Below are 56,330 nucleotides of genomic sequence, written 5' to 3' on the forward strand. Positions count from 1 at the left end.
TACATCGCATTATCGATCAGCGGGATCGCGAGAAATCCCCTTACGTGGATATACGCGACTTGCTAAGACGGATACCCGATTCCGAACTAGAGGGGCCGGGCATCGGTCCTTGGTGTCATGTCGACCTTATGAACCTGCTACGGCTATGGGCTGACGCGCGAGAGCAAAGCTTGTTCGATGGCGCGCGGAAGGTCGGCACCGTTAGCTTGCCTGAGTCAAAGCAAGGATGGTGGTTTCATCCGCTGCTGGGGTTCAATAAAACGTGAAGTTATGCTGCCTATGCGGCAGAAAATGAAAGCACCGACGCGAAAGAGCTAGCCTTTCTAAGCTACCTGCGCGGTAGAGGGAATGGAAAAAGTAGCACATTTCGCTAGCTGTGGGATCGCTGCCATTTTGAGAATAATCGCGTGGCTGAAGAATGACTTTCCCGCCATAGTGCGTCCGTGCTGCTGTACCCACCAACTAGAAAGAGTTAGCCGGTCAAGTCGGATTGGCCGATCCGGATCCTTAACATCCGATGTTATCTAGTGACTCTTAACAGACAGCATCAGAGAGAACAACATTAAAATTAGGAAAATGAATGAATAGAGCAGTGATGCAAAAAAATTCATCCGCCTTCAGAGTCGCAATCGATGCCTTTCTGCACGACCGTCTGAAAGCAAAACTCGACAAGCTCTCGCCGGATGATCCAAAGCGAGCAGAACTTGTAACCGAATATCAGCGTGGCCCGTGGCTGAAGAATGCGGCGAGGCGCGTGATACAGATTCAGGCTGTCACGCATTCACTGAAAGCCATCCACCCGGAAGCTCGCGGTACCAATCTCTACGTTGAGCCTTCCAGCTTGCCGACGCTCGAAGAAGTCGGCAGCCACGCGCTTGGCGATAGCTTTATCACGGACGTGGTGGGCAACGCGGCAGCGCTCGACGTGTACAAGCTGCTGAAGCTGTCGGTTGGTGGACGCTCTCTGCTTCAGGCACTCGTTGACGACGATCTTCAAGCTTTGCAGGCGCTCGATGATGACCCAGCCGAAGCGCGTTCGTTGCGCGAGGCGTTGATCAGCCTCACAGCTGAACGGGAAGGTGGCCCCAGTTCGCATGTGTGCGCCAAACAGGTGTACTGGCTGACAGGAGACGACGCGGATGACGATACGCAATACCATCTGATTGCCCCGTTATACGCTACGTCGCTCGCTCAGAGCGTGTACGAAGAAATACAGGACACACGTTTCGGCGAAGCCAACAAACTGGCACGTCAGGCCCGCCGTAATGGTTTGGCACACGACGGCGTTTATCGCGAATACCGTGATCTGGCATTGCAGAAGCTGGGCGGCACCAAACCACAGAACATCTCGCAGCTCAATAGCGAGCGCGGCGGGCATAACTACCTGTTGTCATCGTTGCCGCCAGTTTGGAACAGCCAGCGAAACTATCTTCCGGTCAAGGCGAAATCGATTTTCGAGCGGACTTTTGGCGCACGTCCTTTGGTGCGTGCCGCCATAGATCAGTTGAAAAAGGTCTTGTTGAGTGATCGGCCGAAGAATATGCACGTGCGCGATCGCGTCGACGAATTGAGGAACAGGATTGTCGACGAACTGACCGCATACGCCGACGAACTGTTGTACCAGAAAGCAGGATGGAGCCGCGAACCCTTGTTCGAGAAACTGGCGGAAGAAGAAAAACTCTGGCTTGATCCACTGCGTGCCGAATTGCGGGATGAAGAGGTGTTCGCCAGCCGATGGCTTTGGATGGACTGGCCTGCGCAAGTGGGAGAATCCTTCGGCAAATGGCTCAATGAAGAATTGAGGAGCGAGCTACCTGATGTCGGATATCCCGAATCTCGCGACTGGCGCAAGACATTGCTGGGCGACGACAGCTCGTGGACGCAACACCTGCGCAGTTTGCGCGAGCGGCTCGATGCGCCGAATTACATTCCGTGGCGCAAAACCCATGATGAACTGACTCTTCTGCGAGCAAGCAAATGAGCGGCGCGACCCTACCTGCCGGCATCGAGGCGCTACTCGTACTGCCCCACCTGCGTGTACAGAACGCCAACGCCATATCCAGTCCCTTTACCCATGGCTTCCCGTCGATCACCGCATTCACCGGGTTGATGTGGGCATTGCAACGCAAGCTCACGGCTGCGAGCATTCCATTGAAGCTGCACCAGATCGGCGTGATCTGTCATCACTATGAAGAGCAGGTGAACGACGGCTATGTCAAAACCTTCCGTCTTACGCGCAATCCCGTGAACAGCAGCGGCCAGACCGCCGCGATCGTGGAAGAAGGGCGGATGCATCTCGACATCACGCTGATTTTCCAAGTGAAGCAAGTTGCCGGAACGCTCACCGACGCTCTGTCGGCGCTCGATCAGGATGCGCAACAGGCCGAATGGGCCAGTCATATCGGCGAGATCGTCGCACGCATGCGTGTTGCCGGCGGGACGGTGCTGCCCACGCGTCCGTGGATGGCAACGCTTTCCGAGGATTCGAAGAAGCAAGCTGCCAGTTTCGCCCGCTGGCGTCGCCAGTGGCTGCCTGGCTTTGCGCTGGTCGGTCGCGATGATCTGCTGAAGGATCGCCATCGCGCATTGTGCGAGCAGAAGCCCAACGCCACCTTGCTCGACGCCTGGCTTCATGCCGCGCGATTCAACTACCAGCCGGTGACGGATGAAACGCCCGATAGCGAAGTTCCGACTGCTTCGAACAAGAAGCTGCGCTGGGTCGATCCCGACAGGCAAAAGGGAGGAGGCTGGACGGTGCCGATGCCCGTCGGCTATGCCGCGCTGACGAAGCCGTTACCGCCAGGCACTGTCGCCAACGCGCGCGACGAGTCCACGCCGTTCGTGTTCGCCGAGACGGTGTACTCGTTCGGCGAATGGATCAGCCCGCATCGGCTGAAACATGTGCATGAACTGTTATGGCGACCTGAGACCGATCTCAATAGCGGTCTATATAGATGCCGCAGCGGTTACGTGCACGACCGATCCACATCCGCATCCGCCGATGACGAGTTACCCGATTTCGATTGAATCCGGCAATGCCGGATCGATCGCTGCTATTCCATTTCTTATTCCGAGGGAATTCCAAAGATGTCTGAAAAGCTGTCTACCGCTTCCGTTCTCGCCTTCGAACGCAAACTTGACCCGTCCGATGCGGTGTTTCATGCCGGCCGATGGGAAGATCGCGCCAATGCATCAGGCTGGTCACCGATAGCGATCAACGATAAATCCGTGCGTGGCACGATCTCGAATCGCCTCAAGACCAAAGAGCAGGATCCGGCCAAGCTGGACGCGGCCATCGAGAATGCCAATCTGCAAACCGTGGATGTCGCCGCGTTGCCCGCCGATGCGGACACGCTCAGGGTCCGGTTCACGTTGCGCGTGCTGTCGGGCGCGGGGACGCCTTCGGCTTGCAATAGCGCAGCCTATCGAGCGAGGCTTCGAAGCGTCGTCGATGGCTATGTCGCGAAGCACGGCTTTATCGAACTGGCTAACCGCTATGCGGCCAATCTGGCCAATGGACGTTTCTTGTGGCGCAATCGCATCGGCGCGGAGATGGTGTCGGTCGAAGTGGCGCAACAGCGCAACGGCGAGTTGCTGCCGCGCGAGCCGTTCGATGCGTTATCGCTCAATCTGCGCGCCATGGATGAATTCGATTCGAAAGTGACGGAACTGGGCAACCTGATCGCCGATGGTCTCGCGGGGCGCGCGCACGTGCTGTTGCACGTGGCGGCTTATGTGCGGCTCGGGCTGGGTCAGGAAGTGTTCCCGTCGCAGGAGTTGATTCTCGACAAGGGCAATAGCCGGAAAAGCAAGACGCTGTATCAGGTGGATAAGGTCGCTGCCATTCATTCGCAAAAGATCGGCAATGCGGTGCGCACGATCGATACGTGGTACGAGGGCGCGAGCGAACTCGGCCCGATTGCGGTCGAGCCCTATGGCTCGGTCACCACGCAAGGGAGAGCCTACCGTCAACCTAAGCTGAAGCAGGATTTTTATACATTGCTCGACGACTGGGTTCTCAAGGACAAGACGCCGCCGGTGGAGCAGCAGCACTTCGTGATGGCCGTTCTGATTCGCGGGGGTGTATTCGGCGACGCGAGCTGACGACTATGACGACTCACTATATCGACATCACGTTATTGCCCGATCCTGAGTTCAGTCACGCGCATCTGCTTGGCGCGCTCGTGGCGAAGCTGCATCGCGCGTTGGTCGCGCTTCGGGCCGAGGACATCGGAATCAGCTTTCCGCAATACAGTCTGGGTCCGCGTTCATTGGGCAGTGTGCTGCGTCTGCATGGCGGCGAAACGAGTCTGCAGCGTTTGATGGCGCACGGCTGGTTGCAGGGCATGCGAGATCACGTGCGCCTGACCGGGGTGATGCCGGTGCCGTCGGAGGCGACGCACCGTGTCGTGCAACGGCGGCAGTTCAAGACCAATGCGGAGCGTTTGCGTCGACGTCGCATGCGGCGCAAGGGGGAGACCTTGGAGGAGGCGTCGGCGGCGATTCCGGACAGCGTCGAACGGCAACCGGATTTGCCTTATGTGCACGTGCGCAGTGCGAGCACGGGGCAGCCGTTTTGCTTGTTTATCGACCAGCGAGGGGAGGCGGGTGAGAGGGTGATGGGTGCGTTTAATAGTTATGGGCTGAGTCGGGGGGCTACGGTGCCTTGGTTTTGAGTTTGCTTTGGACTGGTTTTCGCTTGAAATGTAGTGGAGGGGCGGTGCGGAAGGTCGGGGCTTGAGCGTATAGGGCGTTATCGTCTTTACGGTCAACGGATGCCGTGTCGAAGGTTTTAACCCTTTTTCTGGGACCGTCCGGGGCGGGTCTATGAATCAATGACTTAGGGACGGTCCGGAAACTTGGGTGCGTTGGTGGGAAGGATGTTATTCGCGATAGAAATCAAAGGGATAGGAGAAGAATTGTCTAGTTCGCTGCCGCGTAGGCAGCTTAGAAAGATGTCCGAGCGCAAAACGACAGAATCGCGGGGTTCGCTGCCGCGTAGGCAGCTTAGAAAATCGCGTGCAACTCCTCGTCCGTGTCCGCCAGGTTCGCTGCCGCGTAGGCAGCTTAGAAACGGAAGCGCTCGCGATGCACGCCGCAAACCATGTTCGCTGCCGCGTAGGCAGCTTAGAAAGTCGAGAACTGCTTGACGACGCCGGCGGGGATGTTCGCTGCCGCGTAGGCAGCTTAGAAAATCATGCAAGCCGCGTTCACGTCGCCGAACTTGTTCGCTGCCGCGTAGGCAGCTTAGAAAGTTAACGGCGACGGGACGATTCTCGTGCCGGCGTTCGCTGCCGCGTAGGCAGCTTAGAAAATGTCGATGCCGCGCCCGCTATTCTGCTGTTCGTTCGCTGCCGCGTAGGCAGCTTAGAAATCGGCGGACGTGAGTGGCTCGAGCGCATGATCGTTCGCTGCCGCGGAGGCAGCTTAGAAAAGTGGGGGTGGGCCAACTGCGTGGCATCGGCAGTTCGCTGCCGCGTAGGCAGCTTAGAAAGCCGCCGTACGCACATGAATTCTTTAATGGTGGTTCGCTGCCGCGTAGGCAGCTTAGAAAACGCCGGGAAGCACATGCCCGAGGACTGATTCGTTCGCTGCCGCGTAGGCAGCTTAGAAAGTGCGAGCGGACGTGGTGTAAGTGGCTCTGAAGTTCGCTGCCGCGTAGGCAGCTTAGAAAGCCGACCAACTTCGCCACCGCGTAGAAGGCGAGTTCGCTGCCGCGTAGGCAGCTTAGAAAGATGACGTGGAACAACGAGAGCGGCGAGAACGGTTCGCTGCCGCGTAGGCAGCTTAGAAAGACAGCGCTTCGCCGTCAATCGTTCCGACCGGGTTCGCTGCCGCGTAGGCAGCTTAGAAAGTCGTGTCGCCGAGCTCTTTCGCGTAGCTCCGGTTCGCTGCCGCGTAGGCAGCTTAGAAATTCAAACCCGCTTTTGCGGCGCGCACCGGGGTGTTCGCTGCCGCGTAGGCAGCTTAGAAAGTTCGGGTCGAGGACTGCAAATCGACTTGCGGGTTCGCTGCCGCGTAGGCAGCTTAGAAAGGACAGACGACGCAGCGCGCGCTCGTCATCGCATTCGCTGCCGCGTAGGCAGCTTAGAAATTGCTCCGTGGGCGTTAGCGAGTAGCACCAGCGTTCGCTGCCGCGTAGGCAGCTTAGAAAAGTGCCGCGCTCATTCGATGAAGTGATGCGCAGTTCGCTGCCGCGTAGGCAGCTTAGAAAACCTCAAACGTCCCGACGCCCGGATTGAAAACGTTCGCTGCCGCGTAGGAAGCTTAGAAAATCCTGCGGAGTAGGATTAGCATCGCCATCTTGTTCGCTGCCGCGCAGGCAGCTTAGAAAGAACGCATGAATCAGGATGTCGCCGGCAGCATGTTCGCTGCCGCGCAGGCCGCTTAGAAAAGTCGATACCGCCATGCTCCCGGCAGACCACGGTTCACCGCCGCGACATCCTAGAAATCGCCGGTCGTGAACATGAAATGCATTGCATCTCCCACTACCGCACAGTCACCTGAACCCCTCAACCGCGCCCCCGCCCCCCCAACCCCTTCTCAATCTCCCCATCCATCCACGCAAGAAACTTCGCCACCCGAGGCAACCCCGCATTCTGACTCGGATAAACCAGATGATGCGCCCCGACCTCAACCGCATACTCCCCGCCAAACACCGGCACCAAAGACCCCCGCTCCAGATGCACCGACGCGAGCATCGTGCTCTCCAGCGCGATGCCATGCCCGAGCGCCGCCGCCTCGAGCGACATATAAGACCGATCGAACGAAAAATCGAACGCCTTGCGCTTCACCGCGACGCCGAACTTGCCGAACCACTGCTGCCATTGCACGAGCGGCGATTCGGAGAAGATCAGCCGCCGTTCCAGAAGATCGTCAGGCGATGACACCGGATAACGCTCGAGATAAGCGCGCGATGCGAGCGGCGCGATGGTTTCATGGCGCAGCGTCTTGATTTCGACATCGGTCCAATGCGCATAACCGTGACGCACATCGATATCGTAGTAACCGGACGTGAACGACACATTCTCATACGAGCATGCGAGGTTCATCTGAATGTCGCCGTTCGCTTCCTGAAACGCGGCGAGACGCGGCAATAACCACATCAGCCCGAAGCTCGGGCTCGAATGAATCCGCAAGATCTCGACCGACGTTTCGCTCGATGCCCGCTCGGTCGCGCGATTCAGCTCGGCGAGCGCACCGGTCACATCGGAGAGATATTGCGTGCCGGTGGGTGTGAGCACGAGGCCGCGTCCGAGCCGCGTGAACAACGCACGCCCGACGATGCTCTCCAGATTCGCCAGCTGATGACTGACGGCGGAAGGCGTGAGGCCGAGTTCATCGGCGGCGCGATTGACGCTCTTCGTTCGCGCGACGCTTTCGAACGCGATGATGGATTTCAGCGGAGGAAGGCGCATGGGTTCTTATTTCGGCTCCTTAGGCACGCGTCCCATCAAGAAGAACTCGTCATTGGGCCGCATCGACATCACATTCGCCATGCGATTCGACAAGCCGAAGAACGCCGTGATCGCCGCGATATCCCACACGTCTTCGTCGCTGAATCCATGCGCGTGCAGTGCGGCGAAGTCATCGTCGTCCACGGTGCCCGACGCGCGGCACACCTTCAACGCGAAATCGAGCATCGCTTTCTGACGCGGCGTGATGTCCGCCTTGCGATGATTCACCGCCACCTGATCCGCGACGAGCGCATTCTTTTCATAGATCCGCAAAATGGCCCCATGCGCGACGACGCAATAGAGGCAATCGTTCACCGCGCTCGTCGCGACGACGATCATCTCGCGCTCGCCCTTGGTCAGGCCGCCGTCCTTCAGCATGAGCGCATCGTGATAGGCGAAGAACGCGCGGAACTCATCGGGCCGATGCGCGAGCGTGAGAAACACGTTCGGCACGAAGCCCGCCTTGTCCTGCACTTCGAGAATGCGCGCGCGGATATCGTCGGGCCATTCCCGCGGATCGGGAACGGGATAGCGGCTGATGGGCTTGTGCGTCATGACGTCCTCGAAGGCGTTGATCGAACGCCCATTGTAGAGCGAGGTCCGTCAGCGCGTGACCGTCAGTGACGACAGCAGCTTGAGCAGACTGTCCACGTTCACCGGCTTCACGAAGTGATAATCGAAGCCCGCCGATTGCGCGCGCAGCCGGTCTTCCGCCTGGCCATAGCCCGTGATCGCGATCAGCAAAGGCTTCGTGTCGCCCTTGCGGCGCAGGCGTCGCGCGAGCTCGTAGCCGTCGATATCGGGCAGGCCGATATCGAGCAGCGCCACATCGGGCTTCAACAAGGGCGCGGCCTCCAGCGCTTCGGACGACGAGTACGCGACGCGCGCGACATGTTCCTCCGACTCGCATAGCATCGCGAGCGAATCGGCGGCGTCGCGGTTATCGTCGACGACGAGTATGCGCAATGCCGCGCGCGTCTCGCGCACGCTCGTCTCCGAAAGGGCGAGCGCCGAATGCCGTTCGTGATGAGAGACGCGCGGCAGCCGCACCGTCACCGTCGTGCCGAGGCCCGGCCCCGGGCTTTGCACGGTGATCGTGCCTTTGTGCATCTCGACGAGCTTCTTCACGAGCGACAAGCCGATGCCGAGTCCGCCGTTCGAGCGGTCCAGCGTGCGCTCGCCCTGCGAGAAAAGCTCGAACACCTTGGGCAAGAGATCGGACGAAATGCCGGTGCCCGTATCGGCGATGACGATCGATACCCACGCATCGTCCGCATGCACGCTCACGGTGATGCGCCCTTGCTCGGGCGTGTACTTGCTCGCATTGTTCAGCACGTTCACGAGAATCTGCGAGAGGCGCGTGGGATCGCCGCATACCCATGTGGTCGCATCGGATACATCGACCTGAATGTTCTGCGAGCGCGACTCGACCATGCCCGCGATCGCTTCCACCGCGTGATACACCGCCGTGCCGACGAGAATCGGCTCGACCTGCAGCGCGATGCGTCCCTGCGTGATGCGCGAGACTTCGAGCAGATCGTCGACGATGCGCGTCATGTGCTCCACTTGTCTGCCCATCAGATCGATGAGTTCGCGCAGATGCGTGTCGCGGTCCTGATCCTTTTGCAAGAGCGCGATGGCCGTGCGCAACGGCGCGAGCGGATTGCGCAGCTCATGCGCGAGCATCGCGAGGAATTCGTCCTTGCGGCGTCCGGCTTCGCGCAGCATCAGTTCCATATGCTTGCGCTCGGTGATGTCGATCACGCTGCCGATGATGCGCAACGGCTGGCCGTCCTTGCTGCGCTGGAGCAGGGCGTTGCCCTGCATCCATTGCTCGCCGTGCAGGTTGCGCACGCGGAACTCGAAGGTGCCGTCCGGATCGGCGCCTTGCGCGAGGGTGCGCACGTAGCGATCCAGTGCGGGACTGTCTTCGGGATGCACGCGTGCGAGCGCGGCTTCGTAGCTGAGCGTCTCGGTGATCTGGCGCTCGCCGCCGGTTTCGAGAAAGAGCGTCCATGTCGCGAGCTCAAGCGACGCGATGCGGATATGCGCGGCCTGCATCGCCACCGTCAGGCGCAAGCTGCGCGCTTCGATCGCGGCCTGGGCCTCGTAGCGCGGCGTGACGTCGGTCGTCGTGCCGAACCATTCCTGCAGGTTGCCTTTGTCGTCGTAGAGTGGCGCGGCATGCGCCTCGACCATGCGATAAGCGCCGTCGCGCCGATACATGCGAAAGGTGAGCGTGCGTGCCGTGCCTGCGCGCAATACATCGAGCCATGCCTGATGCGTGCGCTCGCGATCGTCGGGATGGATGTAATCGAGCCAGCCCCAGCCGGACAATTCGTCGGGCGGCGTGCCCGTGAACTCCTCCCATTCCCCGCCCGATGGACGGATCTCGCCGTTCGCATCGGCCGACCAGACGAGTGCGCCCGTCGTCTCGACGAGCGCGCGATAGCGCCGTTCGGAAAGACTCAAACGCTCTTCGTCCGCGCGCTGCATGCTGATGTCGAAGCTCACGCCATAGACGCGCGCGAGCACGCCATGACGATCGAACTCGGGATGCCCGCGCATACGCAGCCAGCGGCGTTGTCCCTGCTTGCCTTCGAGAACGAAGTCGAACTCGAACGGGCCGCCGTCGCGCAACGCTTCGGTGAGCTTGCGCTGAAACGGCTCGCGATATTCCGGCGCGACGCGGTCCCATACTTCCGAAAGCAAAACAGCTTCGGTGCCGGGCGGAAACGAGTAGAGCGCCGCGAGCTGCGCGGTCATGCGCACGACGCGCGTTTGCATGTCCCATTCCCACGCGCCCATGCGCGCGCCCGCGAACGCGGCCTGCAGACGCCGCTCGCTCGCCTCGTACATCGCCCATGCGTGACGGCACTCGTGTATGTCGATGGCCACGCCGACCGTATCGCCGATCTGTCCTTCTTCATCGCGCCGCGCCTGCAGATGCAGCGTGTGCCAGCGAAAGGCGCCGTCGTTGCGCAGCAGGCGCACGTCGACATTGCGCAGCAGCGTGCCGTCGCGCATTTGACGCAGTGCATCGAGAACGGGAGGAATGTCGTCCGGGTGGACAAATGCTTTCCAATGCCGCCCGACCAGTTCCGGAAACGGGACGCCGAGATAGCGGCAAGCCCACGGATTCGCATACTGGATCACACCATCGCGCGCCGCGCGCCACACGAACGACGGCAGAAAATGAGCAGGATCGTGCATGAGCGTCCTTGCTTCCTTATTCGGGCGAGACGCGTCGCCGGGCGCGGCATCGGGAGGCGGCGATAGCCTGGGGATACCATACAACAAAAGTGCAGCAATAACGCCCGCATGCGCCGCTGCTGCGCGCCCCGTCAGCGAGCAGGATGTAATTTGTACGTTGTCGATATGGTTTTGAACCCGCGCGGCGCACGCATGTCGCGCGGACTCGCGCCATCATCCCGCTTCGCCCACGTCCTTCGGATTCGGCAACTCGCCTTCCTTGCCTCGTTGATCGGGCTTCGGCGGCGCGGGCTCGTTCTTCATCGCGCGCTGTTGCTCGTCGGACAAGCGGCGATCGGCCACGTTCGGATCATCCGGCGTCTGCTTCGGCGGCGTTTGACGATCGGTCTGTTCGGTCATGAATGGCTCCTTGTCTTCATCGTCGATTGAGTGCGAACATCGGGCGCATCGCGCGTGCCCGGCTGCGCGATCAGGCATAGCCGATGCTCGCCTCGCATTCCGATGTCCCGTCCTCGACGCGATGACGCGCCGCGAGGGCGTATCGAACGATCATTCACTGATGCCGCTCATGCGATACACCATGAAGGCCGTTGCCCTGGCAGCTTCGGCTGCTTTCGCTTGCATCACGTCGATGCCGAATCGCGCAACGGCGGCGTCCGTCGTTTCGGCGCCGTATGGCGCGACGCAACAAGGGCAGGCGGTCGTTCAATACACGCTGTCGAACGCGCGCGGCGTGACGATGAGCTGCATCACGTACGGCGGCATTGTCACGCGTCTCGATGTGCCGGACCGGCGCGGGCGTCGCGCGGATATCGTGCTCGGCTTCGGCTCGCTCAGCGACTATGAGAAGCACAACGGCAAGATTCATTTCGGCGGATTGATCGGACGTTATGCGAACCGCATCGCCGATGGACGGTTCGAGCTCGACGGACGCAGCTACAAGCTGCCCGTCAACGAGCCGCCGAACACATTGCACGGCGGCCCGCGCGGGTTCGACGAAAAAGTCTGGACCGTGGTCAGGACGTTTCAGGGGGCACAGGGCGCGGGCGTGCAGCTTCGCTATGTGAGTCCCGATGGCGAGAACGGTTTTCCCGGCACGCTCTCCGTCGATGTGACTTACACGCTCACGGACGACAACGAAGTGCGCATCGACTATCGCGCGAAGACGGACAAGCCGACTGTCGTGAATCTCACGAATCACAGCTACTTCAATCTCGCGGGGGAGGGCAGCGGCAGCGTCGAGGCGCAGCTCATCATGATCGCGGGGTCGACCTATACGCCGATACGTCCCGATTCGATCCCGACGGGCGAGATCGTGAGTGTGGAAAACACGCCGCTGGATTTGCGCGCGCTGACGCCGATCGGCGCGCGGCTGCGTTCGTCGCATCCGCAGATGCGTTACGCGCACGGCTACGATCACAACTGGAAGCTCAACAAGAACGGCCCGCGCAATGGCGAGCCGAGCTTCGCGGCACGCGCCTACGATCCGTCGAGCGGACGCGTGCTCGATGTCTACACGACGCAGCCGGGCCTTCAGTTCTACACGGGCAACGGTCTGGACGGCAGCGTCGTCGGCATGTCGGGGGCGGCTTACAGGCAGACGGACGGCTTCGCGCTCGAAGCGGAACACTTCCCGGATTCGCCGAATCGTCCAACGTTCCCGTCGACCGAGCTCAAGCCCGGCGACGAGTATCACGAGGTCACTGTCTGGAAGATCGGCGTGCGTTGAGCTCAGAGCTTCGGCAGATCGGTCGGGTCCACTTGCGTGCCGGGTACGCCCGACGTATGCGCGCTGACCGCGAGCTCATGCTGCAAGGCATCGCGACGTTCCTTCGATGGCCGCGCATGTTGCGCATTGTCGAGCGCGGGAATCACGTAGTCGTTCACCATCTGCCTGAACGTCTGGAGATTCTTCGCATCGCGCAAGCCGCCATCGACGGACATCACGCTCGTCATCACGATCACCGTCTTGCGCTCGGGCAGCACCGTGATGAATTGCCCCTTGAAGCCCATCGCGTCGAATTCCGGCTCGCGCTGCACGATGTTGTTGATCCACCAGTAATAGCCGAAGTAAGGCGCGACGCCCGGCGATGTCATCTGCGTGATCCATTGCTGCGGCACCACCTGGCGCCCTTGCCAGCGGCCATGATCGAGCACGAGCATGCCGATCTTCGCCATGTCGACGGCGCGTAGTCGCAGGCCCCAGCCCGCGGAGACGAGACCCGAGCGGTCAGCGCGCTCCCATACCGCGTGTTTCATGCCGAGCGGGCCGAAGAGATTCGCCTGCGCATAGCGCTCCACAGGCTCATGTGCGGCGGCGCTCAGCATCGCGGCAGCGAGGATCGGATTGATGTCGGTGTATTCGAACTGCGAGCCGGGCGCGGCCTTGGGATTCGTTTTGGCGGCAAGCTTCAGGCGATCGGGCGCGGTGTAGTAGATCGGATCGTCCTTCGGCTTGAAGTCGTAATGCAGGCCGCTCGACATTGAGAGCACATGTTTCAGCTCGACGTTGCGTTTGTCGGCGAAATCGGCGCGCAAGTCGGGACGCCACGAAGCGAGCGTTGCGACGGAATCGTCGAGGCTGACCTTGCCCTGACCGATGAGCATGCCCGCGACCATCGACGTCACAGACTTCGTGACCGAGTACAACTCGTAGTTCGAATCGCGCGATGCGCCCGCGCCGTAGCGCTCGAAAATGAGCTTGCCGTCTTTCACGACGAGCAGGCTGTAGACATCGAGCTTCTGCTCGCGAATCCATTGCGAGAGGCGAACGAGTTCACGCGAATCGACATTCGCATCTTCGGGCTGCGCTTGCGCAAGACCGGCTTCATGCAGCGGCGCCGCATGGACGCTCGCGAGCGTTAGCGCGACGATGGCGGTGAGCAGCAGAGGTTTCTTCATGATCAGGTCTCGGGTGCGTCGTTGAATGCGGCCGCCGTGCCCGGCACGCCTTGTGTCTTGTTGCTGCGTTCGAGTTCTTCCTTCAATGCGTCGGTCTTCGCAGCCGTTGCGACGGGACGCGTGGACGGTGTCAGCGCGGGCAGGATGAAGTCGTTCACCATGTGGCGATACTGGTTGAGGTAGGTGGCGTCGCGCAGGCCGCCATCAGTCGGCAAGAGGCTCGTCATCACGACGACCGCATGCTCTTTCGGCAGCACCGTGATGAATTGCCCTTTGAAGCCCATCGCGCCGAATTCCGGTTGGCCCTTCTCCACGATGTGCTGAATCCAGCAGTAATAGCCGTAGTCGGCGGCGGCGGGCGAGGGCGTCGTCATTTGCTTGATCCACGCCTGCGGCACGATTTGCTTGCCTTGCCAGCGGCCGTTGTCGAGCATCAGCATGCCGATCTTCGCCATGTCGATCGCGCGCAAGCGCAAGCCCCAGCCGCCCGCGACAGCGCCGGTTTCATCGACGCCGGTCCAGCGGTAATGCGACATGCCGAGCGGCTCGAACAGCTTCTTCTGCGCGAAGCGATCCTCGCGTTCGTGCGCGGCCACGCTCACCGCCGTGCCCACCAGCACCGGATTCACGTCGATGTAATCGAAGTCCGTGCCCGGCGCTTTCGCGGCACGCGCCGTCACCGCGACGCGCAGTCGATCCGGCGCGCCGTAGTAGAGCGGATCGGTGCCTTCGCGCGTCTGATAGCTGAGACCACTCGACATCGACATCAGATGGCGGAGCTCGATGTTCTGCTTGTCCGCGAGTTGGGCGGCGAGATCGGGCCGCGCTTTCGCGATGAGCGGCGCGACCTTCGTCGACGGATTCAGCTTGCCTTCGCCTTCGAGCACGCCGACGAGCAAGGACGTGATCGTCTTCGTGACCGAATACAGCTCGTAGTTGTTGTCGCGCGTGAGGCCATCGCCATAGCGCTCGAACACGATCTTCCCGTCCTTCACGACGACGAGGCTGCGCACATCCATCTTGTCCGCGCGAATCCATTCCGACATGCGCACGAGTGGCGCTGAATCCACGCCGATGGATTCGGGCACGACGCCCGGCATGTCCTTCGATGCGTCGCCCGCTGCATGCGCGGTGACGCAAACGAGCGCCGCCGCCATTGAAGTGGCTATGAGTTTCATCGCTTGCACCTTCATTCGAGGTTGGGTTTGCCCGCGGGCTGGAAGCGTCCGCGTCCGGCTTTCACGTTCAGGAGCCTGCCGTCTTCGACGAGCAACTCGCCGCGCGAAAAGCAGTGACGCGGCCATCCGGTCACTTCGATGCCTTCATAAGGCGTGTAATCGACTGCGTGATGCAGCGAAGCATTGGCGATCGTCACGCGCTTGTCCGGGTCCCACACGACGATGTCCGCGTCCGCGCCGACCGCGATCGTGCCTTTCTTCGGATACAGGCCATAAAGCTTCGCGGGCGCGAGCGACGTGAGTTCGACGAACTGATGCAGCGAGATGCGTCCTTCCTTCACGCCCTTGAAAAGCAGGGGCAAGCGCGTTTCGAGCCCTGGAATGCCGTTCGGAATGTGATCGAACGAGACCTCCTTGCCGCCCGGTTTCTTGCCTTGTGGATCGTCGTAAGAGAAGGGCGCGTGATCGGACGACACGAGCGAGAACACGCCCTGACGCAAGGCTTTCCACACCGCGCTCTGATTCGCGGGATCGCGCGGCGGCGGACTGCATACGCACTTCGCGCCTTCGTATTCGCCGTGGCCGAGATCGTCGGCGGTCAAGTACATGTATTGCGGGCACGTTTCCGCGAGAATCGGCAGGCCGCGCGATTGTCCCCAGCGAATCTGCTCGATCGCATCCGCGCCCGATACATGCACGATGAGTATCGGCACGTCGACGAGCTCGGCGAACGCGATCGCGCGATGCGTCGCTTCACGCTCGACGACAGCGGGCCGCGCGAGCGCATGCGCGTGCGGCGCATGCAGGCCTTTGCCCAGCAGACGTTCGGTCAGCCAGCCGATGCAGTCCGAGTTCTCCGCATGCACCATCACGAGCGCGCCGTGCTCGCGCGCGACGGTGAGCACGTCGAGCATCTGACGATCGTTGAGCTTGAGATCGTCGTAGGTCATGTAAACCTTGAACGACGTGTAGCCGTTCTCGATGAGACGCGGCAATTCTTCCGCGAGCACATGCGGCGTCGGATCGGCGACGATCAGGTGAAAGCCGTAATCGATCAGCGCGCGTCCTTCGGCGCGGCTGTGATAGTCGTCGACGGCCGCCTGCAGCGATTGCCCCTTCGCCTGCGCGGCGAACGGAATCACCGTCGTCGTGCCGCCGCACAGGGCGGAACGCGTGCCGCTGAGAAAATCGTCGGCCATGCGCAGGCCGTCGGGCATCGGCTGATCGAGATGACAGTGTCCGTCGACGCCGCCCGGCAACACCAGCATTCCGCTCGCGTCGAGCTCGCGCGGCGCGCTCGGCAGACCGTGCCCGAGCATCGCCACGCGGCCTTCGCGAATGCCGATGTCGCACGAAAACCGGTCCGACGCGGTGACGACGTCGGCGTGACGAATCACGAAGTCGAGATCGTTCGACATGGCATGCTCCCTTAGATGACTTCGCTGAAGAGACGTCCCCAGCCCTTCACGCTGCGCGTGTCGTAATCGGCGAGCTGCAGCGATTTCCATACGACGGTCGCGATCGTGTCGTAGATCGGAATGCCGGTCTCTTGTTCGAGCTCGGGCACGAGATGCGCCGCATTCAGGTTCGTGCAGAAGATGGAAATGGCGCGCGGCTTGTCCTTCGCCACTTCGCGCACCATGCGGCGGATTTCATCGGCCTCGACCTCGGAGAACGAGAAATTGACCTTCAGGTTCAGATGCCGCTCCGCGATGCAGTTCAGCCCTTCGCTGCGATAGTTCGCGATGATCTTCTCCTGCACGTTGTCGAGATACGGCGTGACGAGACCGAACTCGCGCGCACCGGTCTTCTTCAGGATTTCGTTCAGCGCGAGAACGGACGTGGTCGCGGGAATGCCGGTCGCTTCCGTGATCCGGCGGCACAGGCGCTCGTCGGCCTCGAAGCCGAGCCAGCCCGACGATGTGCCGTTCCATGCGATCACGTCGACCTTCGCATCGGCGAGCAGTTGCGCGGCTTGCAGGATCTTCGAATCGTCGAACTGGCCGAGCGCCTGATCGGAGAGCGAGATCTCCGTCACCGGGAAGCGCGCGAAATGCGCGGAGACGCCGGGCAGATTCGCAACCATCGCGCTCGTCAGCGGTTCGAGCGACGTGTTGGACGAAGGCGTGAGCATGCCGAGCAGGGTACGTTTTTTCATCGTGATGTCTCTTGTGTGAATCGAGCGAAGCGTTGCTGCATGAAGGCTGATTCCACTCAAACGGGAATCTTCTTTTCGTAATCGATGGCGCTGGAGCACACGAGCAAGCCGATGCCGGCCGCTGCGAAGAACATCAGCGCGAGGAAGTAGGAGTGGGTGAACTGCACGATCGCGCCGACGATGATCGGCACCGCAATGCCGCCGATATTGCCGCCGAGATTCATGAAGCCGCCGAGAAAGCCGATCTTGTTGCGCGTGCCGAGCGACGACGGAATGCACCAGTAAAGACCGCACCAGCGCAGGAAGAAGAGCGTCGTGGAGAGCAGGGCGACGACGGCGACGGCGTTCGTCACATACGCCACCGAGAAGATCGACACCGTCGCGATGATCGCCGCGATGCCGAAAAGCGTGCGCATCACGACATTCGGACGTCCGCCTGCGGCCTTCCACTTGTCCGCGATCCATCCGCCGATCAGCTCGCCGATGAAACCGCTGAAGAAGATGATGAAGCTCGATCCGCCCATCTGCTTGATGTCGAAGCCGTGAACCATGTGCAGGTAGTTGGGCATCCAAGTGAGCAGGCCATAGAACACGCTGTTGAAGCACATCCAGCCGAAGAACATGCACCACACCGAGCGGTACCTGAAGAAATCGCGCGTGCGGCCCGAGAGCGACGGCGGTTCCGCGGCGGCGTCGCGTGCGTGCGATTCCTCGATATAGGCCGCTTCGAGCTCGTTCACGCCGGGATGCTCGCGTGGTGTATTGCGTACATAAAACCAGGCGAGGATGCCCGCGAGCACCGTGCCGACGCCCGCCACCGCGAACGCGAGCCGCCACGAGCCGAGGATCGCGATGAGCCCGGTGATCAGGATCGCGCCCAGCGCCGCGCCGAGCGGGGCGCCGCCGTCGAGCAGCGTCGCGCCGCGGCCGCGCTCGGTCTGCGTCATCCAGATGGCGTTGAGCTTGCCGCCCGCCGGGTAGATCGGCGCTTCGGATGCACCGAGGCCGAGGCGCGTGAGCAACAGGCTCGGCGCGTTCGTGCAGAAGGCCGCGATCGCCTGGAAGAAGCCCCAGAACACGGTCGCGGTGGCAATCACGATGCGCGGCTTGAAGCGGTCGGCGAGCATGCCGCCGGGAATCTGCATGACCGCGTAGGTCCAGAAGAACGAGGAGAGGATCAGTCCCTCCATCGCCGGGCCGATATCGAACTCCTTGGAAATCAGTGGCATCGCGACCGACAGCGACGCGCGGTCGATGTAGTTGATCGCGATGAGACTCAGCATGACGACGAAAATCTTCCAGCGAACGGTGGATTTGCCCACCGTCAATGCGGCAACACCGGATGTTGAAGACATGAACGGGCTCCTGGATAGGCGGGTGTTTTCGTGACGTCGCGCAACGTTGGACTGAGTATAAGATTAGAAATTTATAATTACAAACAGTGTAAACGATTGGTTTCATTGAAATTTAGACTGCACGTTCGCGGTGCAGGGTTTTCACCAAGTTCGTGATAAGCTTGCACTGCGATGAACCAGACCACCAAAAGCCCCCTCCTTTTGCGCACCCGCGGCATGGCCGCGGAGATCACCGCGCGCCTGCGCGGCATGATCGACGAGGGCGAATTGCCGCCCGGCGCGCGCATCGACGAAAAAGAATTGAGCACCGCGTTCGACGTCTCCAAGACGCCGTTGCGCGAGGCGCTGAAAGTGCTGGTGTCGGAGGGGCGCGTGACGCACCGGCAGTACATCGGTTATCGCGTCGCGGAGATCGATCTCGACGATCTCGCCGCCACGTTCGAGCTGCTGCATGGCCTCGAAGCGATGGCCGGTGAACTGCTGCAAAAGCGCGTCACGAATGCGGAAATCGCATCGATCGCGGCGAAGCATCGGCGCATGGTGGAGTGTCACGACGCCGGCAAGCGCGTCGAGTACTTCAAGCTGAATCAGCAGATTCACCAGATGATCGTCGATGCCGCCGACAACCCTGTGCTCGGGGGCGTGTATTCGACGCTGATGGCGAAGGTGCATCGGGCGCGCGGCGCGGCCAATGCCGACACGTTGCGCTGGGCCGAATCCGCCAGCGAGCACGAAGCCATTCTGGCCGCGCTCGAAGACCCCGCGCACGAAGGCTTGCCGAAGATATTGCGCGAGCATTCGGAGAACACGGCGCGCGAAGTGCTCGCCGTGCTGATGCGCGCGAAGGGCGATGCGTCCGGTGCGCGCATGGCCGATCTCACACGCGAAGAAGCCTCGGGCTGATCGCGCTTACCTCGGCACACTCCATAACGCGACGAAGAGCTTTCGCGTCCCGCGCATGGCCTCGCGATGTCCTTGCGAAACATGTGCGGAACGCGACGCTCCGTCGTACTAGCACGTCCCGACGCGACGGCTGGAAACAGCCGTGCGTCGATGGTGCTCTCTCAGGCCGGCCCTGCAATGGTTTTATTTCCAGCGGTTGGCATTTTGCGTTTTGAATTCTGAATGCCTTCTTGTGTTTTGCATGCCGCATGCACGTCCGCCGATGGCTACGCGGCCGCCTTGCCCGAGCCAGCGCCGGCGCGTTCCCGTGCGAGAAGCTCGAAAAGCCGCAGCACGCGTGCGCGTTGCGTGGACACGAGATCGCTTTCGTCGCCGAGCGCCGCGAGCCGCCGCTTCCAGTAGTCGCGGTCGAGACAGGAGAACGCCTTCGCATCGCCCGATAGCGCGAGCGAGCGGATCATGCGCTCGAGATGATCGAGCTGCGCATCGGCGACGCGAGCCGGCTTGAGCGCCGCCTGTGTCGCCCGCGTGGCTTGCAAGGCTTTCGACTTTCCCATATTGACGCCCCGAAACGTCTTTTTTCCTTTGCCTGCGGCTGTATTTTTGGAGTCGATCAGCCGTAAACGCATGTGAAAGGAGCCAGCGATGTGACGGCGGGATGACGACAGGAATCGCCGACCTGAACCGTCCGCGCCGCCGCACACGCTGCTCCTCGTGCAGCACGATATACCTGCAATCGCAATTCGCTTTACCATGCGTCTCATTTGCTGGCCGCGCTTCGTGCGCTCGCCATCGATCGAAAGGACGATTTGACCGACATCCGTCTCATGCCCGCCGATACCGATCCGCCCGCCTTGTCCACGCGCTTCTCGACGCAGGCCTTTGCGCGCGAGCGACAACTGCTCGCATGGCGCGATCGCGTCGGGCATGTGGTCGATGTCCTGCCGGACAAGGAGCAGATCGCACGCGGCTTCGCGGGCAGCATCGACCTGCATGCGGCGGGCGGTCTCGTGTTCACGGAGGCGCGCACCGAAGCGCTGGTGCTGGAGCGCTCGATCGCGCGCGTCTCGACCGACACGCGCCGCGATTTTGCGTTCCATGTCTATGCGGAAGGCGAGACCGGCACTGTCAGCGGCCTGCGCGCGAAGCGCAGCTCGCCTGGGTCGATGCGCGGCATCGTCGCGTTCGATCTGAATCAGCGCTTTCGCATCGAGCGCCCGGCGTGCCGCGTGCTGACCATGTTCGTGCCGCGCGCGATCGTGGCCTCGCAGATCGGCGACTGCGATGCGTTGCATGGCCGCGTGGTGCCCGAGGACGCGCCGCTCGCGCGTTTCCTGTTCGAGCATTTCGACGCCACCGCGCGCGAGCTGCCCGCGCTCGAACGGCCCGATGCGATCGACCTCCTCGATGCCGGCGCGCAGCTCCTGCTCGCCGCGTTCGCCGATAAGCCGCACGCATTGCACGATTCGCGCGCCGCGTTGCAATCCGCCGTGAAGGCTCAGGTGAAGCGCTATGTCGAGACGCATCTGCACGAGGCCGATCTCACGCCGATGAAAATCGTCGACGCGCTCGGCCTCAAGCGCGCGACGATCTATCGATGGTTCGAGCCGGAAGGCGGCCTTGGCGCATACATCCGGCATCGCCGCTTGCGCGAGGCCGCCGATGAGCTCGCGCGGTTCCCGAATCTGCAGATCGCGGATATCGCATTCGGTCTCGGCTTCAAGAGCGCGTCGGACTTCACGCGCGCGTTTCGCCGCGAATTCGATGCAAGTCCGCTGGAAACGCGTCTGCGTGCGCTCGAACTGCTGCGCGCGATGAACGACGATCCCGTCATGCGCACGCGCGCCGCGCACTCGAGGGGCGCTCGGGAAAGCGGCTGAGCGCGAAGAGCGTCACGCAGTTCGCGGCCAGCAGATACCACGCGGGCGTCATCGCGTTGCCGGTCGCGCCGATGAGCCATGCGACGGCGAGCGGAGAAAACCCGCCGAAGATGACGACGCCGAAGGTGTAGATCACCGCGAGGCTCGCCGCGCGCCGATGCGTCGGAAAGGCTTCGAGCATGAGCACCGAGCCCGCGCCCGCGTTGTTCAGCGCGACCGCGACATAGAGCAGGATGATGACGAGCGCGAGCGCATCCGGCGCGCCTTGCGTGAGGGCGTAAAAGGCCGGATAAGCCGTCGCGAGCGCGGCCGCGAGCGATGCGTATTGCAGCGTCTTGCGGCTCGTCAGCCGGTCCGCCGCAAGCGCGACGAGCGGCGTCACGATGAGAATCACGAGCCCGGAGAGCGATGCGATCGCCAGGCTGATCGTCGCGGGCCGATGCAGCGTATGCGTCAGATAACTCGGCATGTACAGCACGGCGATATAGATGCTGGACGAGGGCGCGGCCATCATCAGGATGCCGCATGCGAGCGCGCGTCCATGCTCGCGCAACACGATCGCGAGCGGCGCGCGCGCGGGCCGCGTTGCCGATGCGGACGCTTCGCCCGGCACGCGGCGCAGGAACCAGCCGAGCGGCGCGATCAGTCCGCCGATGACGAAGGGCACGCGCCATCCCCATTGCGCGAGCTGCTCGTTCGACAACAACGCGGACGTGCATGCGCCGACGAGCGCCGCGACGCACGCAGCCGCGCCCTGGCTCGCCCCGCGCCAGCTGACGATGTAGCAGCGCCGTTCGTAGGGCACCGATTCCATCAACAGGGCGGACGCGGGCCCGATCTCGCCGCCCGCCGCGAGCCCTTGCAGGAGCCGCGCGCACACGATCAGCACGGTTGCGCTCGCGCCGATCGCCGCATGCGTCGGCAGACACGCGATCAGCCACGTGCCCGCCGCCATCAGGCCGATGGACAGCCGCATGCCGGCCTCGCGTCCGTGCCTGTCGGCGTGACGTCCGATCATTACCGCGCCGAGCGGGCGCATCACGAAGCCCGCGCCGAAGGTCGCGAGCGAGAGCAATAGCGACGAAGCCGCGTCGTGCGCGGGAAAGAACAATCGTCCGATGATCGCGGCGGAGAAGCCGTACACGGTGAAGTCGTAGGCGACGAAGCCGTTGCTGATCACCGTCGCCACGATGATGCGGGTCAGATTCGCAGACGTGTTTCGATGTTCGGTTTTAGTCATGAATGAACGGAGATTGATGCATTCGAATCCGGCCATCGAGGTTAACGGCCGTATTTTCCGGATCTTTTGGCCTGTCGCGATCATCCAGCAATACGCGCGCGCGCGTGCGCGCGTAATATACGTTCGGCTTTTGCACAGCTTTCGTATCGATATCTTCCCAGTCCGTTTACGAACGAGGGTTCGCTTTCATGGATGACGCCACGCGCGAATTCGATCGCCTGCGCCCACGCTTGCAGGGCATCGCATATCGCATGCTCGGATCGGTGGCCGAAGCGGAAGACATCGTGCAGGATGTGTGGCTGCGCTGGCATGCATCGGCGCGCGAGGCCATCGAGAACGCGGAGGCGTGGCTCGTCGCGGTGACGACGCGCCATTCGATCGATCGTTTGCGCGCCGCGAAAGTGCAGCGCGAACATTACGCGGGCATCTGGCTGCCCGAGCCGCACATCACCGAGCCGCCCGCGACGCCGGAAGAAGTCACGGAGCGCGCCGACGATGTCTCCGTCGCGTTCCTGATGCTGCTCGAACGGCTGACGCCCGAGGCGCGCGCGGCGTTCCTGCTGCGCGAAATCTTCGACACGGATTATCCGGAAGTCGCGAGCATCATCGGCAAGACGGAAGCCGCGTGCCGCCAGCTCGTGAGCCGCGCGAAAGCGCAATTGCGCGAGGAACGGCCGCGTCATTCGGTGCCGCGCGAGATTCACCGGCGCCTGCTGCATGCGTTCGCGCGGGCCGTCGAACATGGGGACTTCGCCGCGATTCACGCAATGCTCGCGGAAGACGCGATGCTCGTCGGCGACGGCGGCGGACGCGTCCCCAGCTTCCCGCAACCGCTCATGGGCGGCAAGCGCATCGCGCAACTCTTCTATGCGGCGTTCCTGCGACATGGAAAAGGCGTGCGTCTTCAGCTCGTCATGCTCAACCAGCAATGGGCGCTCTTGCGTTTCATCGACGGCAAGCTCGAATCCGCGCAGACGTATGACATCGAAGACGAACGCATCGTGGCCATTCAGGTGCAGCGCAACCCGGAGAAGCTCGAACGTATCGCGGCCCTTTACGGCGGCGCGTGATTGGTGCGCCCGATTGGTGCGCATGATTGGTGCGCATGAGGCAACAGCGTGCGGACGTTCGCGCCTCTACCGCGACCAGCCGCGCAAACCTACGATGACATCCATGCCGATCAGGAATCGTCAGCGGCATCTTCAACCACGCATGGAGTCATCATGACGCAACGAATCAACTATGTTCAACAGTCGCCGCAGCTGTTCAAGAAGTTCTACGAGTTCAGTCAGGCGGTGAAGGAGTGCTCGATCGAGCAGACGACGCGCGATCTCGTGACGCTGCGCGCGTCGCAGATGAACGGCTGCGCCTTTTGCGTCGACATGCACGTGAAGGAAGCGAAGATCCACGGCGAACGCGAGCTGCGCACGCATCACGTCGCAATCTGGCGCGAGTCGACGCTGTTCTCGTCGCGCGAACGTGCCGCACTGGCGTGGACCGAAGTGCTGACGCGCCTGCCCGAGCATGGCGTGCCCGATGAACTCTATGCGCGTGTGCGCGAGCAGTTCACGGAGAAAGAGCTGTCCGACCTGACCTACGTGGTCATGGAGATCAACGGATGGAACCGCGCCAATGTGGCGTTCCAGACGGTGCCGGGCTCGTCCGACAAGGCGTTCGGCCTCGACAAGGCGAACCTGTCGTAAGGCGCTCGCGCCGTCATTCGATCATCGGAGGACCGATCATGCAGAGCATCAAACGCGTGGGACTGGCGCTCGTCGTCGGATGCGCGGCGCTCGTCGCGAACACGGCGCAGGCTGCGCCCGAGGCCATCGTCAAGGAGTTGATGACGAAGCCGCTGCCGGAATATCCGGGCAAGGAAGCGCTGATGATCAGCGTGGAGTATCCGCCGGGCTCGGTCGATCCGGTGCATCGTCACGACGCGCATGCCTTCGTCTATGTGCTCGAAGGCACGATCGTCATGCAGCTCAAGGGCGGCAAGGCCGTGACGCTCAAGCCGGGCGACACCTTCTACGAAGGCCCCGACGATATCCACACCGTGGGCCGCAACGCGAGCAAGACGAAACGCGCGAAGTTCATCGTGCTGCTCCTGAAGGACAAGGGCAAACCGGTATTGACGCCGGTGCAATAAGGCAATCAGGCCGCACGCGAAAAGATTTCAGCGTTCGCGTGTCACAAACCGCGCGGCGCGAACGTCTTGTGGAATAGAGCCACTACGTTTCGTGCCGCCATGCCATCAGACCTTGCGTTTCATTCCGACGATTCGCTCGCGTACAGCTTCGCGACGAGTTATGCGGGCGTCGTCTCCTTTCTCGCCGTCGCCAACGAGGGCAGCTTCGCGAAAGCGAGCGATCGCCTCGGCATCGGCCGCTCCGCCGTCAGCCGCAACGTGCAGAAGCTCGAAGCGCAGCTCGACGCGCGTCTCTTTCTTCGCACCACGCGCAGCACGTCGCTGACGCGCGAGGGCGAACTCTTCTACAAGAATTGCCAGCCGGGCGTGGAGCGCATCGTGCAGGCGCTCGAGGACATGCGCGAGCTGCGCAACGGGCCGCCGCGCGGACACTTGCGCATCGCATCGACACCGGGCTTCGGCCGCAAGGTCGTCGCGCCGTTGCTGTCCGGCTTCAATGCGCGCTATCCCGACATCGCGCTGGAACTGCTGCTCAACGACCGTCCGTGCGATTTCATCGCCGAGCGTGTCGATGTCGCGTTTCGCGACGGCCATATGGAAGACAGCGAAGTCGTCGCGAAGCAATTGATCCCCATGCAGATGATCGTGTGCGCGTCGCCGCAATATGCGCGCGAGCACGGCTTGCCGCGTCATGTCGATGAACTCGAAAAGCATCGCTGCATCAACTTCCGCACGTCGGCGGGGCGCATTGCCGATTGGGAGTTCAAGGTCGACGGCTTGACGCAAAAGCGCTCGCCCGCCGCGCGGCAAACGTTCAACGATATCGACCTGATGCTGCAAGCCGTGCTCGACGGGCAGGGCATCGCGCAACTGCCCGCGTATCTCGTGTGCGAACTGGTCAAGGCCGGGCGCCTCTTCATGTGTCTCGCGCAACATGCGCCCGATGACGGCGGCCACTATCTCTGCTACCTCAGCCGCAAGCATTTGCCCGCGCGCGTGCGCGTGTTCGTCGACTACATGACGGAGCACACGCGCAAGCTCGATCTGCATTGTCTGTCGACGACCATCACGAATGCGAGCGCGCCATCGCTCGTGCCGGCCGATTGATGCATTGAAGGCAACACCGCGCGTCCGGTGGCGGCGCTACCGGATGCAGGCGCGCACGCCTACGATGCATCACGTATTCAGCGCGTTCGTGCAGTGCAACCGGAAACTCAAAGGGGATAAACATGAAGATCGTAGTGATCGGCGGCAGCGGACTCATCGGCAGCAAGGTTGTGAAGAACTTGCGTGCGCGCGGGCATGAAGTGATCGCGGCATCGCCGGCATCGGGCGTCGATACGATGACGGGCAAGGGCCTGAAGGAAGCGTTGCAGGATGCGCGTGTGGTCGTCGACGTCGCCAATTCGCCTTCGTTCGAAGACAAGTCGGTGCTCGAATTCTTCGAGACGTCGGGACGCAATCTCTTCGCGGCGGAGAAAGCGGCGGGGGTTGCGCATCATGTGGCGTTGTCGGTCGTCGGTACGGATCGCCTCGCGCAAAGCGGCTATTTTCGCGGCAAGATCGCGCAAGAGAAGCTCATTCGCGAATCGGGCGTGCCCTACACGATCGTCCAGTCGACGCAGTTCTTCGAGTTCCTCGGCGGCATTGCAAAGGCGAGCGCCAGCGAGAACGCGGTGCATCTGTCGGGCGCATACATTCAGCCGATCGCATCCGACGATGTCGCGAGCGCCGTCGCGGATCATGCGGTCAACGCGCCGGTGAACGGCGTCGTGGAAATCGCGGGACCGGAGAAGTCGCGCCTTTCCGATCTGATGCAGCGTTATTTCACGGCGACCGGCGACGCGCGCAAGGTCATCGCGGATGAGCGCGCGCTTTACTTCGGCGCGCAGCTCGCGGCGGACACGCTGCTGCCGGGCGCTGGAGCGCAGCTCGGCGCGGTGAACTTCGATGCGTGGTTCAGGCAAAGTCAGAGCCAGCCGCAAGCGGCGCATTGAGCGATCATGTAGTCAACGCTTGCAAGAGAGGCCGCTCATGGTGCCGATCGCTCCGCCACCCGTCAGTCTGCTCGACAAGTATCAAGGGCAGGACGTGCAACCGCTTTATAGAACGACCGTCACGGTCACGGGCGGCGATGCGGGCCATGGCCGCGCCTCGGGCGTGGCCCGCTCCGACGACGGCAATCTCAACCTGAACCTGCGCATGCCGCAAGCGCTCGGTGGTCCCGGCGGCGGCACGAACCCGGAGCAGTTGTTCGCCGCGGGCTATGCCGCGTGCTTTCATGGCGCGCTGGTCTTGCTGGCGGCGCGCGCGGGCATCGCGTCGGAAGGCGCGAGCGTGTCGGTCACAGTGGAGTTCGCACGCGATCCGATGGATGGCCTCTTCGTGCTCACCGCGCACACGCGCGTCCAGATACCTGGCGTCGAACGCGCGGTGGCGGAGGAACTCGTGCGCAACACGGAGCGCTTTTGCCCGTACACGAAGATGGCGCGTAAGGGCATCGTCAATATAGTTGCGCTTGCAAGCAATCGCGAGGCCCCGGATCGCGCTGAGTGAATCGCGCTTTACACGGTCTGATTCGCGCTATCCGCAAGAGGCGCCGAATCGCGACGGCTCAACGCGCCCAGTGCGAACGCGGCGACGAACGCGGGCACGGCCAGCAGCGTGAACACCGCGCCGAACTGAAGGCCCATGCTCATCAGCAAGCCGCCCGTCATGGCGCCCGCGACCGCGCCCATGCGACCGATGCCGAGCATCCATGCGACGCCCGTCGCGCGGCTTCGCGTCGGATAGAACGATGCGGCGAGCGCAGACATCGACGTGACCGCGCTCGTCACTGCCGTGCCCGTCAGAAAGATGAGCACGGCGAGCCAGAACTGATCGGCCACGCCGCGCCCGATCGTCAGCACGAGCGCCGCCGCGAGCACGTATGCGCAGGCGTTGACGCGTCGCGGATTGGCCTTGTCCATCACCCAGCCGAGACACAGATTGCCGAGAATGCCGCCGAGCGGAAAGAGCGACGTGGTGAGCGCGGCGCGTTCGGCCGAGAAGCCCGCGTCCTTGAAGAGCGTGGGCAGCCAGTTCGTCAGCAGATAGAAGATCATGAGGCCCATGAAGTACGCGAGCCACAGCATCGACGTGCCGAAGCGATAAGGCCGCGAAACGATGAGCCCGAGCGAGGACTTGTCCGCTCCGCTCGCGCGCGTATCGGCTGCGGTGAAGTTGAGGGACGCGCCTTCGGCAAGACGCGTGTCGTTCGAGATGCGTCGCAGGACGCGCACGATCTTTTCCGCGGGGCGCTTGCTCACGACCATGAATTGCGCGGACTCGGGCAGCAGAACGAGCAGCAGCACCGTGAGCACGACCGGACCCACGCCGCCCGCGACGAGCACGCTTTGCCAGCCGAAGTGCGGAATGAGCCATGCGGCGCACAGTCCGCCGATGGAAAGGCCCACCGAGAAGCCGCAGAACATCGCATTGACGGCCATCGCGCGAATGCGGGCGGGCGCATACTCGGACATCAGCGTGACCGCGTTGGGCATCGCCGCGCCGAGGCCGAGGCCGGTGAGAAAGCGCCATGCGGTCAACGCTTCGACCGAGCTTGCCTGCGCCGATGCGAGACTCCACACGCCGAAGAAGAACACCGACAGCGCGAGCACCGCCTTGCGTCCGATGCGATCGGCGGCCGGTCCCGCCACGAGCGCGCCGATGCCGAGGCCGACGAGCGCCGCGCTCATCACCGGTCCCAATGCGGCGCGCGTGATGCCCCAGTCGCCGATCAGCGACGGCGCGATGAAGCCGATCGCGGCGGTGTCGAAGCCATCGGCCGCGACGACGAGAAAGCACAGGATCAGGATGACCCATTGATACGGCGAGAAGCGCTCGCCGTCGATGAAGCTCTGGACCTCGATGGTCCGAAGGTTCTTTTCCATGCCGGTATGTCTCCATTCATTCACGGTTATCGATTCGATGCATGCGGCCTTCGTCGTGCCGCTATGCCGCGCGATCAACGCACGGCGGGCGAAAGACTCCTGAACTCGACGCGCCTGATGATGCGGCTCTCCTGCGCGACGATCAGATGTGCCGACGCCTGCAGATAAGCGGGCCATTCCGGATCGTTATCGCGCGCGGTGCGGCGCTGGTCGTAATCCGCGATGCTTTCGTAGCCCCACAGATGCACGACCTGATTCAACGCGCCGATATCGCTCATATAGAAACCGACGGGCGCGCCGAGATACCTGAGCTGGATCGGCATGGCGAGGCGATCGAATACATCGATGAATTCGGCCATGCCGCGCGGCTTGATCGTGTAGATGCGGTGATCGATGAAAGGCTTGCTCATGCTGCGCTCCTCAATTCGCTGGTACTCGCGCGCGCGTCGATGCGGCCCGCGAGGTGCAATCCGGTGAGATAACCAAATGTCATGATTGGGCCGAGCGTGATGCCCGCGCCGGGATAGTTGCCGCCCATGACGCTCGCGCGATCGTTGCCGACGGCGTAGAGGCCGGGAATCGGCTCGCTGCCTTCGAGGACCTGGCCGTGCGGGTTCGTCGCAATGCCGTCGAAGGTGCCGAGATCGCCCATCACGACCTTGAGCGCGTAATACGGGCCATTGCCGATGGGCGCGACACACGGGTTCGGCTTGTGCGCGGCATCGCCGAGATAGCGGTTGAATGAAGTGGTGCCGCGGCCGAATGCGGTGTCGTTGCCTTGCGCCGCGTCGCGGTTGTACGCGCGCACGGTCTCTTCGAGCGCAACAGCGTCGATGCCTGCACGTTGCGCGAGTTCGGCCAGCGTGCGGCCCTTGATCAGATAACCGCTTTTCAGATGCGAGCCGAGCGGCATCGGCGCGGGCTTGGCGAAGCCGAGACCGTATTTGCGGATCGTCGCGTGATCGCAGACGAGCCACATCGCCGTTTCTTTCTCGTGGCGGCAGGCTTCGATCATCGCCGCGCCGACATCGTGATACGAGTTCGATTCGTTGGTGAAGCGCACGCCGCCGCGCGTCACGCCGATCACGCCCGGCTTGTAGCGATCGAGCAGATGCGGAAATACGCCGTATTGACCGTCTTTCAGCGGCACGCGCGAGACCGGCATCCATGCGGCGGGCTGCGGATAGCGGATATCGACACGGCCGCCCACGCGTTCGGCCATGCGCGCGCCGTCACCCGTGTTGCCCGCGGGCACCGGCGATACGTGCTCGCCGCCGCGACGCACATGCGGGTAAGCCTTCGCGATGCGCGCGACATCGTGCGAAAAGCCGCCGCATGCAAGCACGACACCACGCCGCGCGGTGATGCGCGTTTCGCGTCCATCAGCCATCACGATCGCGCCGCTCACGCGACCCTTTACCGTGATGAGTTCCTTTGCGCCGGTGCGTGTGTGAATCGGAATGCCGAGATCGAGCGCGGATTTCGCGAGACGCGCGGCGAGGGCATTGCCGCTCGTGATCTGAACGCCGCGTCGATAGAGCGCGAGTTCTTTCAGATGACTCGCGAGACGCTTGGCGACATACCACGCCGACGCAAGCGATTTCGTCGCGTTGAAGAAGTGCTTCAGATCCGCGCTCGACGAATTGAACATCATGCCGATGAACGTGATCGTTTTGAGCGGCGGGCGGAGGCGCGCGATATCCTTGCCAAGCTCGCGCGCATCGAAGGGCTTCGCGACGACGGAGCGGCCCACGTCGACGCCGCCCGGCGCATCGGGATGATAGTCGGGATAGAGCGTGGGCAGGAAGCGGACCGATGTCTCGCGCTCGAAGAAGTCGATCATGCGCGGGCCGTTGTCGAGGAACGCATCGACGGCGGCTTCGTCGTACATCGCGCCGGTCTCGCCGCGCATGTATTGAACAGCGGCCTCGCGCGTGTCCTGAATGCCTGCGTCCTTCGCATGACGATTGCCGGGTATCCACAGCACGCCGCCCGAAAATGCGGTCGTGCCGCCGAAGTACGCTTCTTTCTCGACAACGATCACGTCGAGGCCCTGCTTCTTCGCTGTAATGGCCGTGGAAAGGCCGCCGGCGCCAGAGCCGATCACGAGCACGTCGCAAGCGAGATCGGACGACCGCGTTACGGTAGTCATGATGATGTCCTTTGATTGGAGCCGGGCGCGTTGCGCACCCGTGAGATGAAAGGCCGTGTTTCAGGCGGCGCGCGGCGCTTCGAAGCCGGGGCGCGGAACGAGATCCATCAACATGCATTCGAGGCCGCCATCGACGGCAAGCTCCGCGCCGTTCACATACGCCGCGCGGCCGCTCGCGAGAAAGGCCACCACTTCCGCGATATCGCGCGGTTCGCCGATGCGCCGGCTCGCGGTCATCGCGCTGCGACGCGCTTCGACATCGCCCTGTTCATAGAATGCTTTGGATAGCGGCGTGCGGATCATGCCGGGACACACCGCATTGCTGCGAACACCGCGCGCGCCCCATTCGGCGGCGATCTGCCGCGACAGCATTGCGATGCCGGCCTTGCTCGGGCTATACGCGCCGCTCCATGTCTGCGGATGATGCGCCGCCACCGATGCGATATGCACGATGCTGCCCGCGCCGCGCGCGAGCATGCCGCGTCCGAACGCTTGCGCACACAACATGTAGCCCGTGAGATTGACGGCGAGCATCGCGTTCCATGCGTCGAGACCGATATCTTCGATGCCGCCTGCACGCAGCAGACCGGCGTTGTTGACGAGCACATCGACATGGCCGAATTTGCGCTCGACGTGATCGCGCGCTCGGTTCACGCTCGCCGGGTCGCCGATATCGCATGCGACAGCGATTGCATCCACGCCGCGTGCGCGCAGCCCTTCGGCGGCTTCGTTGCAGCCTGATTCATCGCGATCGAGCAATGCGATGCGCGCGCCCGCATCGGCGAATGTGCCTGCAATGGCGCGGCCGATACCGCCCGCCGCACCCGTCACCACACACACGCTCGATTCGAGGCCGAGCCAATGCGGCGCGGTGTTGTCCCGCGCGACCTGATTAGTCATCCTTGTCTCCTGAGTCCGTTCGATATGAAGGCGCCGATAGCCTTCGCCGTGAAAAAAGTATATTCACGGCCTCGCACGAAAAATTGGACAAAGGCGGCAGACGACAGGACAATTTGTGCATCCGGAGATGCACGATATGAGGAAAATCCCTAACTACAACTTGTACGGAGAATCGGCGCGTCCGCCGTGGTACGACGCGTTCAACTTCGAATGGATCGTCGAGCGCAGCGCGCCGAACGACTGGCATATCGACGCGCATCGGCACGACGCGCTTTTGCAATTTCTGTACATTCGCGGCGGCGGCGGGGAAGTGCTGATCGAGAACAGCATGATCGAACTCGTGCCGCCTTGCGTCATCATGCTGCCCGCGCAGACCGTGCACGGATTCAACTTCGCGCCGGACGTCGATGGCCTCGTCGTGACCGTCGCGCAGCGGTCGATCGAGGCGCTTGCCTCCATCGCAGCGCCGGGCCTCATTCCAGTGTTGCAGCGCGCGGGCGTGTCTCGCGTGAGTGCGCAGTCCCTGAAGGAAAGCGCGTTCATGCCGATCGTGGAATTGCTGGAGAAGGAATTTCGCGCGACCGATCGCGGCCACATGGCGGCGGGCATGTCGCTTTTGATTGCACTTTTCGTACATGTGGCGCGCTTGTGCGAGAGCGCATCGGCGCCGAGCGTCGCATCGACCGAAAGGCGTGCGCAACAGATCAAACGCTTCAGGGCGCTTGTCGCCGCGCATTTCCGCGAACATCGCCCCGTGGAGTTCTATGCGCAAAAGCTCGGCACGACCGTCACGCAGCTTGGGCGCATTTGCCGCGAAGAGATATCGAGTTCGCCGCTCGCGATGATCAACGAGCATCTCGTGCGCGAGGCACAACGCGATCTCGTGTATTCGAACATGTCGGTCAAGCAGATAGCGCATGGGCTCGGCTTTGCCGATATCGCGTATTTCAGCCGCTATTTCCGCAAGCAGACCGGCGTTACGCCTACTCAATTTCAGGCCGAAGCGCATAAGGCGCTGGCTATCCAATAGACGACGTGCGTTGATGTTCGAGGGTTGCCACGCGCCTGCAAGCGTGCGATGCTTCGCCGTGCTCTGAATAACAAGAATGAAGCGCGGGCCCGAGCGAGACCAGTCCGGTTCAATCACCCTTCGAAGGAGTGAGCATGATCGCACTGTCATCGCATCGCGCGGCGCATGAGGCGTCGCGGCGCGTCCGGTTCAAGGCACGCGGAATGCTATGCGCCTGGCTCGTTCTGAGCGCGGCTGCCAGCGTCGTCTATGCCGACGCGCAAACCGGTTATACGCTGCCGCCTCCGCCGAGCGAGTTATACGGCGATCTGTTCGTTGCGGTGCAGACACAGGGCGTGTATCCGGATCAGAAGACTTTCGTCGATGCAGTGCCCAAGATAGACCCCGCGCAGATCGTGCAGGCTTATCACCAGCAGATGGCGGTGCCAGGCTTCTCGCTCAAGACCTTCGTGGCGCAATACTTCACGCCGCCGACGGATCAGGTCATCACACCGCCGCCGAATCAGACCTTGCGCGAGCATATCGACTGGCTCTGGCCCGAGCTCACGCGTTTGACGACGACCGCGAACGTGCCGCCCAACAGCTCGCTGATTCCGATGCCCAAGCGATACGTCGTGCCAGGCGGGCGCTTTCGTGAAGGTTACTACTGGGACACCTATTTCACGATGCTGGGTCTTCAGGAGGCGGGCCGCGAAGATCTCGTCGATGACATGCTCGATAACTTCGCGTATCTGATCGATACGATCGGCCATATCCCGAACGGCAACCGCACATATTATGTGAGCCGCTCGCAGCCGCCGTTCTTCTCTTATATGGTCGAACTTGCCGCGCACAAGGAAGGCGGGCGCGTCTATCAGAAGTATTTGCCGCAACTGCGCCGCGAACATGATTACTGGATGCAGGGCGCGAATACGCTGCAGCCCGGCGGCGCGGTGCGCAACGTCGTGATGCTGCCGGACAAGACCGTGCTCAATCGCTATTGGGATGAGCGTGACACGCCGCGCGATGAATCGTATCTGGAAGACGTGAACACGGCGAAGCAGGTTACGGACCGTCCGGCCAACGAGGTCTATCGCGATCTGCGCGCGGCGGCCGAGAGCGGCTGGGATTTCAGTTCGCGCTGGTTCGGCGACAACATGACACTCGCGACGATACGCACGACATCGATCATTCCCGTCGATTTGAATAGCCTGATGTTCCACCTCGAAACGACGATCGCGATCGGCTGCGGCGAAGCGCGCGACTTCCGTTGCGTCGGCGAGTTCGTCGGACGCGCGGCCAAACGCGCGGTCGGCATCAACAAGTATCTATGGAACAGGAACGGCTATTACGGGGATTACGACTGGAAGCTCGGGCAGCCGCGCAATAACCCATCGGCGGCGATGCTTTATCCGCTATTCGCGAACGCGGCATGGCCCGATCGCGCGCACAAGACCGCGGAGACCGTCGAAGCAATGCTCCTGAAGCCGGGCGGCCTCGCGACGACGACCTATAACACGACGCAGCAATGGGACGCACCGAACGGCTGGGCGCCGTTGCACTGGATCGCCGTGCAGGGTTTGCGCCGCTATGGGCGCAGCGATCTCGCACAACAGATCGGCACGCGCTTTCTCGCCGACGTGAACAATGTCTATAAGACGCAGCAGAAGCTCGTCGAGAAATACATCGTGGAAGGCGCGGGAACGGGCGGCGGCGGAGGCGGGGAGTATCCGTTGCAGGATGGCTTCGGATGGACCAATGGTGTCACGCTGAAGCTGCTGGACCTCTATCCGCAGGCGCAATGACGCATCGAGACAATGGCATCGCCGCGTATCGAATGCGGCGATGCCAGTGCCGTCAGCATGGCGCGTCAGCTTTCCCGGGCTTTCTTCTGCCGACGATACTCCGGCACCGGCAAGCCGCCCCATCCCCAGTTCTCCAGCTCCACTTCCTGAATCACGACGAACGTGGATTCGAGCGGCTTGTTCAGGACGTCGCGCAACAACTCGCTCACGCCCTTGATGAGCTGTGCCTTTTCATCGGCGGTGACGGCGTTCGTGCCGGGTGTGTTGCCTTCGCGTGTGACCTGAATCGTAACGATCGGCATGGCGATCTCCTTGAAGTGAGACAGAACGAAGCGCCCGCGAAGGGCGCATCGCAATCAGCGAACAATCGATCAATGTCCCGCGCTTTGACCGCCATCGACGTGCAGGATCTCGCCCGTCACGAACGGCGCCGAATCAAGATACAGCACGGCGTTCGCGATGTCGCTCATTTCGCCCATGTGTCCCACCGGATGCAGCGCGCCGAGCGCCTCGTGCGTTTCGGGCGCGTGCATCGGCGACTTGATGATGCCGGGCGACACCGCATTCGCGCGAATGCCGGACTTCGCATATTCGATCGCGAGCGACTTCGTCGCGGCATTCAGACCGCCCTTCGTGAGCGATGCGAGCACCGAAGGCACGCCGCTTACCGCATGATCGACGAGACTCGTCGTGATGTTGACGATATGCCCGCTCTTGTTCTTCTCCATCTGCTCGATGGCGAGTTGCGTGACATGGAAGAAGCCATTCAGGTTCACGTTCAGGACCGCGGCATAGTCCTCTTGCGTATATTGCGTGAAGGGCTTGGCGATGAAGATGCCTGCGTTATTGACGAGCGTGTCGATACGGCCGAAGCGCGCGATGGCCGCTTCGACGGCACGCTGCGCGGTGGCGCGATCGCCGATATCGCCCGCGACGGCGACGATGTTCGGATCGTCCGGCTGTTGGATCGAACGGGCGACCGCGACGACGCCATAGCCTTGTGCGCGAAACGCGTTGACGATTTCCGCGCCGATGCCTTGCGATGCGCCGGTGACGATAGCGACTTTCTGTGCGTTGCTCATGATGAACCTCGATGAATGATGTTTGGGCCTGTTGCGGATCGGACCGATGGCTCCGATGGCTCGTAATCTAGGCCTTTCGAGGTGAGTTGCGCACACACGCGGTGGACAATCAGTCTTGCGCGCGAGGAACAAATGCATCGCGAGCGGATCGATCAGACGAATCACTCGACAGGAGAAAAGCCGTGAGCTTGCCCGACGTGAAGGCATTCGTATTCGATGTATTCGGCACCGTGGTGGACTGGCGCGGCGGCGTTGCGCGCGAGGCCGCGCCGTTCCTGCAACGCCATGGCGCAGCGGGCGCGCGGCCCGAAGCCTTCGCCGATGCATGGCGCAGCCGCTACGTCCCGGCGATGCGCAAGGTCATCGGCGGCGAGCGGCCTTTCGTGAGGCTCGATGTATTGCATCGCGAGAACCTGGTGGACCTGCTGCCGGAGTTCGGCATCGACCCGGAGCAGGTTCCCGCCGAGGCGCTCGACGAACTGAATCTCGCGTGGCACCGCCTCGATCCGTGGCCGGATTCGGTGTCGGGTTTGCTGCGGCTCAAGGCGCGCCATATCATCGCGCCGCTTTCGAACGGCAATATCCGCTTGATGGTGGATCTGGCGAAGCGCGCGGGCCTGCCTTGGGATGCGATTCTCGGCGCGGAGATCGCGCGGATTTACAAGCCCGATCCACAGGCTTATCTGCGCACCGCTGACGTGCTGATGCTGAGGCCGGACGAAGTGTGTCTCGTTGCCGCCCATAACGACGATCTCGCCGCAGCGAGAAAATGCGGCTTGCGCACCGCGTTCGTCGCGCGTCCGTATGAGCGCGGTGCCGGTCAGACGGTCGATCTGAAAGCCGAAAGCGATTGGGATCTCATCGCGAACGACATGAATGAACTGGCCGATGCCGTGGGCGCCTGAACGCCGCCGACATCGGCCGGTATCGCGCTTTAAGCGACGCCTTCGACGATGCGGAAATCGCGCACCACGGAATCGCCGAGCACTTCCAGTGCGTGCTGATACGTTGCGCTGTTATAGGCGGCGACGGCTGCATCGAGCGAATCGAATTCGATGACCACCGTGCGCTCGGTGACGCCTTCGCCCTGCGTCATCGACGCGACACCGCGCACGAGAGGACGGCCGCCGCCTTCGCTGATGGCCTGCGTCGCGATCTTCGCGTATTCCGCGGCCTGCTCGGGCTTCATGATCTTCTTGTACACGCTGACCCAATATCCTTTCGCCATCTTCATCTCCAGTGTTTAACGGGCGCCTTGCGCCATGAGGCGAACGCATCACGCGCTTTTGCGTCCTTGCGTTCGTTTCGGCGGCCAGCATAGCAAATTCTTTCGCCCGAAGGCCCGCGAGGCCCGCCAGCCATGCTTCGACGATTCTGCGCGTTTCTGTGAAAGGTGCTTTCTTGCGCTAGGGGTTAACCCGAAAGAATGCGCGTCATAGACTGCTGTTACTGCTTCGGACGTCACGGAGTTCGAAGCCGGGCACCTCATAACACTGGAGTTTCATCATGAAGTCGATCATTCGCGCAGCCCTCGTGGCAACCGCTCTCGTCATTCCCGTCGCGTCCTTCGCGCAAAGCCAGATCACGCGCGCTCAGGTGCGCGCCGAACTCGCCGAATTGCAGAGCGTCGGTTATCACGTGGGCGACGGCGATCAGGCGCACTATCCGGAAGCGATTCAGGCAGCCGAAGCCAAACTCGCCGCACGCAATGGCGCGACGGCATATGGCGGCAACGCTAACGGCACGTCGCAATCGGGCGCGGCGCGTGTGTCGCAATCCGACTGGAACGCAATGTACTCGCGCTAAGCGAATTGGCCTGAAGCGGCCGCGCATGGCCGCTTCGGGCGAAGCCATCAATCCGCGGCGTACTTGCGGTCGAGTTCGTCGAAGAGCGGTTTGTTCACGAGCCGTTGACGTTCGGCGAAGGGCGCGACGACAGCGGGGTCTTCATCGAGCCGTCCTTGCGACTTCAATGCGCCGAGCGCCGTCTGCATGCCGCGCACGGCGCTTTGCAATGCCGCATTCGCATACAGCACGAGGCTGAAGCCGAGGCGCTCCAGATCCGCCCGATCGGTGACCGGGGTCTTGCCGCCGATCACGATGTTGATGAGCTGAGGCGCATCGAGCAGCCTGGGCAGCGATGCGATCTGCTCCGGCGTTTCTATCGCTTCGACAAAGAGAATGTCCGCGCCCGCATCGACGAACGCGCGCGCGCGTTCGATTGCCGCGTCGAAGCCTTCCACCGCGCACGCATCGGTCCGCGCGATGATCTGAAAGTTATCGTCGTCGCGCGCATCCACGGCCGCGCGAATCTTGCCCACCATTTCATCGGTCGAGATCACGGCTTTGCCCGCGAAATGGCCGCATTTCTTCGGCATCACCTGATCTTCGAGCTGGATTGCATCGGCGCCCGCGCGTTCGAGCGTGCGCACGGCATGACGCACGTTGAGCGCATTGCCGAAGCCCGTATCCGCATCGACGATGAGCGGCAGGTCCACCGCATCGCGGATGCGCGACGTATGCTCCGCGACTTCCGCGAGCCCGATGAAGCCTAGGTCCGGCATGCCGAGCGACATGTTAGTCACGCCCGCGCCGGTGATGTAGATCGCCTCGAAGCCGAGATCGGCGGCGACGCGCGCGCTCATCGCGTTGAAGGCGCCGGGCAGGAGCAGGGCGCGCCGCGCGTTGACCCGTTCGCGAAACGCGGCACGGCGGCGGGAGGAAGAAGTGGTCATGGCTTCGGTTCCGGAAAAGAAAATTCGTGTTCGGCGGCAAGATGGGCACCAGCGTCTGCAATGCTAACGCGCGCGGCGCTTTGGCGCTCGCGCAGGATGCACTTCATGGCGTTTTGCTATGCTCGAAGCATAAACGCGTCGCAAGATGCGGCCATAGACCATTCAGGAGACGCGCATGAGCGAACCGTTAAGTGATCTGCCTTTGGCCGACGGCATTCGCGCGCGCATGATCGACAACGGCAATGGTCTTTCGATGCATGTGCTAGAAGCCGGATTCGACGCGCCGGACAGGCCTTGCATCGTGCTCTTGCACGGCTTTCCTGAGCTCGCTTATAGCTGGCGCAAAATCATGAAACCGCTGGCGGATGCGGGCTTTTATGTAATTGCGCCGGACCAGCGAGGTTATGGACGCACGATCGGCGGCACCGCCGTGTTCGATACCGATCTCGACGAATTCACGTTTCCGAACCTCGTGCGCGATGTACTGGGCCTCGTGTCCGCGTTGGGTTATCGCAGGGTTGCATCGATCGTCGGTCACGACTTCGGATCGCCCGTGGCCGCTTGGTGCGCGTTGATTCGCCCGGACGTGTTCGCATCCGTCGTGATGATGAGCGCACCGTTCGCCGGGCCGCCCGCGTTTGCGTTCAATACCGCGAAGGACGATGCAAGACTCGCGCGCGTGGAAACCGCTTCTTCCGTCATGGCGGAGGCGGTGAACGCGCTCGCATCGCTCGATCCGCCGCGCAAGCACTATCAATGGTATTACTCCGGCGCGCAGGCCAATGAAGATATGTGGCATGCGCCGCAGGGACTCGCCGATTTTCTGCGCGCGTATTACCACGTGAAGAGCGCGGACTGGGCAGGCAATCATCCACACCCGCTGGCATCGGTCACGGCGGAGGAACTCGCGATCCTGCCGACGTACTACGTGATGAACGCGGATGCGACGATGCCGCAGACCGTCGCCGAGCACATGCCGGGCGCCGATGAAGTCGCGGCATGCGCGTGGCTGCCCGATCACGAATTGAACATCTATGCGAGCGAATACGGGCGCACGGGTTTTCAGGGCGGATTGAACTGGTATCGCTGCGGCACCGACGCGCGTCATGCGGCTGCATTGCGAATGTGGTCGGGGCGCACGATCGACGTGCCCTCATGCTTTATCGCGGGCGCGAGCGATTGGGGCTGTTACCAGCGTCCGGGCGATCTGGAAGCGATGCGCGTCCTGGCCTGCACGAATTTTCGCGCGACGCATCTTATCGAAGGGGCGGGACATTGGGTGCAGCAGGAGCAGCCGAGGACCGTGGCCAGCCGGATCCTGCGCTTTCTGCGGCAGGACGCGCCCGCCGCTTAGCAGCGCATTCGGGACATTAACCGAACCGGGCGGATTCAGGCATCAACGAAATTGTATCTGTCCGTGTATGAAGTTTCTTCTTGTAAGAGTCGCCGCGCACCGGCCGATTCGGCGGAACTTTGGCAAAAACGCGTTTGTCCACGGGCCTCGCGGCCTTTGAAGGTCGACATGAACCGCGAGGAGAGCATCGATGGAGAAAGGACGTGTTGCCGCGCTCGACGCAGGTCGGGCGCTAGCGATCGTCGGGGTGGTCGCAGTACACCTGTCGTTCCAGTTTCCCAATCTGCCCGGCGCCGTGACGCTCGTCGCGCGCATGGGCCAGTACGGCGTGCAGTTGTTTTTCGTGATCAGCGCAATCACGATCTTCATGACGCTCGAAATGGATCATGCGCGCTGCGCCGATGCGCGTCATGTCACGCTGCGTTTCTATATCAAACGCTTCTTTCGCATCGCGCCGATGTATTACGCGGCGATCGCGGTCTATGGCCTCATCAGCTATGGCGCGATGCGCTCGGGCATCGAGCGCGCGTGGATTCTCGGCGCGCATGGCCCCATGGATATCCTGCTCAACATGGTCTTTCTGCACGCGCTGTCGCCGACGGCGATCAATAACGTCGTGCCGGGCGGATGGTCGATCGGCGTCGAAATGCTGTTCTACATGATCGCGCCGCTGCTGTTTTTTCTCGCGATGAATCGCGTGCGGCTGTTGCTGGCCACGGTGCTGCTGCTTGGCCTGTCATTGGCCGCGTTGTCGATGAACGATTGCAACGGCACGCTCGACTGCAATGTCGCCAATAACACGTTCAGCTACTTCTGGCCGCCCGTGCAAGGGCCTTGCTTCATCGTCGGCATGTGGGCGTGGTATGCGTTCCGCTCGCATTTGCTCGGTGCTTCCGATGTGACGAAGCGCGTGACGTGGCTCTATCTTTCGCTTGCGGTGGGCTTTGGCTTCATGACAGCCGCGCTCGGCGTATGGCTCGACAAGGCGCACGCGCTCGCGCCCGTGTTCGCCGCCTGCAGCGCGGTGGCATTTCTCTTGTTCGTGTGTGCGCGTCACACACGCAAACATCGCGATGCGGCGCATGACGTGCCGCGCGCAAGGGTCATCCGGCGTTGCGCCGCCGCGCTCGGTCGCGAAAGTTATGGCATCTATCTCTGGCACTTCATCTGCGTCTATATGACGTTTCATTTCTTCGATCGCACGTTCGGAGAGAAGAGCGGCGAGAGCTCCCTCGCGCTGTTCGGCGCGACGCTGATTGCGGTGCTCGTCGTCTCTTATGCACTTTCACGCGTGTCCGACCGGCTGATTCAAGGGCGTGCGACGCGCTTGTCGCGACGCCTGCTTGCATCGGTCGATCGGCGGTTTCATCTGACGCGCGATGCATAGCCGTGCTCCGTCGCAGCAATCGACAGATCCAGGCGCCGGCCCCTCATGCGATAAAGCACGACGCTCGCGGCAAGCGTCAACAGTTCCGTGACGGCCACGGTCATCCAGATGCCGCGCGGCCCGAACCACTCGCTCAGAAGCCAGAGCATCGTCAATAGCAGGAGCCAGCTGCGCAGCAGGGCGACGATCATCGATGCGAGCGGCGCCTCGATCGCCGTCAGATATCCGCTGATCGCGACATTGATCGCGGCGGGCACGAAGGCGAGCGCGCACCACGGCAACGCGTCGCGCAGAAGCGCTTGCGCCGAAGCACTATCGGGCACGAAGAGCGCGCCGAGCGGCTGCGCGAGCGTGAGTATCGCGAATGCGGCGGCGAGTGCGAAACCCGCCGCAACCGTGATGCCGATGGAAAACGCGCGCGACACGGCGTGCGCGTTGCCCGCGCCACGCTGAAAGCTCACGATGGGTTGCATGCTCTGCACGAGCGCGACCATCGTGACGGACGCGATCATCGTCATGTATTCGACGACCGCGAACGCGACGAGACCCGTGTCGCCGAGCCAGCGCAACACCGCGTGATTGAACGCGAAGAGCGTGACGCTCGGCGCGATCTCACCAAGGAACTCGGACACGCCGTTATACGCCATGCGCCATGCATGATCGAGCCGCGTGAAGGCGCGTGCAACGGGCCGAACGTGTTGCGCCTTGACGAAGTGAAAAGCCAGCATCGGCATGCACGCGAGCGCCTGACTGATGCCCGATGCGAGCGCGGCGCCGCGCATCCCCCACTGCATGTGACTGACCATCCACCATGTCAGCGCGACATCGGCGATGCCGCCCGCGATGAGACAGGCGAGCCCGAACTTTGCCGCGCCTTCGATGCGCAAGAAAAGCTCGAGCGCATAACATGCGGTCGGGAACAGCAGGAATGGCGCATAGGCATGAAGGAAGTCCTTGGCGAGGCGCGCGAGTTCGCCGCGCGCGCCGGTCCATTGCACGAAGGTATCGGCGTGGAAATGGATCGCGAGCGAGAACCCGACGCCGCAGAAGGCGAGCAGCCATAGCGCCTGCGTGAACGCATCGGCGGCATCGCGTTCGCGCCGTTCGCCGAGCAGGCGCGACACGAGCGTCGATCCGCCGACGCCGATCATCACGCTGAACGCATACGGCAAATAAAGCAAAGGGACGAGCAGGTTCAATGCGGCAAGCGCATCGGGGCCGACATAGCGTCCGATGAATATGCCGCTGATGACCGAATGCATGCAGTACACCCATGCGGCGAGCACGGTGGGCACTGCGTAGTTCGAGTACTGACGAACGAGAGAAACGTTGCTGAACGAAACCATGACTGACAACCCGACGTTACTCGCTGGGCACGCCAACACGCGCACGCGAATGTATCGACGGGCGAGGTAAAGTTATGGCATGGCGCAAAAGCGCGATATGAGCGCGCCGGAACGATTCAGGCGGGCCGCATATGAATGAAACGAGACTGCATAGCGCGCGATCTGGCGGCGCGAGAAAACGCCAGCGGGCTATGAGAGGAATGCATGACGGGGCGAAGGCGCAACATGCGCGAATGCCGCATCAGGCTTTCACGATGCATCGATTGCGATGCGGTAGTTGGAGTGACGGGCGCGAATAAAGGTTCCTTCAAGCGCTCTTAAGCGAATCATGATTCACGCACGAAATCGTGATTCGCTAAGTGCCCGATGCCTCCAACGGCCGATCCGCTTTGGCCCGCAAACCATAGGCCGTCAGCATCCGATACAACGTCACGCGAGAGATGCCCAGTTCATCGGCCGCTTCGCCGAGACGTCCGCGATGACGCAGCAGCGCCACTTCGATCGCCTGCCGCTCGGCCGCCTCGCGTGCCTGCGCGAGCGTCATCGGCGCGGCTTCCGCATATTCGCCGAGCTCCAGATCGCTCGCGAGAATCTGCCGTCCTTCCGACATGACGATTGCGCGACGCACGCGATTGATCAGCTCGCGCACATTGCCGGGCCAGCCGTAGTTATGGATCGCCGCGATCGCGCAAGGCGCGAAGCCGCGCAGCCGCCGGCTCGCATCCTTTCTGAAGCGCTCGAGCATATGATTCGCGAGCAGTTCGATATCCTTGCCGCGCACACGCAGCGGCGGCTCGTCGATCTGCAATACGCACAGCCGATGGTACAAGTCCGCGCGGAAGCGTCCTTCGAGCATGGCGGCCTGCATATTGACGTGCGTCGCGGAGATGATGCGCACATCGACATCGGTCGAGCCTTGTCCACCGAGACGTTCGATCTTGCGCTCCTGAAGGAAGCGCAACAGGCTCGCCTGGCTTTCGAGCGGCAAGTCGCCGATTTCATCGAGAAAGAGCGTGCCGCCGTCGGCGGCTTCCACGCGGCCTATCTTGCGTTGATTCGCGCCCGTGAACGCGCCGCGCTCATAGCCGAAGAGTTCCGATTGCAAGAGATGCGCGGGAATCGCGCCGCAGTTGATCGCGACGAACGGTTGTTCGCGCCGCACCGAACGCTCGTGTATCGCAACAGCGGTGAGTTCCTTGCCGGTGCCCGATTCGCCGGAGATGAACACGGGCGCATCGGTCATCGCGACTTTGCGGATCGAGCGATACAGCGCCTGCATCGCGTCGCACGAGCCGACCATGCCGCCTTCCTTGCAGTCGTCCTTGCGCGGATCATTGCAGGCGGCGTCGCGCAGCGAAACCATGCCGTACGCATGTCCCACTGCATCGACGATACGATCCGCGGAAGAGGGCACGGTCACATAGTCGAAACAGAAATCGCGGATCAGGCGGCAGATATCCGGGTTATCGACGTGCTCGGCATCGACTGTCGCAACCCAGCCGATCTGAAAAGTCGCGAGCAACTCGGTGAGCGCGGCCGCTTCCTTCGCGAAGCCGCGGCTCGTCATATCGACGATGCCCGCGGCGGCACGCTTGCCGTGCCTGGCGGATTTGAGCGGCTTTGCCGGATCGATGCGCTCGATGGTCCAGCCGCGAGCATGCAGCCGCTCCGATAGATCTTCCGAGACAGTGCGACCGGCGAAGTAAAGCGTTCTGGTTTCCCCGTACATGGCTTTTTTCCCGCTTCTTGTGTGTCGAGCAAGTATGCGCCCGGAAATGGCAAGGCAAGAAGCCTCGCAAACGATAAGCCGATTTTGAATGTTTACATTGATCTGCTGATTCCGATTAAGAATCTCAGGGAATTTTTTGCGAGACGTTCGTTCACAAATGTGATGAACGCACGTGCTTTATGGACAATCGCCCTTGCAGCGTATGGGCTCGTGCAAAATTTCGCGTCGGAAGGAGTTACTTATTCGGTTATCGTATGACTTGCGCATAACGTATCGATAGATTCAAAATTGGCGGGCGGTGAAATATCAGATAATTAATACCTTCATCCATTTTGAGTTTGCGACGTGCGCGTCGCACGCGTACAGTTCGTAAATGCTTACCGTATGATGAATACCCGTTCGAACATGGATAAAGCACAGAGCTCCACTTCAGCGTATCAGCCGCGCTTGCTCCTCGTCGACGACGACCCGGCGATGATCCGCATCATCGGCGAGATGCTCGCGGAATTCCCCAATCAGCGCTTTGCCACCACCGGCGAGGCCGCGCTCGCGCTGGCCCGTGAAGCGACGCCGGATCTCATCCTGCTCGATGCCAATCTGCCCAACATGACGGGCTTCGATGTCTGCGAGATCCTCAAGCGCGATGCAAAACTCGCGCGCGTGCCGGTGATATTCGTCACGAGTCACGATGCCCCCGCGCTCGAAGTCGACGCATTTCGCATGGGCGCGGCCGATTACGTGATCAAGCCGCTCGTCGCGTCACGCCTGCAGGCGCGCGTGCGTGCGCAGCTCCGCTTCAGGCAACGTGTGATGCAAGCTCACGCGAGCGTGAGCGAGCACAATGCGCGGCCCGCGATATCGAATGCTGCGGATGTGCGCGTGCTCGGCATCCTCGCGGGCGAGACCGCGGAAGCGCACCGCCAGGCGCTCGAAGCCATCGGCGAGCTGGACGTGGTGACGGAATGCGAAGCCGCGCTGACTCAGGACAACGAGCCGGACGCGATCGTGCTCGATGCGTCTTGCTGCAGCGAACCGTGCGCCGCCGTGCGCGCCTTGCTCGCGCGTCATCCTGAGGTGCCCGTCGTCGTGCTCGCCGATCGAAGCGACATCGAAACCGAGCAGTGCATGCTCGACGCGGGCGCGGCCGATGTCATCGCGAAGCCGGCTCGCCCCGCCGTGCTGCAGGCGCGCGTGCATGGCGCGCTCGCTTCGGCGCGCAGGGCGCGGGAAGAGTTGCGCGCGTTGCTGGAATCGCAGGGCGGCGCGAGCGTTCATCCGTTTCCGGTGTACGTTCGCGATGCCCGCAGCGGCTAAGCTGCCTGCGTTGCGCTCAGGCCCGCTCCAGCATGTCGCGCGCGAGCTTCGATGCATCCGCGAAGTCGAGCGCACGCACGCGCACGAGGAATTGCTCGAAGTTCTCGCGATAGTCGTTCGGCGCATGCGGCGACAGGCTTTCGGATAGCGCGATCGCTTGCAGATTCGACGCATCCAGCAACTGGACGATCGCGGAAAGACGCGCACGCCAGTCTTCGTCATCGAGAGGCGTTGCGTGCGTTCGCGCCTTCGCGGACGATTGCGGCGGCCCGAATTCGTCGACGAGTTGCGCGACGCTCGCTAGAAGCAACTGCTGCATGCGCGGCAGCTTCGCGCGCGCCGCGTCGAGCACGTGAGCGTCATGCTCCAGCGTGCTCGCCATGTCGGCGAGCGCCGCCGCGCCAACCGTCCCCGCGCTGCCTTTGATGGCATGCAGCACCGCTGCGGCGCCTTGCGCATCGTGCGCAGCGAGTGCTGCTGCAAGCCGCGCCAGTTGCTTGTCAGTCTGCGCGCCGAAGCCGTCGACGGCGTTGCGGATCAGATCGAGATTGCCGCCGAAACGCGCGACGATCGAATCGCGCGGCTCGATGACGCATTCGGCGCCTTCACCGGGCGCGTGGGCGTTGCGCGTCGCCGTCTCGATCGGCTCGTGTCCTGTTTGCGCGCGCAGCACGGCAACGAGCCGCTCGACGTCGATCGGCTTGCCGACATGATCGTTCATGCCGGCCTGCAAACACACGTCGCGGTCCGCGCCCGATGCATTGGCCGTCATCGCGACGATGGGCAGCGCGGCGAAGCGGCCATCCGCGCGAATCAGGCGCGTCGCTTCGAGGCCGTCGAGATCAGGCATCTGGACGTCCATCAGCACGGCATCGAAGGGCGCTTTGGCGGCCAGGACCCGGTCGACGCCCTCGCGTCCGCTTTCCGCGAGCGTGACAACCGCGCCTTCCGCAAGCAACAGGCCTTCGGCGACCTGGCGGTTGAGCGCGTTGTCCTCGACGACGAGCAATGACATTCCCGCGAGACGGCGTGCTTTCGTCTCGGGCTGCTGCGGCCGCAGAGGCGCCGGCTCGATGTGGCCGGGCAGCGCCGCACGGATCCCGGCAACGAGCTGCCCGGGCGTCACGGGCTTCGTCAAAAAGCCCGCGAAGGGCGCCGCTCCGTTCTCCTTCGATTCCCGCAACACCTCGCGTCCGAACGCGGTGACGAGCAGCACGAGAGGCGGCGCCGCGCGGCCCTTCATCGTGCTGATGCGTTTCGCGGCGCCGAGGCCGTCGAGACCGGGCATCCGCCAGTCGAGCAGGGCGACGTCATAAGGCGTGCCGTTGCGCGCCGCATCGCCGATGCGCTCGATCGCTTCGACACCGCTCGTCACGACATCCGCATGCCAGCCGAGCGAGCGCACCGTGCGCGAAAGAATCTCGCCCGCAATCGCGTTGTCATCGGCGATGAGAATACGCGCGTCATGTTCGATGACCGGGCGTTCGTGATGCACAGGTGCGCGAGCCGCATCCACGCCGAGCGTGATGTCGAACCGGAAGCGGCTGCCTTCACCCAGGCGGCTTTCGACTTCGAGCTGCCCGCCCATCATCGCGACGAGCCGCTTGCTGATCACGAGCCCGAGGCCGGAGCCGCCATAGCGCCGCGACGTCGATGCTTCCGCCTGCGTGAAGCCCTCGAAGATGCGTTCGAGCTGCTCCTCGCTGATGCCGATGCCGCTGTCGCTCACCGAGATGCGCACGCGCACCGCGTCACGCGCTGTGTCGCCCTTTGCATCGCCCGGCGTATCCAGCCGATGCACGCTCACGACGATCTGCCCCGCCGCCGTGAACTTGAGCGCATTGCCCGCGAGATTGATGAGCACCTGCTGAAGCCGGAAGCTATCGCCGACGAGCACGGCGGGCAAGGACGGATCGAGATCGAACAGCACTTCGACGTCTTTCGCGCCCTGATTGCCCGACAGCACGATGCCCAGTTCCTCCATCAGCTTTTCCGGCTCGAACGGATGACTGTCGAGCTGCAGCTTGCCGGCCTCGATCTTCGAGTAATCGAGGATGTCGTTGAGCAGGTTCAGCAGCGACTTCGCGGCCGTTTCCGCCTTGCTCACATAGTCCTGCTGGCGGCTGTTGAGCGCGGTCAGCTGCACGAGATGCAGCATGCCGAGCACCGCGTTCATCGGCGTGCGGATTTCATGGCTCATGTTCGCGAGGAACGACGATTTCGCCGCGCTTGCCGCGTCCGCCTGCTCCTTCGCGTTGCGCAGATGGAATTCCAGCTCGTATTGATCGGTGATGTCGTAGTTCACGCCGGTCATCACGATGGGCGTGCCGCTCGCGTTGCGCTGCGTGCGCTGACCGCTCTGGATGCGCCGCGTCGTGCCGTCCGGCAGGACGATGCGAAACGGCGGCAATTTCGCGGATTCGCCCGCGGCCGCAGCTCGCAGGCCCGCCATGATGCGGTCGTGGTCGTCGGGATGAATGCGCAGGCGCCAGTGCTCGAAGTGCAGGCCGTTATCCAGCAGCGCGGGCGGGTACTGGTAGATCTCGAACATGCGCGCGTTCCAGTGCAGCTTGCCCGTGGCGAGATCCCACGACCAGATGCCCAGTTCGGCGATGTTCGCGGCGACCAGCAACTGGTCGCGCGCGTGGGCAAGCTCGCTGCGTTCCTTTCTCTGCCGCGAGATGTCCGTAATTACCGATACAAAATGCAAAGCGCCATCCAGCCGCATCGCGCCTGTCGAAACGTACGCCGGGAACGAGGTGCCGTCCTTGCGTAGTCCCGCGAGTTCGCAGTCGGCCGTGGTCACGCCGCTCTTCCACTTGAATTGCATTATGTATTCGTTATACGCCTCGAGATGAGGCGGCGGCACCAGCATCCGGATGTTCTGTCCGATGACCTCGCTCGCCTTGTAGCCGAACACTTTCTCGCCCGCCGAATTGAACGAGCGGACGACGCCGCGGTCGTCCACGGTGATGATCGGGCTGATGGCCGTGTCGAGCACGGTCTGCGTCGTCGCGAGGCTGCGCTTGAGCTCCTGCTCGATTCTCGTGCGCGCGGTGACCTGGCGCACGAGTGTCGAGCCGAACATCGCCAGCATGAAGGCGAGCACGGCCGTCACGCAGGCGTGCCAGAGCGTGTCGCGCCACCACGGCCCGAGGATCTCGTCGCGCGCGAGCGCCGCCGCGACGAAGAGCGGATAGTCCTGCAATTCACGCAGGCTATTCAGGCGCGTGATCTGATCCTGCGACGAGCTCGTCGTGAACACGCCCGCGCGGCCCTGTTCGAGATGCGCGCGAAACAGCGCCGTGTCGCTCACGTCCTTGCCGACGAAGCGGTCCTCGAACGGACGTCGCACGACCATCACGCCCGAGTTCAGCACGAGCACCGCGGCCCCCGATTGCCCGAGGTCGAGGCTGTCGTAGAAGCGCGAGAAGAAGTCGATGTCGATGGTCGCGAGCGCGACGCCCGCGAAGCTGCCGTCGGGCGCATCGATGCGGCGCGATATCGGCACGATCCATTTGCCCGTCGAGCGGCTGCGCACCGGCGGGCCGATGTGCGAGCCCTGATCGGTATGCGTGCGGTGGTAGTCGAAGTATTCGCGGTCGGAGTTGTTGAAGCGCGACTCGAGTTGCGGCTGCGAATTGACGAGCCACGCACCGGTCTTGTCGTAGATGAAGAGGCCGTTCAACTGCGGCAACTGCTTGACGCGCGAGGCGAGCGAGCGATGAATGCGCGCGAGCGCCTCCGGCGACGTGCCGTCTTCCTCGACGCGCTCCACCATGCCGATGAGCGTCGTGTCGGCTTCCTTGAACGTATCGTTCGCGTGCTGCGCCATCGCGCGCGCGAGATTCGACGTCGCCGTCGTCATTTCGTCGATCTGCACGCGGTGCGCGGCGCTGCTGCGCCATATGTCGGTGCCGATCAGGAGTACGCAGACGACGACGATGAACACCGTCATCCGGAATGTGAGCGAGTGGCGACTGAGCACGCCGTGGTCTCCCAGGGAACGATTGCGGGGCGCCGGCCGGGCGCGAAGATCGAACGCTGCCGTATCTTATCGTGCCGTCCGGACGTGGCCGCTTGCGCGGCTATCAGCCTTGTTTACGGCATGGCAGCGTGAAAGCTTGATCCCGCGCGCCAGGAATATTTGCGGAGGTTTCGCGGTACCGGGAGCATGAACTCGCTTCGATACCGCCGGAAGATGTGTTCGCGCACGGCATGCTTTCGGAAGTGAAAGCGTTGGCGCGCGCCCGACATTCGTCTCGCCGGCGCGCGGTTCAATTCGCGCGGATGCTTGCCGCATAAGGCTTTTGCGAAGCTGGCACGAGGCCTGCATTGTATGCCGGCACTCGCCGCCTCAGCGACTCCCCGATCCAACCGCGCAGCACGATCGCTCAGCCGGCATTTCATCGAACGACTCGTTGATGCAAGTGGAGCGAATCATGTTGGGATACCTAATCAATGTGGCGAAGGACTGCCTGCTGCCGCATCTGATCTGCGGGACTCGATTGCTGCTGGATCGCGCGGAGCATGGCCGGCGCGATGAATGGCTCGCATCGTCCGCCGATATCGGCGAGCTCGAGCGTCGCATGCGCGCTTGCGACATCGACGCCTGATCATCAATGAAACAGGAACGCATGATGACGACTCTCATCGACGAACACGACGCCGCGCCGGTCATCGCGCTGCATTGCTCGGGCGCGGGCGCGAATCAATGGCGCCAGCTCGGCGAAACGCTCGGCGCGCTCGGCGCGGACGAGACGCGCTATACGCTCATCGCGCCGGAGCATTACGGCTGCGATAGCGTCGGTCCGTGGAGCGGCGAGCACGCCTTCACGCTCGCGGACGAAGCGGCGCGCACGGTCGAGATCATCGATCGTCAGCGCGGCAAGGTGCATCTCGTCGGGCATTCGTATGGCGGCGGCGTTGCGTTGCGCGCGGCGCTGGAGCGGCCGCACGGCATCGCGAGCATCACGCTGTACGAGCCGTCGGCGTTTCATTTGCTGAAGCGCATGGGCGCGCGCGGCGCGGCGGAATTCGCCGAGATTCTCGCGATCGCGGCGCGCACGGCGGAAGGCGTCGTCGCGGGCGATCTGCGCGGCGCGGCGAGCTCGTTCGTCGATTACTGGAGCGGGCGCGGGGCGTGGTCGGCGCTGCGGCCGTCCGTGCAGGCGATGCTCACGCGCTGGGTGCCGAAGGCGCCGCTCGATTTTCGCGCGCTGATCCATGAGCCCACGCCCGCGAGCGCGTATGCGAACCTGCGCATTCCCACGCTCGTGATGCGCGGCGAGCATGCGCCCGCGCCGACGCGTCTGATCGCCGAGACGCTGCCCGATCTGATGCCCGGCGCGAAGCTGATCGTCGTGCCCGAAGCGGGCCACATGGGGCCGCTCACGCACGCGCCGGCGGTGAATGCGGCGATCGCGCGGCATATCGCGCAGTGCGAGGCGCGCGCCGCGAGTCTAGCCGAGTAGCCCGTCGCGCGACGGCGCACTCTCGCCCTGACGCTCGATGAGCCGCGCGCGAAACCAGAAGGTCCACGCGAGCAGTCCGCCGTAGATCACGTAGCTCACGACCGGCGATAACACGAGATAGCGCTCGACGGGCCACGTCCACGCGAACCAGAAGCGCAGCACGGTTTCGAGCGAAAGCCCGATGCCCCACACGAACGTCATCAGCCGCAAGGACGCGCGCAGCATCGCGCTTTCGCTCCAGTACGCCTCGAAGCGCTCGGCGCCGCTTTCCTGCTCGCGCGTGACGGTTGCGCGCGCGAGATAGAAGATGAGCGGGCGCTCGAAGAAGAGCGAGACCAGAAATACGATGCCCGTCGCGCCCGCCGCGAGCGATTCGCGCACGAGCAGGATGCGCGGGCTGCCGCCCATCGCGAGCATGACGATCGACAGCGCGATGCCGAACAGCACGAGCGCGGAGAGCGCATCGACACGGCGCGATCGCGCGAATTCGGCGATGCTCCACACGAGCGGCGGCGCGGCCGATGCATAGAGCGCGCCGACATCGCCCCAATACGGCAACGCAAGGCGATACGCGAGCCAGGGGAGCAGCAGATTGGCGGCGAGTTCGAGCACGAGACCGGGCTTGATCTTTTTCATGGACTCAGGAATGTGCGCTATGCGCGCTGGGCCGTGAGCCAAGTATAAGAGACGGATCCGCGCGAATGCACGCGCGCGAGCGGAATTCGGAGAGGAAAGATTGCAGGCGGGACGAAGCCGCCGCCCGAGGCATCGGGCGGCGGCACGAAAGCGCTGTATCGGAGGCTACTTCTTCGGCGCCGCGGCCTTTCCGGCGTTCACGGCATTTGCGTTGGCGGCGGCGTTGGCCGTATTGGGGTTATACGTCGAGTTGGCGTTGTAGCCCGGGTTGACCGTGTTCGCGGGCGGTGGGTTCGAATAGGCCGGCTGCACGGGCTTCGGCTGGAGCGTGTTATTGATGACGCCGATCTGCCCCATTTTCTTCGCGGCCTGACTGTCCGCGCTGGCTGCCGTGGCAAAGCACAGGCCGGCGGCACCGGCGATCAGCGCAACTTGCATGGCGCGCCGCTGCGCGCGGTTGCGGTCTCTCTTCATGAGGGCCTCCCTGGCTCATGCGCGCCGCGCGGGTGCGCAGCGAACGCTTCCATTGTGTGCAAGGAAGGTGCCTGTACGTAAGAGGGTTTTGCCTAGGTGTATTTGGCTGCGCATCCGCGACCTTTTAACGCAGCCAAGCTTTGATATTCATCTAACAAATCCGTTCTTCCCCTCGGTAATATGTACTTCGAAGCAATCGTATTCAGACCGACCGGAGGGTCATGCCATGTTTCCCGAATACCGGGATCTCATCTCTCGCCTGAAGACCGAGGACGCACATTTCTCGCGCCTCTTCGAGCGTCACAACGAGCTCGACCATCAGATCCACAACATGGAAACGGGCGTCACGTCCGCGGATTCGTTCGTCATCGAATCGCTGAAAAAGGAGAAGCTCTTGTTGAAGGACAAGTTGTACGCGGTCTTGAGAAGGGCGGGCGAAGCCGCCTGAAGAACAGACCAAATCGCAGCAAGATCGAAGAGGAATGGATGAAGCCGATATCGCCAGATGAAACCGCCGAATCCGATGACGCCGGCATCGCGGTGCGTGCAATGGAAGCCTGCATCGAACGGCAGGAGACGGGGCGCGCGGTGGAGGCGGCGCACGGCCTCCTCACGGACAGCATCGACGACGTGTTCAAGCAATTCGCCGCGCAAGGCGTGGAAGGAACGGAATCGCTCGTCGATGCCGTCGAGACCTTGATCGGCGGCATGTCGCCGGATGAAATAACGATGCTGCGCGCCCGGCTTTTCGACGGCGAAGCGGTGCTGCGAACGGCGGACGGCAAGCCCCATCCCGACGACGAGTTATCGCCGTCGTGGCGCGAGGGCGGCTATCCGTATCGCAACCTGATGGCGCGGCGCACGTACGAGAAGCAGAAGTACCGTCTTCAGGTCGAACTCCTGAAGCTGCAGGCGTGGGTGCGCGACACCGGCCAGCGCGTCGTGATCCTTTTCGAAGGGCGCGATGCGGCGGGCAAGGGCGGCGCCATCAAACGCTTCATGGAGCATCTGAATCCACGCGGCGCGCGCGTGGTGGCACTGGAAAAGCCGTCGGAACGCGAGCGCGGGCAATGGTACTTTCAGCGCTACGTCGAGCATCTTCCGACGGCGGGCGAGATCGTCCTCTTCGACCGCTCGTGGTACAACCGCGCGGGCGTCGAGCGCGTGATGGGCTTCTGCACGCCGCGCGAATACGATGAATTCATGCAGCAGGTGCCCGCATTCGAGCGGCATCTGTCGCAAAGCGGCACGCACGTCATCAAGCTATGGTTTTCGGTGAGCCGCGCCGAGCAGCGCCGCCGCTTCAAGGAGCGCGAGATTCATCCGCTCAAGCAGTGGAAGCTGAGCCCGGTCGATCTCGCATCGCTCGACAAGTGGGACGAGTACACCGAAGCGAAGGAAGCGATGTTCGCGCATACCGATAGCGCCGACACGCCCTGGACCGTCGTGCGCTCCGATTGCAAGAAGCGCGCGCGCCTCAACGCGATGCGCTATGTGCTGCACAAACTGCCGTATGCGAACCGCGATCACAAGGCGATCGGCGCGGTGGATCCGTTCATCGTCGGGCGGCCGTTTTAGCTCGCGTCGGCGCCGTCCATCAATGCCTGGGCGAGCAGGCGCGCGTGCGGCGTGAGCGCGTCGAAATCGCGCGCGCACAGATGCAGGCGGCGCGTCGCCCATGGCTCCGATAGCGGCACGATGGACAGCGCGGGCCTCTCCAGCATGCGCGCCGACGCTTCCGACAGGATCACGAGCCCGATGCCCGCCTCGACGAGCATCGCGACGTTGTCGATGCTGCGCATGCGAATCCGATAGCTGATCTGCCTGCCGAGCCTCGACGCGCGCTCGGCCAGATGCATTTCGAGCGCGGCGTCCGATAGCCCGACGAACGCCTCCCCGACGACTTCCGCGAACGCCACCGCGCTTTCCCCCGCAATGCGATGAGCGCGGTTCGCCACCACCACCAGCTGATCCTGCGCGAGCAGATGCGTCTTCAGGCGCCCGAGATCCGCCGTATCCGACACGACACCCAGATCGGCGCGACCTTCGGCAATCGCCTGCACGATCTCCACGCTCGGGCGCTCGTCGAGATCGACCGAAAGATCCGGGTAGGCTGCGAGAAACCGCGTGAGGCGCGGCGGCAGAAAGGCGGCGAGCGCCGCCGTGTTCGACATCAGCCTGATGCGGCCTTTGAGGCCGGTCGCGAACGAGCGCAACTCGCCGCGCATCTGCTCGACCTGGCCGAGTATCGCGCGCGCGTGGCGCACGAAGGCGTCGCCCGCGGCGGTCGCCTGCACGCCGCGCCGGTTGCGTTCGAGCAGCGGCGCGCCGAGCGCGGCTTCCATCCCCGCGATCCGCTCGCTCGCCGAAGCCAGCGCGAGATGCATCGCCTGCGCGCCCGCCGTGATGCTGCCGCGCTCGATCACGGTCAGGAAAAGCCGCATGTCGGTGAGGTCGAAACGCATCCCGCATCCTTCGGTTTTGCCGAAGCCTCGCATTGGAAATGCCAGATTGTAAGCGGCTGCCGGCATCGTTAGCATCTGTCGCATGCAACCCTTTCTTCTCGTTATCGGCGCGGGTTTTCTCGCGGGCGCGATGAACGCGCTGGCGGGCGGCGGCTCGTTCGTGAGCCTGCCCGCGATGATCGCCGCCGGCTTGCCACCGGTTCAGGCGAACGCTTCGAGCACCGTCGCGCTATTTCCCGGCGGCGTCGTGAGCGCGTGGGCCTATCGCGACGGGCTCGGTCCTGTCGGCTCGGTGTCGATCCGCAAGATGCTCGTCACGACGCTCATCGGCGGATTCGTCGGCGCGGCGCTGCTGCTGTCCACGTCGTCCAGGACGTTTTCTTTCGTGCTGCCCTGGCTGCTGCTGTGCGCGAGCTTCACGCTCGCGTTCGGCCGCAAGCTCGGCGAGGCGCTGCGGCGGCGCTGGCATATCGGCGCGTCGGCGGTGCTGTCGATCCAGTTCGTGCTCGGCGTGTATGGCGGATATTTCGGCGGCGCGGTCGGCATCATGATGATGGCCGTGTGGGGCCTGCTCGACGCGCGCGACCTGAAGAGCCTCAATGCGCCGCGCACCTTGCTCGTGAGCGCGGCCAACTCGGTCGCGGTGCTGACCTTCGCGGCGGCGCAGGCGGTGCGCTGGCCGGAGACGATCGCGATGCTGTTCGCGGCGATCGCGGGCGGCTATGGCGGCGCTCAGCTGGGCCGGCGCGCGCCGCCGCACTGGATACGCACGGGCACCTTGCTGGTGAGCGCCGGCATCACGATCGCATTCTTCGTGAAAATCTACGGGCCGATGATGTTGCATCGATGATGCGCGCGAGAAGCCCATGCGCAAGCACGCCGACGTTCGGAGAGACCATCATGATTCCCGCCTTGCTCGAGACCATCGGTGCGCTGTCCCTGCTGCTGAGCGTCGCGGCGAAGATCGCGCTGCTGCGCGATGACAGCCTGGACGATGCGCCGACGCCTTCAGCAATCCCGCATGCCTGCGCCGCGTGTTGCAGCCGCCGTGCGCGATGCGAAGCGCATCGCGGCGGCCGCGAGCGCGCGCCGCTCAGTGCGCGGTGCGCTCGAGCGGCGGCAGGCCGAGCGGCTTTCGCGCGGACTCGTAGGCACGGATGAAGCGCGGATCGTCGTCCAGCTCGCGCGCCATCCAGTTCGACAGATCCGCGCCGCACGCCGGTTCGGCAATATCGCGGAAGCACGGCGAATTCGCGGACATCATCGTCGCTGCCCAGTAGAAACTAAAGAGGGCCTGTTTCTCGGCAGGCTCCATCGAGATGGCGAGCGGATCGGTGCCGGAAAACCAGCGGTCGAGCTTCGTCGAAAGGGACGCTTCGGTTTCGTGGCTATCGTAGGAGAAGACATAGCCGCCGCCCGCCTGGGCCGTGTGAAAGTCGTTCATCACGACGTCGGCGACGAATCGCGCCGCTTTCGCATTGGCCGAAAACGTTTGCGCGTGCGCATTCCAAGCGAGCAACCAGAGCGCGACGAGCAATATGTTTGTTTTATGCCGCCTACGCGTACGGCATTTTTTCCGATCGCTTGACACGTTCACACGAATAAGAGGAAATAATTTCGCGCTGTCGCGAATCGGTATGACCTTGAATACTAAGCCGATTCTGCTGATATATTAATGTAACGGCGGCGCGCCGCAGGCGATATTCGCGCCGGAGAATCGGGTCATCGGACGAAGGAATCAGGTGTTCGATGTTTCGGCCTCGCCAATGCAAAACGGCCCATGCGGGCCGTTTCGTGCCATGAGGCGAGAGCGCTTGCTTACAGCGGCTGGATCGTCGAAGCCTGCTTGCCCTTGGGGCCTTGCTTGACTTCGAAGCTCACCTTCTGGTTCTCCTGGAGCGACTTGAAACCCTTCGACTGGATCTCGGAGAAATGTGCAAACAGGTCTTCGCCGCCGTCATCCGGCGTGATGAAACCAAAACCCTTTGCATCGTTGAACCACTTCACGGTACCTGTTGCCATTTTTTTCCAAACCCTTTGAGACGAATTTCGTTGAAGTTTGCGCTTCGAATTTTTTCGAGCGACAGGGAGTTTTACCATGC

At 62.8% G+C, this 56,330-nt stretch carries 53 protein-coding genes and 1 CRISPR repeat array (1 of these 54 cut by a window edge); of the genes, 26 read left to right on the forward strand and 27 right to left on the reverse strand.

Features of this window, described 5'->3' with window-relative positions:
- From cas3f to cas6f, 5 genes are all read left to right on the forward strand, one after another.
- Positions 1-266, forward strand: partial view of a type I-F CRISPR-associated helicase Cas3f gene (cas3f, locus tag AWB78_RS13085; protein WP_062605006.1) — the end only. It extends 3,286 nt beyond the left edge of the window; 266 of the gene's 3,552 nt are visible here — the last part of the coding sequence; its start codon lies off the left edge, out of view; its stop codon occupies positions 264-266.
- 314 nt (positions 267-580) lie between these two features.
- On the forward strand, positions 581-1,981 hold the full coding sequence (gene csy1 / locus AWB78_RS13090) for a type I-F CRISPR-associated protein Csy1 (protein ID WP_232477690.1): 1,401 nt from the start codon (positions 581-583) through the stop codon (positions 1,979-1,981).
- Positions 1,978-3,027: a type I-F CRISPR-associated protein Csy2 gene (gene csy2 / locus AWB78_RS13095; protein ID WP_062605008.1), complete on the forward strand. Its 1,050-nt coding sequence runs from the start codon at positions 1,978-1,980 to the stop codon at positions 3,025-3,027. The genes csy1 and csy2 overlap by 4 nt, the downstream gene beginning before the upstream one ends.
- Positions 3,028-3,087: 60 nt before the next feature.
- Positions 3,088-4,104, forward strand: a complete 1,017-nt coding sequence (gene csy3 / locus AWB78_RS13100) for a type I-F CRISPR-associated protein Csy3 (protein WP_062605009.1) — start codon at positions 3,088-3,090, stop codon at positions 4,102-4,104.
- 5 nt (positions 4,105-4,109) lie between these two features.
- Positions 4,110-4,676, forward strand: a complete 567-nt coding sequence (gene cas6f / locus AWB78_RS13105) for a type I-F CRISPR-associated endoribonuclease Cas6/Csy4 (protein ID WP_062605010.1) — start codon at positions 4,110-4,112, stop codon at positions 4,674-4,676.
- A gap of 250 nt (positions 4,677-4,926) precedes the next feature.
- Positions 4,927-6,394: a CRISPR direct-repeat array (repeat unit 28 nt; unit sequence GTTCGCTGCCGCGTAGGCAGCTTAGAAA).
- A gap of 118 nt (positions 6,395-6,512) precedes the next feature.
- Here cas6f and AWB78_RS13110 read toward each other — a convergent pair.
- From AWB78_RS13110 to AWB78_RS13125, 4 genes are all read right to left on the reverse strand, one after another.
- Positions 6,513-7,418: a LysR substrate-binding domain-containing protein gene (locus AWB78_RS13110; protein ID WP_062605011.1), complete on the reverse strand. Its 906-nt coding sequence runs from the start codon at positions 7,416-7,418 to the stop codon at positions 6,513-6,515.
- A gap of 6 nt (positions 7,419-7,424) precedes the next feature.
- Positions 7,425-8,012, reverse strand: coding sequence for a peroxidase-related enzyme (locus tag AWB78_RS13115; RefSeq protein WP_062605012.1), 588 nt, complete (start codon positions 8,010-8,012; stop codon positions 7,425-7,427).
- A 48-nt stretch (positions 8,013-8,060) separates the two neighbouring features.
- On the reverse strand, positions 8,061-10,670 hold the full coding sequence (locus AWB78_RS13120) for a PAS domain-containing hybrid sensor histidine kinase/response regulator (protein ID WP_062605013.1): 2,610 nt from the start codon (positions 10,668-10,670) through the stop codon (positions 8,061-8,063).
- 213 nt (positions 10,671-10,883) lie between these two features.
- Entirely contained in the window at positions 10,884-11,069 is a 186-nt protein-coding gene (locus AWB78_RS13125) for a hypothetical protein (RefSeq protein WP_062605014.1), read from the reverse strand.
- A gap of 232 nt (positions 11,070-11,301) precedes the next feature.
- Between AWB78_RS13125 and AWB78_RS13130 the strand changes: the two genes are divergently transcribed.
- Positions 11,302-12,399, forward strand: coding sequence for an aldose epimerase family protein (locus AWB78_RS13130; protein ID WP_232477697.1), 1,098 nt, complete (start codon positions 11,302-11,304; stop codon positions 12,397-12,399).
- A 2-nt stretch (positions 12,400-12,401) separates the two neighbouring features.
- Here AWB78_RS13130 and AWB78_RS13135 read toward each other — a convergent pair whose 3' ends face one another.
- Genes AWB78_RS13135 through AWB78_RS13155 form a run of 5 tightly spaced genes read right to left on the reverse strand, consistent with a single transcriptional unit; the run spans position 12,402 to position 18,262 of the window.
- Positions 12,402-13,571, reverse strand: coding sequence for a serine hydrolase domain-containing protein (locus tag AWB78_RS13135; RefSeq protein ID WP_062605015.1), 1,170 nt, complete (start codon positions 13,569-13,571; stop codon positions 12,402-12,404).
- A 2-nt stretch (positions 13,572-13,573) separates the two neighbouring features.
- Entirely contained in the window at positions 13,574-14,749 is a 1,176-nt protein-coding gene (locus tag AWB78_RS13140) for a serine hydrolase domain-containing protein (RefSeq protein ID WP_062605072.1), read from the reverse strand.
- Positions 14,750-14,760: 11 nt separating this feature from the next.
- Positions 14,761-16,167, reverse strand: coding sequence for a dihydropyrimidinase (gene hydA / locus AWB78_RS13145; protein ID WP_062605016.1), 1,407 nt, complete (start codon positions 16,165-16,167; stop codon positions 14,761-14,763).
- Between the two features lie 11 nt (positions 16,168-16,178).
- On the reverse strand, positions 16,179-16,907 hold the full coding sequence (locus AWB78_RS13150) for a maleate cis-trans isomerase family protein (protein ID WP_062605017.1): 729 nt from the start codon (positions 16,905-16,907) through the stop codon (positions 16,179-16,181).
- A gap of 56 nt (positions 16,908-16,963) precedes the next feature.
- Positions 16,964-18,262 (reverse strand): MFS transporter, encoded by a 1,299-nt coding sequence (locus AWB78_RS13155; protein ID WP_062605018.1) that lies wholly within the window; start codon positions 18,260-18,262, stop codon positions 16,964-16,966.
- 216 nt (positions 18,263-18,478) lie between these two features.
- On the opposite strand from AWB78_RS13155, the gene AWB78_RS13160 reads away from it, so the two are divergent.
- Positions 18,479-19,165 carry a GntR family transcriptional regulator gene (locus AWB78_RS13160; protein WP_082883308.1) on the forward strand — a complete coding sequence of 229 codons (687 nt, stop codon included), beginning with the start codon at positions 18,479-18,481 and terminating at the stop codon, positions 19,163-19,165.
- A gap of 266 nt (positions 19,166-19,431) precedes the next feature.
- On the opposite strand, the gene AWB78_RS13165 is transcribed toward AWB78_RS13160, so the two are convergent.
- The gene (locus AWB78_RS13165) at positions 19,432-19,722 is read right to left on the reverse strand and encodes a hypothetical protein (RefSeq protein ID WP_062605020.1); all 291 of its coding nucleotides are present in this window, start codon (positions 19,720-19,722) and stop codon (positions 19,432-19,434) included.
- Between the two features lie 252 nt (positions 19,723-19,974).
- Between AWB78_RS13165 and AWB78_RS13170 the strand changes: the two genes are divergently transcribed.
- Positions 19,975-21,045 (forward strand): helix-turn-helix domain-containing protein, encoded by a 1,071-nt coding sequence (locus AWB78_RS13170; RefSeq protein WP_232477691.1) that lies wholly within the window; start codon positions 19,975-19,977, stop codon positions 21,043-21,045.
- Here AWB78_RS13170 and AWB78_RS13175 read toward each other — a convergent pair.
- A complete protein-coding gene (locus tag AWB78_RS13175) occupies positions 20,996-22,285 on the reverse strand; it encodes an MFS transporter (protein WP_062605073.1) in 1,290 nt (429 codons plus the stop codon). The two genes, AWB78_RS13170 and AWB78_RS13175, sit on opposite strands and share 50 nt — an antisense overlap.
- A 188-nt stretch (positions 22,286-22,473) precedes the next feature.
- On the opposite strand from AWB78_RS13175, the gene AWB78_RS13180 reads away from it, so the two are divergent.
- The 6 genes from AWB78_RS13180 (at position 22,474) to AWB78_RS13205 (ending at position 26,990) form a co-directional block, all read left to right on the forward strand.
- Entirely contained in the window at positions 22,474-23,355 is an 882-nt protein-coding gene (locus AWB78_RS13180) for an RNA polymerase sigma-70 factor (protein WP_062605021.1), read from the forward strand.
- Positions 23,356-23,508: 153 nt separating this feature from the next.
- Complete coding sequence (locus tag AWB78_RS13185) at positions 23,509-23,988, forward strand: carboxymuconolactone decarboxylase family protein (RefSeq protein ID WP_062605022.1); 480 nt, start codon at positions 23,509-23,511, stop codon at positions 23,986-23,988.
- A 38-nt stretch (positions 23,989-24,026) separates the two neighbouring features.
- Positions 24,027-24,434, forward strand: a complete 408-nt coding sequence (locus AWB78_RS13190) for a cupin domain-containing protein (RefSeq protein ID WP_062605023.1) — start codon at positions 24,027-24,029, stop codon at positions 24,432-24,434.
- A gap of 99 nt (positions 24,435-24,533) precedes the next feature.
- The gene (locus tag AWB78_RS13195) at positions 24,534-25,541 is read left to right on the forward strand and encodes a LysR family transcriptional regulator (RefSeq protein ID WP_062605024.1); all 1,008 of its coding nucleotides are present in this window, start codon (positions 24,534-24,536) and stop codon (positions 25,539-25,541) included.
- Positions 25,542-25,663: 122 nt separating this feature from the next.
- Positions 25,664-26,431, forward strand: coding sequence for an SDR family oxidoreductase (locus AWB78_RS13200; RefSeq protein WP_062605025.1), 768 nt, complete (start codon positions 25,664-25,666; stop codon positions 26,429-26,431).
- A 37-nt stretch (positions 26,432-26,468) separates the two neighbouring features.
- Complete coding sequence (locus AWB78_RS13205) at positions 26,469-26,990, forward strand: Ohr family peroxiredoxin (RefSeq protein ID WP_062605026.1); 522 nt, start codon at positions 26,469-26,471, stop codon at positions 26,988-26,990.
- Positions 26,991-26,998: 8 nt separating this feature from the next.
- Here the strand turns inward: AWB78_RS13205 and AWB78_RS13210 are convergent, their stop codons facing one another.
- From AWB78_RS13210 to AWB78_RS13225, 4 genes are all read right to left on the reverse strand, one after another.
- Entirely contained in the window at positions 26,999-28,366 is a 1,368-nt protein-coding gene (locus AWB78_RS13210) for an MFS transporter (protein ID WP_062605075.1), read from the reverse strand.
- 74 nt (positions 28,367-28,440) lie between these two features.
- On the reverse strand, positions 28,441-28,776 hold the full coding sequence (locus AWB78_RS13215; protein WP_062605027.1) for an NIPSNAP family protein: 336 nt from the start codon (positions 28,774-28,776) through the stop codon (positions 28,441-28,443).
- Positions 28,773-30,518 (reverse strand): FAD-dependent oxidoreductase, encoded by a 1,746-nt coding sequence (locus tag AWB78_RS13220; RefSeq protein WP_062605028.1) that lies wholly within the window; start codon positions 30,516-30,518, stop codon positions 28,773-28,775. Before AWB78_RS13220 ends, AWB78_RS13215 begins: the two co-directional genes overlap by 4 nt.
- Before the next feature lie 60 nt (positions 30,519-30,578).
- Positions 30,579-31,418 carry an SDR family NAD(P)-dependent oxidoreductase gene (locus AWB78_RS13225; protein WP_062605029.1) on the reverse strand — a complete coding sequence of 280 codons (840 nt, stop codon included), beginning with the start codon at positions 31,416-31,418 and terminating at the stop codon, positions 30,579-30,581.
- Positions 31,419-31,554: 136 nt separating this feature from the next.
- Between AWB78_RS13225 and AWB78_RS13230 the strand changes: the two genes are divergently transcribed.
- Both AWB78_RS13230 and treA read left to right on the forward strand, forming a co-directional pair.
- Positions 31,555-32,448, forward strand: a complete 894-nt coding sequence (locus AWB78_RS13230; RefSeq protein ID WP_062605076.1) for a helix-turn-helix domain-containing protein — start codon at positions 31,555-31,557, stop codon at positions 32,446-32,448.
- A gap of 134 nt (positions 32,449-32,582) precedes the next feature.
- Positions 32,583-34,232 carry an alpha,alpha-trehalase TreA gene (treA, locus tag AWB78_RS13235; RefSeq protein ID WP_096031778.1) on the forward strand — a complete coding sequence of 550 codons (1,650 nt, stop codon included), beginning with the start codon at positions 32,583-32,585 and terminating at the stop codon, positions 34,230-34,232.
- A gap of 65 nt (positions 34,233-34,297) precedes the next feature.
- Here treA and AWB78_RS13240 read toward each other — a convergent pair whose 3' ends face one another.
- Both AWB78_RS13240 and AWB78_RS13245 read right to left on the reverse strand, forming a co-directional pair.
- A complete protein-coding gene (locus AWB78_RS13240; RefSeq protein ID WP_062605030.1) occupies positions 34,298-34,534 on the reverse strand; it encodes a tautomerase family protein in 237 nt (78 codons plus the stop codon).
- Positions 34,535-34,603: 69 nt separating this feature from the next.
- A complete protein-coding gene (locus AWB78_RS13245; protein ID WP_062605031.1) occupies positions 34,604-35,314 on the reverse strand; it encodes an SDR family NAD(P)-dependent oxidoreductase in 711 nt (236 codons plus the stop codon).
- A 182-nt stretch (positions 35,315-35,496) separates the two neighbouring features.
- Here AWB78_RS13245 and AWB78_RS13250 point away from each other — a divergent pair, with 182 nt between their 5' ends.
- The gene (locus AWB78_RS13250; protein ID WP_062605032.1) at positions 35,497-36,219 is read left to right on the forward strand and encodes a haloacid dehalogenase type II; all 723 of its coding nucleotides are present in this window, start codon (positions 35,497-35,499) and stop codon (positions 36,217-36,219) included.
- Between the two features lie 29 nt (positions 36,220-36,248).
- On the opposite strand, the gene AWB78_RS13255 is transcribed toward AWB78_RS13250, so the two are convergent.
- The gene (locus AWB78_RS13255; protein WP_062605033.1) at positions 36,249-36,542 is read right to left on the reverse strand and encodes a DUF1330 domain-containing protein; all 294 of its coding nucleotides are present in this window, start codon (positions 36,540-36,542) and stop codon (positions 36,249-36,251) included.
- Positions 36,543-36,820: 278 nt separating this feature from the next.
- On the opposite strand from AWB78_RS13255, the gene AWB78_RS13260 reads away from it, so the two are divergent.
- A complete protein-coding gene (locus AWB78_RS13260; protein WP_062605034.1) occupies positions 36,821-37,120 on the forward strand; it encodes a DUF4148 domain-containing protein in 300 nt (99 codons plus the stop codon).
- Between the two features lie 47 nt (positions 37,121-37,167).
- Here the strand turns inward: AWB78_RS13260 and AWB78_RS13265 are convergent, their stop codons facing one another.
- A complete protein-coding gene (locus AWB78_RS13265; RefSeq protein ID WP_062605035.1) occupies positions 37,168-38,049 on the reverse strand; it encodes an isocitrate lyase/PEP mutase family protein in 882 nt (293 codons plus the stop codon).
- A 226-nt stretch (positions 38,050-38,275) separates the two neighbouring features.
- Here AWB78_RS13265 and AWB78_RS13270 point away from each other — a divergent pair, with 226 nt between their 5' ends.
- Positions 38,276-39,403 carry an alpha/beta hydrolase gene (locus tag AWB78_RS13270; RefSeq protein WP_198399264.1) on the forward strand — a complete coding sequence of 376 codons (1,128 nt, stop codon included), beginning with the start codon at positions 38,276-38,278 and terminating at the stop codon, positions 39,401-39,403.
- Between the two features lie 190 nt (positions 39,404-39,593).
- Positions 39,594-40,790, forward strand: a complete 1,197-nt coding sequence (locus AWB78_RS13275; RefSeq protein ID WP_062605037.1) for an acyltransferase family protein — start codon at positions 39,594-39,596, stop codon at positions 40,788-40,790.
- Here the strand turns inward: AWB78_RS13275 and AWB78_RS13280 are convergent.
- Both AWB78_RS13280 and AWB78_RS13285 read right to left on the reverse strand, forming a co-directional pair.
- Positions 40,769-42,136, reverse strand: a complete 1,368-nt coding sequence (locus AWB78_RS13280) for an MATE family efflux transporter (RefSeq protein WP_062605038.1) — start codon at positions 42,134-42,136, stop codon at positions 40,769-40,771. The genes AWB78_RS13275 and AWB78_RS13280 overlap by 22 nt on opposite strands.
- A gap of 355 nt (positions 42,137-42,491) precedes the next feature.
- The gene (locus AWB78_RS13285) at positions 42,492-43,865 is read right to left on the reverse strand and encodes a sigma-54 dependent transcriptional regulator (protein WP_062605039.1); all 1,374 of its coding nucleotides are present in this window, start codon (positions 43,863-43,865) and stop codon (positions 42,492-42,494) included.
- Positions 43,866-44,270: 405 nt separating this feature from the next.
- Here AWB78_RS13285 and AWB78_RS13290 point away from each other — a divergent pair, with 405 nt between their 5' ends.
- Complete coding sequence (locus AWB78_RS13290; protein ID WP_232477692.1) at positions 44,271-45,179, forward strand: response regulator; 909 nt, start codon at positions 44,271-44,273, stop codon at positions 45,177-45,179.
- A 16-nt stretch (positions 45,180-45,195) separates the two neighbouring features.
- Here AWB78_RS13290 and AWB78_RS13295 read toward each other — a convergent pair whose 3' ends face one another.
- Positions 45,196-49,167 (reverse strand): response regulator, encoded by a 3,972-nt coding sequence (locus tag AWB78_RS13295; protein WP_232477693.1) that lies wholly within the window; start codon positions 49,165-49,167, stop codon positions 45,196-45,198.
- Between the two features lie 454 nt (positions 49,168-49,621).
- Between AWB78_RS13295 and AWB78_RS13300 the strand changes: the two genes are divergently transcribed.
- Both AWB78_RS13300 and AWB78_RS13305 read left to right on the forward strand, forming a co-directional pair.
- Positions 49,622-49,795, forward strand: a complete 174-nt coding sequence (locus AWB78_RS13300) for a DUF3563 family protein (protein WP_232477694.1) — start codon at positions 49,622-49,624, stop codon at positions 49,793-49,795.
- A gap of 24 nt (positions 49,796-49,819) precedes the next feature.
- Positions 49,820-50,653 (forward strand): alpha/beta fold hydrolase, encoded by an 834-nt coding sequence (locus tag AWB78_RS13305; protein ID WP_062605078.1) that lies wholly within the window; start codon positions 49,820-49,822, stop codon positions 50,651-50,653.
- On the opposite strand, the gene AWB78_RS13310 is transcribed toward AWB78_RS13305, so the two are convergent.
- Together AWB78_RS13310 and AWB78_RS13315 are read right to left on the reverse strand one after the other, a co-directional pair.
- Positions 50,642-51,289 carry a VC0807 family protein gene (locus AWB78_RS13310; protein ID WP_062605043.1) on the reverse strand — a complete coding sequence of 216 codons (648 nt, stop codon included), beginning with the start codon at positions 51,287-51,289 and terminating at the stop codon, positions 50,642-50,644. The two genes, AWB78_RS13305 and AWB78_RS13310, sit on opposite strands and share 12 nt — an antisense overlap.
- Positions 51,290-51,454: 165 nt before the next feature.
- On the reverse strand, positions 51,455-51,763 hold the full coding sequence (locus AWB78_RS13315; RefSeq protein ID WP_062605044.1) for a hypothetical protein: 309 nt from the start codon (positions 51,761-51,763) through the stop codon (positions 51,455-51,457).
- 226 nt (positions 51,764-51,989) lie between these two features.
- Here AWB78_RS13315 and AWB78_RS13320 point away from each other — a divergent pair, with 226 nt between their 5' ends.
- On the forward strand, positions 51,990-52,211 hold the full coding sequence (locus tag AWB78_RS13320) for an HP1242/YdcH family protein (protein WP_062605045.1): 222 nt from the start codon (positions 51,990-51,992) through the stop codon (positions 52,209-52,211).
- A 101-nt stretch (positions 52,212-52,312) separates the two neighbouring features.
- Positions 52,313-53,341 carry a polyphosphate kinase 2 gene (gene ppk2, locus AWB78_RS13325; RefSeq protein WP_198399265.1) on the forward strand — a complete coding sequence of 343 codons (1,029 nt, stop codon included), beginning with the start codon at positions 52,313-52,315 and terminating at the stop codon, positions 53,339-53,341.
- Here the strand turns inward: ppk2 and AWB78_RS13330 are convergent.
- The gene (locus AWB78_RS13330) at positions 53,338-54,228 is read right to left on the reverse strand and encodes a LysR substrate-binding domain-containing protein (protein WP_062605079.1); all 891 of its coding nucleotides are present in this window, start codon (positions 54,226-54,228) and stop codon (positions 53,338-53,340) included. The genes ppk2 and AWB78_RS13330 overlap by 4 nt on opposite strands.
- A gap of 82 nt (positions 54,229-54,310) precedes the next feature.
- On the opposite strand from AWB78_RS13330, the gene AWB78_RS13335 reads away from it, so the two are divergent.
- Positions 54,311-55,078: a sulfite exporter TauE/SafE family protein gene (locus AWB78_RS13335; RefSeq protein WP_062605047.1), complete on the forward strand. Its 768-nt coding sequence runs from the start codon at positions 54,311-54,313 to the stop codon at positions 55,076-55,078.
- A gap of 243 nt (positions 55,079-55,321) precedes the next feature.
- On the opposite strand, the gene AWB78_RS13340 is transcribed toward AWB78_RS13335, so the two are convergent.
- Both AWB78_RS13340 and AWB78_RS13345 read right to left on the reverse strand, forming a co-directional pair.
- On the reverse strand, positions 55,322-55,672 hold the full coding sequence (locus tag AWB78_RS13340) for a hypothetical protein (RefSeq protein WP_232477695.1): 351 nt from the start codon (positions 55,670-55,672) through the stop codon (positions 55,322-55,324).
- A 374-nt stretch (positions 55,673-56,046) separates the two neighbouring features.
- Positions 56,047-56,250: a cold-shock protein gene (locus tag AWB78_RS13345; protein WP_008347993.1), complete on the reverse strand. Its 204-nt coding sequence runs from the start codon at positions 56,248-56,250 to the stop codon at positions 56,047-56,049.
- Positions 56,251-56,330 lie beyond the last annotated feature (80 nt).

Origin of the sequence: Caballeronia calidae, assembly GCF_900044055.2 — a bacterium.
Lineage (GTDB): Bacteria > Pseudomonadota > Gammaproteobacteria > Burkholderiales > Burkholderiaceae > Caballeronia > Caballeronia calidae.

Coding starts and splice junctions, on each gene's coding strand:
- AWB78_RS13185 (WP_062605022.1), top strand. CDS start 23,509: ATGACGCAACGAATCAACTATGTTCAACAGTCGCCGCAGCTGTTCAAG.
- AWB78_RS13140 (WP_062605072.1), bottom strand. CDS start 14,749: ATGAAACTCATAGCCACTTCAATGGCGGCGGCGCTCGTTTGCGTCACC.
- AWB78_RS13270 (WP_198399264.1), top strand. CDS start 38,276: ATGATCGACAACGGCAATGGTCTTTCGATGCATGTGCTAGAAGCCGGA.
- AWB78_RS13175 (WP_062605073.1), bottom strand. CDS start 22,285: ATGACTAAAACCGAACATCGAAACACGTCTGCGAATCTGACCCGCATC.
- AWB78_RS13285 (WP_062605039.1), bottom strand. CDS start 43,865: ATGTACGGGGAAACCAGAACGCTTTACTTCGCCGGTCGCACTGTCTCG.
- AWB78_RS13195 (WP_062605024.1), top strand. CDS start 24,534: ATGCCATCAGACCTTGCGTTTCATTCCGACGATTCGCTCGCGTACAGC.
- AWB78_RS13290 (WP_232477692.1), top strand. CDS start 44,271: ATGGATAAAGCACAGAGCTCCACTTCAGCGTATCAGCCGCGCTTGCTC.
- AWB78_RS13120 (WP_062605013.1), bottom strand. CDS start 10,670: ATGCACGATCCTGCTCATTTTCTGCCGTCGTTCGTGTGGCGCGCGGCG.
- cas6f (WP_062605010.1), top strand. CDS start 4,110: ATGACGACTCACTATATCGACATCACGTTATTGCCCGATCCTGAGTTC.
- AWB78_RS13135 (WP_062605015.1), bottom strand. CDS start 13,571: ATGAAGAAACCTCTGCTGCTCACCGCCATCGTCGCGCTAACGCTCGCG.
- AWB78_RS13220 (WP_062605028.1), bottom strand. CDS start 30,518: ATGACTACCGTAACGCGGTCGTCCGATCTCGCTTGCGACGTGCTCGTG.
- AWB78_RS13305 (WP_062605078.1), top strand. CDS start 49,820: ATGACGACTCTCATCGACGAACACGACGCCGCGCCGGTCATCGCGCTG.
- AWB78_RS13315 (WP_062605044.1), bottom strand. CDS start 51,763: ATGAAGAGAGACCGCAACCGCGCGCAGCGGCGCGCCATGCAAGTTGCG.
- AWB78_RS13320 (WP_062605045.1), top strand. CDS start 51,990: ATGTTTCCCGAATACCGGGATCTCATCTCTCGCCTGAAGACCGAGGAC.
- AWB78_RS13345 (WP_008347993.1), bottom strand. CDS start 56,250: ATGGCAACAGGTACCGTGAAGTGGTTCAACGATGCAAAGGGTTTTGGT.
- csy2 (WP_062605008.1), top strand. CDS start 1,978: ATGAGCGGCGCGACCCTACCTGCCGGCATCGAGGCGCTACTCGTACTG.
- csy1 (WP_232477690.1), top strand. CDS start 581: ATGAATAGAGCAGTGATGCAAAAAAATTCATCCGCCTTCAGAGTCGCA.
- csy3 (WP_062605009.1), top strand. CDS start 3,088: ATGTCTGAAAAGCTGTCTACCGCTTCCGTTCTCGCCTTCGAACGCAAA.
- AWB78_RS13210 (WP_062605075.1), bottom strand. CDS start 28,366: ATGGAAAAGAACCTTCGGACCATCGAGGTCCAGAGCTTCATCGACGGC.
- treA (WP_096031778.1), top strand. CDS start 32,583: ATGATCGCACTGTCATCGCATCGCGCGGCGCATGAGGCGTCGCGGCGC.
- AWB78_RS13215 (WP_062605027.1), bottom strand. CDS start 28,776: ATGAGCAAGCCTTTCATCGATCACCGCATCTACACGATCAAGCCGCGC.
- AWB78_RS13180 (WP_062605021.1), top strand. CDS start 22,474: ATGGATGACGCCACGCGCGAATTCGATCGCCTGCGCCCACGCTTGCAG.
- AWB78_RS13130 (WP_232477697.1), top strand. CDS start 11,302: ATGCCGAATCGCGCAACGGCGGCGTCCGTCGTTTCGGCGCCGTATGGC.
- ppk2 (WP_198399265.1), top strand. CDS start 52,313: ATGGAAGCCTGCATCGAACGGCAGGAGACGGGGCGCGCGGTGGAGGCG.
- AWB78_RS13260 (WP_062605034.1), top strand. CDS start 36,821: ATGAAGTCGATCATTCGCGCAGCCCTCGTGGCAACCGCTCTCGTCATT.
- AWB78_RS13150 (WP_062605017.1), bottom strand. CDS start 16,907: ATGAAAAAACGTACCCTGCTCGGCATGCTCACGCCTTCGTCCAACACG.
- AWB78_RS13190 (WP_062605023.1), top strand. CDS start 24,027: ATGCAGAGCATCAAACGCGTGGGACTGGCGCTCGTCGTCGGATGCGCG.
- AWB78_RS13255 (WP_062605033.1), bottom strand. CDS start 36,542: ATGGCGAAAGGATATTGGGTCAGCGTGTACAAGAAGATCATGAAGCCC.
- AWB78_RS13230 (WP_062605076.1), top strand. CDS start 31,555: ATGAGGAAAATCCCTAACTACAACTTGTACGGAGAATCGGCGCGTCCG.
- AWB78_RS13330 (WP_062605079.1), bottom strand. CDS start 54,228: ATGCGTTTCGACCTCACCGACATGCGGCTTTTCCTGACCGTGATCGAG.
- AWB78_RS13275 (WP_062605037.1), top strand. CDS start 39,594: ATGGAGAAAGGACGTGTTGCCGCGCTCGACGCAGGTCGGGCGCTAGCG.
- AWB78_RS13160 (WP_082883308.1), top strand. CDS start 18,479: ATGGCCGCGGAGATCACCGCGCGCCTGCGCGGCATGATCGACGAGGGC.
- AWB78_RS13115 (WP_062605012.1), bottom strand. CDS start 8,012: ATGACGCACAAGCCCATCAGCCGCTATCCCGTTCCCGATCCGCGGGAA.
- AWB78_RS13200 (WP_062605025.1), top strand. CDS start 25,664: ATGAAGATCGTAGTGATCGGCGGCAGCGGACTCATCGGCAGCAAGGTT.
- AWB78_RS13110 (WP_062605011.1), bottom strand. CDS start 7,418: ATGCGCCTTCCTCCGCTGAAATCCATCATCGCGTTCGAAAGCGTCGCG.
- AWB78_RS13125 (WP_062605014.1), bottom strand. CDS start 11,069: ATGACCGAACAGACCGATCGTCAAACGCCGCCGAAGCAGACGCCGGAT.
- AWB78_RS13335 (WP_062605047.1), top strand. CDS start 54,311: ATGCAACCCTTTCTTCTCGTTATCGGCGCGGGTTTTCTCGCGGGCGCG.
- AWB78_RS13265 (WP_062605035.1), bottom strand. CDS start 38,049: ATGACCACTTCTTCCTCCCGCCGCCGTGCCGCGTTTCGCGAACGGGTC.
- hydA (WP_062605016.1), bottom strand. CDS start 16,167: ATGTCGAACGATCTCGACTTCGTGATTCGTCACGCCGACGTCGTCACC.
- AWB78_RS13155 (WP_062605018.1), bottom strand. CDS start 18,262: ATGTCTTCAACATCCGGTGTTGCCGCATTGACGGTGGGCAAATCCACC.
- AWB78_RS13205 (WP_062605026.1), top strand. CDS start 26,469: ATGGTGCCGATCGCTCCGCCACCCGTCAGTCTGCTCGACAAGTATCAA.
- AWB78_RS13225 (WP_062605029.1), bottom strand. CDS start 31,418: ATGACTAATCAGGTCGCGCGGGACAACACCGCGCCGCATTGGCTCGGC.
- AWB78_RS13165 (WP_062605020.1), bottom strand. CDS start 19,722: ATGGGAAAGTCGAAAGCCTTGCAAGCCACGCGGGCGACACAGGCGGCG.
- AWB78_RS13310 (WP_062605043.1), bottom strand. CDS start 51,289: ATGAAAAAGATCAAGCCCGGTCTCGTGCTCGAACTCGCCGCCAATCTG.
- AWB78_RS13300 (WP_232477694.1), top strand. CDS start 49,622: ATGTTGGGATACCTAATCAATGTGGCGAAGGACTGCCTGCTGCCGCAT.
- AWB78_RS13245 (WP_062605031.1), bottom strand. CDS start 35,314: ATGAGCAACGCACAGAAAGTCGCTATCGTCACCGGCGCATCGCAAGGC.
- AWB78_RS13240 (WP_062605030.1), bottom strand. CDS start 34,534: ATGCCGATCGTTACGATTCAGGTCACACGCGAAGGCAACACACCCGGC.
- AWB78_RS13280 (WP_062605038.1), bottom strand. CDS start 42,136: ATGGTTTCGTTCAGCAACGTTTCTCTCGTTCGTCAGTACTCGAACTAC.
- AWB78_RS13340 (WP_232477695.1), bottom strand. CDS start 55,672: ATGAACGACTTTCACACGGCCCAGGCGGGCGGCGGCTATGTCTTCTCC.